This is a genomic window from Phocaeicola faecalis (genome assembly GCF_021730445.1).
GTDB lineage: Bacteria > Bacteroidota > Bacteroidia > Bacteroidales > Bacteroidaceae > Phocaeicola > Phocaeicola faecalis.
The window spans coordinates 1-57,671 of the sequence record NZ_JADNRM010000007.1; the positions used below are offsets into that span (position 1 = coordinate 1).

Annotated in this window: 40 protein-coding genes, 6 tRNA genes, 1 pseudogene and 1 riboswitch (1 of these 48 running past the window's edge); of the genes and pseudogenes, 30 read left to right on the forward strand and 17 right to left on the reverse strand. The window is 44.2% G+C overall.

The window, feature by feature from the left end; translation table 11 throughout:
• Nucleotides 1–521: 521 nt before the first annotated feature.
• The 10 genes from ltrA (at nt 522) to IR173_RS08720 (ending at nt 14,896) form a co-directional block, all read left to right on the forward strand.
• Entirely contained in the window at nt 522–1,928 is a 1,407-nt protein-coding gene (gene ltrA, locus IR173_RS08675) for a group II intron reverse transcriptase/maturase (protein ID WP_237039263.1), read from the forward strand.
• Nucleotides 1,929–2,688: 760 nt separating this feature from the next.
• Entirely contained in the window at nt 2,689–3,279 is a 591-nt protein-coding gene (locus IR173_RS08680) for a hypothetical protein (protein WP_237039264.1), read from the forward strand.
• Nucleotides 3,280–3,288: 9 nt separating this feature from the next.
• Nucleotides 3,289–4,125: a DUF2764 domain-containing protein gene (locus IR173_RS08685; RefSeq protein WP_237039265.1), complete on the forward strand. Its 837-nt coding sequence runs from the start codon at nt 3,289–3,291 to the stop codon at nt 4,123–4,125.
• 18 nt (nt 4,126–4,143) lie between these two features.
• The gene (locus IR173_RS08690) at nt 4,144–5,898 is read left to right on the forward strand and encodes a V-type ATP synthase subunit A (RefSeq protein ID WP_237039266.1); all 1,755 of its coding nucleotides are present in this window, start codon (nt 4,144–4,146) and stop codon (nt 5,896–5,898) included.
• A 36-nt stretch (nt 5,899–5,934) separates the two neighbouring features.
• On the forward strand, nt 5,935–7,254 hold the full coding sequence (locus IR173_RS08695; protein WP_237039267.1) for a V-type ATP synthase subunit B: 1,320 nt from the start codon (nt 5,935–5,937) through the stop codon (nt 7,252–7,254).
• Nucleotides 7,255–7,339: 85 nt separating this feature from the next.
• Nucleotides 7,340–7,945, forward strand: coding sequence for a V-type ATP synthase subunit D (locus IR173_RS08700; protein WP_005939038.1), 606 nt, complete (start codon nt 7,340–7,342; stop codon nt 7,943–7,945).
• Nucleotides 7,942–9,747 (forward strand): V-type ATP synthase subunit I, encoded by a 1,806-nt coding sequence (locus IR173_RS08705; protein WP_237039268.1) that lies wholly within the window; start codon nt 7,942–7,944, stop codon nt 9,745–9,747. The genes IR173_RS08700 and IR173_RS08705 overlap by 4 nt, the downstream gene beginning before the upstream one ends.
• Nucleotides 9,748–9,908: 161 nt before the next feature.
• A complete protein-coding gene (locus IR173_RS08710; RefSeq protein WP_005939034.1) occupies nt 9,909–10,373 on the forward strand; it encodes a V-type ATP synthase subunit K in 465 nt (154 codons plus the stop codon).
• Between the two features lie 256 nt (nt 10,374–10,629).
• On the forward strand, nt 10,630–12,297 hold the full coding sequence (locus IR173_RS08715; protein ID WP_237039269.1) for a glycogen/starch synthase: 1,668 nt from the start codon (nt 10,630–10,632) through the stop codon (nt 12,295–12,297).
• Between the two features lie 34 nt (nt 12,298–12,331).
• A complete protein-coding gene (locus IR173_RS08720) occupies nt 12,332–14,896 on the forward strand; it encodes a glycosyltransferase family 1 protein (protein ID WP_237039270.1) in 2,565 nt (854 codons plus the stop codon).
• A 400-nt stretch (nt 14,897–15,296) separates the two neighbouring features.
• On the opposite strand, the gene IR173_RS08725 is transcribed toward IR173_RS08720, so the two are convergent.
• Nucleotides 15,297–16,391, reverse strand: coding sequence for a TlpA disulfide reductase family protein (locus IR173_RS08725; protein WP_237039271.1), 1,095 nt, complete (start codon nt 16,389–16,391; stop codon nt 15,297–15,299).
• 254 nt (nt 16,392–16,645) lie between these two features.
• Between IR173_RS08725 and IR173_RS08730 the strand changes: the two genes are divergently transcribed.
• From IR173_RS08730 to IR173_RS08750, 5 genes are all read left to right on the forward strand, one after another.
• A complete protein-coding gene (locus tag IR173_RS08730; RefSeq protein WP_237039272.1) occupies nt 16,646–18,607 on the forward strand; it encodes a PAS domain-containing sensor histidine kinase in 1,962 nt (653 codons plus the stop codon).
• A gap of 150 nt (nt 18,608–18,757) precedes the next feature.
• The gene (potA, locus tag IR173_RS08735; RefSeq protein ID WP_237039273.1) at nt 18,758–20,143 is read left to right on the forward strand and encodes a polyamine ABC transporter ATP-binding protein; all 1,386 of its coding nucleotides are present in this window, start codon (nt 18,758–18,760) and stop codon (nt 20,141–20,143) included.
• Nucleotides 20,144–20,158: 15 nt separating this feature from the next.
• Nucleotides 20,159–20,956: an ABC transporter permease gene (locus tag IR173_RS08740; protein WP_237039274.1), complete on the forward strand. Its 798-nt coding sequence runs from the start codon at nt 20,159–20,161 to the stop codon at nt 20,954–20,956.
• Entirely contained in the window at nt 20,950–21,741 is a 792-nt protein-coding gene (locus IR173_RS08745) for an ABC transporter permease (protein ID WP_237039275.1), read from the forward strand. Before IR173_RS08740 ends, IR173_RS08745 begins: the two co-directional genes overlap by 7 nt.
• Nucleotides 21,742–21,745: 4 nt before the next feature.
• On the forward strand, nt 21,746–23,086 hold the full coding sequence (locus IR173_RS08750; protein WP_237039276.1) for an ABC transporter substrate-binding protein: 1,341 nt from the start codon (nt 21,746–21,748) through the stop codon (nt 23,084–23,086).
• Nucleotides 23,087–23,322: 236 nt separating this feature from the next.
• Here IR173_RS08750 and IR173_RS08755 read toward each other — a convergent pair whose 3' ends face one another.
• The 11 genes from IR173_RS08755 to IR173_RS08805 all read right to left on the reverse strand — a co-directional run bounded on the left by IR173_RS08755 (nt 23,323) and on the right by IR173_RS08805 (nt 32,865).
• Complete coding sequence (locus IR173_RS08755; RefSeq protein ID WP_237039277.1) at nt 23,323–24,261, reverse strand: ribose-phosphate pyrophosphokinase; 939 nt, start codon at nt 24,259–24,261, stop codon at nt 23,323–23,325.
• Nucleotides 24,262–24,419: 158 nt separating this feature from the next.
• On the reverse strand, nt 24,420–25,028 hold the full coding sequence (locus IR173_RS08760; protein WP_237039278.1) for a thiamine phosphate synthase: 609 nt from the start codon (nt 25,026–25,028) through the stop codon (nt 24,420–24,422).
• A gap of 206 nt (nt 25,029–25,234) precedes the next feature.
• Nucleotides 25,235–25,933, reverse strand: coding sequence for a HesA/MoeB/ThiF family protein (locus tag IR173_RS08765; RefSeq protein WP_237039279.1), 699 nt, complete (start codon nt 25,931–25,933; stop codon nt 25,235–25,237).
• Nucleotides 25,934–26,085: 152 nt separating this feature from the next.
• Nucleotides 26,086–27,216 (reverse strand): 2-iminoacetate synthase ThiH, encoded by a 1,131-nt coding sequence (thiH, locus tag IR173_RS08770; protein ID WP_237039280.1) that lies wholly within the window; start codon nt 27,214–27,216, stop codon nt 26,086–26,088.
• A 26-nt stretch (nt 27,217–27,242) separates the two neighbouring features.
• Nucleotides 27,243–27,824 carry a transposase gene (locus IR173_RS08775; RefSeq protein WP_237039281.1) on the reverse strand — a complete coding sequence of 194 codons (582 nt, stop codon included), beginning with the start codon at nt 27,822–27,824 and terminating at the stop codon, nt 27,243–27,245.
• The gene (locus tag IR173_RS08780) at nt 27,821–28,342 is read right to left on the reverse strand and encodes a hypothetical protein (protein ID WP_237039282.1); all 522 of its coding nucleotides are present in this window, start codon (nt 28,340–28,342) and stop codon (nt 27,821–27,823) included. Before IR173_RS08780 ends, IR173_RS08775 begins: the two co-directional genes overlap by 4 nt.
• 120 nt (nt 28,343–28,462) lie before the next feature.
• Nucleotides 28,463–30,166 carry a phosphomethylpyrimidine synthase ThiC gene (gene thiC / locus IR173_RS08785; RefSeq protein ID WP_237039395.1) on the reverse strand — a complete coding sequence of 568 codons (1,704 nt, stop codon included), beginning with the start codon at nt 30,164–30,166 and terminating at the stop codon, nt 28,463–28,465.
• A 12-nt stretch (nt 30,167–30,178) separates the two neighbouring features.
• On the reverse strand, nt 30,179–30,952 hold the full coding sequence (locus tag IR173_RS08790) for a thiazole synthase (protein WP_237039283.1): 774 nt from the start codon (nt 30,950–30,952) through the stop codon (nt 30,179–30,181).
• A gap of 12 nt (nt 30,953–30,964) precedes the next feature.
• Nucleotides 30,965–31,594, reverse strand: a complete 630-nt coding sequence (locus IR173_RS08795; protein WP_237039284.1) for a thiamine phosphate synthase — start codon at nt 31,592–31,594, stop codon at nt 30,965–30,967.
• Between the two features lie 5 nt (nt 31,595–31,599).
• Complete coding sequence (gene thiS / locus IR173_RS08800; RefSeq protein ID WP_237039285.1) at nt 31,600–31,800, reverse strand: sulfur carrier protein ThiS; 201 nt, start codon at nt 31,798–31,800, stop codon at nt 31,600–31,602.
• Nucleotides 31,801–31,862: 62 nt separating this feature from the next.
• Nucleotides 31,863–31,967, reverse strand: a riboswitch (TPP riboswitch).
• Nucleotides 31,968–32,247: 280 nt separating this feature from the next.
• A complete protein-coding gene (locus IR173_RS08805; protein ID WP_237039286.1) occupies nt 32,248–32,865 on the reverse strand; it encodes a superoxide dismutase in 618 nt (205 codons plus the stop codon).
• A 108-nt stretch (nt 32,866–32,973) separates the two neighbouring features.
• On the opposite strand from IR173_RS08805, the gene IR173_RS08810 reads away from it, so the two are divergent.
• The 9 genes from IR173_RS08810 (at nt 32,974) to IR173_RS08850 (ending at nt 38,985) form a co-directional block, all read left to right on the forward strand.
• The gene (locus IR173_RS08810; protein WP_237039287.1) at nt 32,974–35,280 is read left to right on the forward strand and encodes an ATP-dependent helicase; all 2,307 of its coding nucleotides are present in this window, start codon (nt 32,974–32,976) and stop codon (nt 35,278–35,280) included.
• 31 nt (nt 35,281–35,311) lie between these two features.
• On the forward strand, nt 35,312–36,475 hold the full coding sequence (gene nspC / locus IR173_RS08815; RefSeq protein ID WP_237039288.1) for a carboxynorspermidine decarboxylase: 1,164 nt from the start codon (nt 35,312–35,314) through the stop codon (nt 36,473–36,475).
• Nucleotides 36,476–36,649: 174 nt separating this feature from the next.
• A tRNA-Gly gene (locus IR173_RS08820) sits at nt 36,650–36,722 on the forward strand.
• 46 nt (nt 36,723–36,768) lie between these two features.
• A tRNA-Leu gene (locus IR173_RS08825) sits at nt 36,769–36,849 on the forward strand.
• A gap of 27 nt (nt 36,850–36,876) precedes the next feature.
• Nucleotides 36,877–36,963: transfer RNA gene (locus tag IR173_RS08830), tRNA-Leu, on the forward strand.
• Between the two features lie 14 nt (nt 36,964–36,977).
• Nucleotides 36,978–37,050: transfer RNA gene (locus IR173_RS08835), tRNA-Gly, on the forward strand.
• Between the two features lie 8 nt (nt 37,051–37,058).
• Nucleotides 37,059–37,142, forward strand: a tRNA-Leu gene (locus IR173_RS08840).
• A 14-nt stretch (nt 37,143–37,156) separates the two neighbouring features.
• A tRNA-Gly gene (locus tag IR173_RS08845) sits at nt 37,157–37,229 on the forward strand.
• A gap of 136 nt (nt 37,230–37,365) precedes the next feature.
• On the forward strand, nt 37,366–38,985 hold the full coding sequence (locus IR173_RS08850) for a bifunctional metallophosphatase/5'-nucleotidase (RefSeq protein ID WP_237039289.1): 1,620 nt from the start codon (nt 37,366–37,368) through the stop codon (nt 38,983–38,985).
• 123 nt (nt 38,986–39,108) lie between these two features.
• Here IR173_RS08850 and IR173_RS08855 read toward each other — a convergent pair whose 3' ends face one another.
• Entirely contained in the window at nt 39,109–40,611 is a 1,503-nt protein-coding gene (locus tag IR173_RS08855; RefSeq protein WP_237039290.1) for a glutamine synthetase family protein, read from the reverse strand.
• Between the two features lie 72 nt (nt 40,612–40,683).
• The gene (locus IR173_RS08860; RefSeq protein ID WP_237039291.1) at nt 40,684–42,753 is read right to left on the reverse strand and encodes an LruC domain-containing protein; all 2,070 of its coding nucleotides are present in this window, start codon (nt 42,751–42,753) and stop codon (nt 40,684–40,686) included.
• Nucleotides 42,754–42,876: 123 nt separating this feature from the next.
• Here IR173_RS08860 and IR173_RS08865 point away from each other — a divergent pair, with 123 nt between their 5' ends.
• From IR173_RS08865 to IR173_RS08875, 3 genes and pseudogenes are all read left to right on the forward strand, one after another.
• Entirely contained in the window at nt 42,877–44,409 is a 1,533-nt protein-coding gene (locus IR173_RS08865) for a carbon-nitrogen hydrolase family protein (protein WP_237039292.1), read from the forward strand.
• 341 nt (nt 44,410–44,750) lie between these two features.
• Nucleotides 44,751–46,418 (forward strand): formate--tetrahydrofolate ligase, encoded by a 1,668-nt coding sequence (locus IR173_RS08870; protein WP_237039293.1) that lies wholly within the window; start codon nt 44,751–44,753, stop codon nt 46,416–46,418.
• Between the two features lie 44 nt (nt 46,419–46,462).
• Nucleotides 46,463–46,861: pseudogene (locus IR173_RS08875) on the forward strand (NifB/NifX family molybdenum-iron cluster-binding protein); the annotation flags it as partial.
• 717 nt (nt 46,862–47,578) lie between these two features.
• Here the strand turns inward: IR173_RS08875 and IR173_RS08880 are convergent.
• Nucleotides 47,579–48,496 (reverse strand): AraC family transcriptional regulator, encoded by a 918-nt coding sequence (locus tag IR173_RS08880; protein ID WP_237039295.1) that lies wholly within the window; start codon nt 48,494–48,496, stop codon nt 47,579–47,581.
• A gap of 217 nt (nt 48,497–48,713) precedes the next feature.
• Here IR173_RS08880 and IR173_RS08885 point away from each other — a divergent pair, with 217 nt between their 5' ends.
• From IR173_RS08885 to IR173_RS08895, 3 genes are read left to right on the forward strand one after another with little or no spacing between them, the layout of a single operon-like run.
• Nucleotides 48,714–49,817 (forward strand): efflux RND transporter periplasmic adaptor subunit, encoded by a 1,104-nt coding sequence (locus tag IR173_RS08885; RefSeq protein ID WP_237039296.1) that lies wholly within the window; start codon nt 48,714–48,716, stop codon nt 49,815–49,817.
• A gap of 17 nt (nt 49,818–49,834) precedes the next feature.
• Nucleotides 49,835–53,032: an efflux RND transporter permease subunit gene (locus IR173_RS08890; RefSeq protein WP_237039297.1), complete on the forward strand. Its 3,198-nt coding sequence runs from the start codon at nt 49,835–49,837 to the stop codon at nt 53,030–53,032.
• Nucleotides 53,033–53,044: 12 nt separating this feature from the next.
• On the forward strand, nt 53,045–54,406 hold the full coding sequence (locus tag IR173_RS08895; protein WP_237039298.1) for an efflux transporter outer membrane subunit: 1,362 nt from the start codon (nt 53,045–53,047) through the stop codon (nt 54,404–54,406).
• Nucleotides 54,407–54,614: 208 nt separating this feature from the next.
• Here the strand turns inward: IR173_RS08895 and gcvP are convergent, their stop codons facing one another.
• Together gcvP and IR173_RS08905 are read right to left on the reverse strand one after the other, a co-directional pair.
• Nucleotides 54,615–57,464, reverse strand: a complete 2,850-nt coding sequence (gene gcvP / locus IR173_RS08900; RefSeq protein ID WP_237039299.1) for an aminomethyl-transferring glycine dehydrogenase — start codon at nt 57,462–57,464, stop codon at nt 54,615–54,617.
• A gap of 109 nt (nt 57,465–57,573) precedes the next feature.
• Nucleotides 57,574–57,671, reverse strand: the 3' end of a protein-coding gene (locus IR173_RS08905) for an MBL fold metallo-hydrolase (RefSeq protein WP_237039300.1). It continues 541 nt past the right edge of the window; only the last 98 of its 639 coding nucleotides appear in the window; the start codon falls outside the window, past its right edge; the stop codon is at nt 57,574–57,576.

The window sequence follows — 57,671 nt, forward strand, 5'->3', positions numbered from 1 at the left end:
GATGGTACTGCGTAACAGTGGGAGAGTAGGTAGCTGCCGTTTTAATGAAAGCCTCCGAGTCAGTCAAATGATTCGGAGGCTTTTTTTTGGTTCGCCCGACATGGGCATAGTCTAAGGGGTGCAAGTCCCTAACGCAGCCTAATAGCGGCAAGCGTACAGCCGAAGGCAAGGGTGTCCGTAGCGATGCGGAATCTGAAGGAAGCCGTAGGCAAATCACTGACTTGACGAACAGAAACTTGATATTAAGGCACATGCTCGTGGGTAAGGTCGCCAAACGGACTAAAGCCCTATAGCTATTCGGAGCGAGTGGTGTAAATCAGGCAAGTATAAGTGGGAAAGATTATGTTCTTAATCGGGGAGGTCTCACGGACACAGCAAATAGTTTTTTTTTTTTACGAAAGTTGTGGAGTAAAGCTTGCCGTGAGAAGTCAGCAGACGCCATAGTAGTGGGAAAAAAAAGTCAATACACCCCACGAAGGGCAGAACCTAATAATCAAGCGAAAGTAATTGAAACGTACTGTATGAAAGTAAGAATGCAGAAAACATCAGCCCAAGCTAATGACTACCCTCAAAGAGATAGGTCGGCAACCGAAAGGTATGAGGGAGTGCAGACTTTCATGTGGATATGTGAAGACAACTTCGCGGAAGTACCATTTGACAAGGCACATTTATTGGAACTCATTCTCAGTCCCGACAATCTAAACCGTGCGTACAAGGCCGTGGTAGGCAATAAGGGCAGTGGGGGTATTGACAGGATGTCGTGTGAGCAGTTGCTACCGTGGCTCTTTTCCAACAAGAACGAGTTGATAAGTTCCTTGCAACACGGGACATACCGTCCCAATCCCGTCCGCAGGGTAGAGATACCCAAAGACAACGGCAAGACGCGGCTGTTGGGAATACCCACCGTGGTAGACCGGTTAGTCCAGCAAGCCATCCACCAGGCACTGACCCCAATCTATGAGCGGGAGTTCTCTCGGACGAGCTACGGCTTCCGTCCCCATCGGAGCTGCCATAGTGCGCTACGAAAGGCGCAAGAGATAGTTGAGAGCGGCTACCGATATGTGGTTGACCTCGACCTTGAACGCTTCTTCGATACCGTCAATCACAGCAAGCTCATAGAAATCCTCAGCCGCACGATAACTGACGGGAGGGTAGTCAGTCTGATACACAAATATCTTAGCAGCGGAGTAATCACCCGGGGACTTTTTGACGCGAGTGCAGCGGGCACACCGCAAGGTGGCCCTCTAAGTCCGCTGTTGAGTAACATCATGCTCAACGAATTGGATAAGGAACTCGAACGCAGAGGGCATCCCTTTGTCCGATATGCCGATGATGCCATGATATTCTGTAAATCCAAACGAGCCGCACAGCGTGTAAAGTCGAGTATCACACGGTTTATCGAGGAGACACTCTTTCTGAAAGTAAATCGGGAGAAAACCGTAGTGTCCTATGTACGGGGAGTTAAATTCCTCGGCTACTCCTTTTATGTAGACAAAGGCAAATGTCTGCTTACTGTACACCCCACAACCAAAGCCAGGATGAAAGCCAGGCTCAAAGAGCTGACTAGTCGCAGTAACGGTTGGGGTTATGAACGCAGGAAACAGAAGCTGAAAGAGTACATACGGGGTTGGATAGGGTACTATCGTCTTGCTCGGATAAAACGTCTCTGCCTTGCAACCGATGAATGGTTAAGGCGACGGATACGAATGTGTATATGGAAAGCATGGAAGAAACCCAAGACGAGGATAACCAACCTCAAACGATGTGGCATATCCGCTTGGCAAGCCTATCAATGGGGTAACATTCGTCTTGGTTATTGGCGAATCGCCGCCAGTCCGGTCTTGACACGAGCCATATCAAATGAGAATTTGAAAAAGGCGGGGTATATCACTCTGACGGATAGTTATCACGAATGGTATCCAAAATAGGAACCGCCGTATGCCGAACGGCACGTACGGTGGTGTGAGAGGTCGGAAAACGAAAGTAGGAAGAAAACTTTCGTTTTCCTCCTACTCGATTATTTATAGTGTTATAATCTCTAAAATTGAAATACTATGTTGGCATACACCTATAGGCACGGATTTTACAGAAATAATAAAAAAACGGTGGAACTCGTGTTTAAAAGATTCGTGTTAGATTATGATTATAGATCAAGTCAAAAAGTGTGTGGCATCATATTTTGAGGAAATTCCAATATTACAATGTAAGAATGCAGATTCTTTTAAGGCATTATAAATTAAGTATATCAGAGGATCAAGTACATCAGACGAACACCTGATTGGACGTCAGCATTGTAACTCAGAGGTCATGCTTATCACCCACAGGGCTTTCGGATTGATCCATGATTATGATTATCCATAGTTGAACGTGGCTTCATTCTTTCTTGAGAGGAGCAAGCGAGAGGCAGCAGCATTCGCGAATATATTTAGTCTATGATTTTCATACACCCTTTTCTTTATCAAAGGGAATGAAAAATATCCTTTTCTCTAATAATTTACTAATCTACTTAGCAGAGAGATTATGTTATGTAACATGAATGTGGTATATTTTTCTCTTTTTGCAGTACTTTTAGTGTAAATTCTATCATTAAATTCTTTTTCTATCATTGAATTTTGTACTTTTGGGCTATTCTTTTTGAAATTATTGAAGAAAGAAAGTGTTAAACTCAAAAAAATATCTTCTAAGAATATGGAAAATAAAATTCAGGAGCTTACCGATAAGATTTATCGCGAAGGTGTGGAAAAAGGAAACGAAGAAGCACAGCGACTTGTCAGTAACGCTCGCGAAGAAGCAGCGAAGATTGTAGAGGATGCTCGTAAAGAAGCTGAATCTATTGTTGCAGCCGCTCGTAAATCGGCAACAGAAACAGCCGAAAATACGCGATCAGAAATTAAATTGTTTGCCGGACAAGCAGTGAATGCATTGAAAATCGAAATTACTACTTTACTGACAAATGAGGTAGTAAGTAAAGCTGTAAAAGATTTTGTGGCCGACAAGGAATATCTGAATAAATTTATCGTTTCCTTAGCTACTCAATGGTCTGCCAACGAGCCTATCGTTATCTCTACTGCAGACGCTGAAGGACTTAAAAAATATTTTGCTGCAAATGCCAAAGCTTTGTTGGACAAAGGAGTTAAAATAGATCAAGTGAACGGTACTAAAGCTCTTTTCACGATTTCACCGGCTGATGGTTCTTACAAAGTAAACTTCGGTGAAGAGGAATTTGAAAACTACTTCAAAGACTTCCTCCGTCCTCAATTAGTAGAAATGTTGTTTTAAAACGTGACTATGACAAATTATTATTGCCTGGTAGCCGGTTTACCGGATCTTTCATTGGAAGATGGTAAGCTGAACTATACGGTCGCCAATTTTAAATCGGAATTATACCCGGAATTATCGGAAAAGGATAGAAAACTAATTGACTTGTTTTATCTAAAATTCGATAATGCTAATTTGCTGAAACTGCTGAAAGATAAAGAAGCAGTGACCGATGCCGATGGAAATTACTCCGCGGATGAGTTGCTGGCACTTATTAGCTCGGTACGTGAAGGCGATGCTCCGGATAAGAAATATCCATCTTACCTTTATGAATTTATTACTGCTTATCTGACTCTTCCTGCCGAAGAACTCTATCGTGCGGAGGATATGCTATCTGCATATTATTATGCTTACGCCATGAACTGCGGTAATCAATTCGTTTCTTCCTGGTTTGAATTTAATCTGAATGTCAATAATATACTGGCTGCACTGGCTGCACGTAAATACAAGATGGACGTGTCACAGGTGGTAGTGGGCAAGACTGATGTGAGCGAAATGGTCCGCACCTCGAATGCCCGCGATTTCGGCTTGACCGAGATGCTGGAGTATTTTGAGCCGGTGCTACGCATCAGCGAGATTGATGAACTGGTGGAAAGGGAAAAGAAGATAGATTTGTTGAAATGGAACTGGATGGAAGACGCTGTCTTCTTCAACTATTTTACGGTAGAACGGATTTTCGTGTTCTTATTGAAACTGGAAATGATTGGCCGTTGGATTTCTATGGATAAGGAAAAGGGAAGCGAATTGTTCCGTCAGATTATTGACAAACTGAAGGATGAGGTACAGATTCCCGAAGAATTCAGATAATAAACAGATTAAAGATATATGGCAACAAAAGGAACTGTTAGTGGCGTAATTGCTAACATGGTTACTCTCACCGTTGACGGGCCGGTAGCTCAGAATGAAATTTGCTACATTCTGACAGGTGGCGACCGGTTGATGGCGGAGGTTATTAAGGTGGTAGGCAGCAATGTGTATGTGCAGGTGTTTGAAAGTACACGTGGACTGAAAGTGGGTGCCGAAGCCGAATTTACAGGACACATGCTTGAAGTGACTTTGGGCCCGGGTATGTTGTCTAAAAACTACGATGGTCTGCAAAACGATCTTGACAAAATGGATGGTGTCTTCCTGAAACGCGGACAATATACTTATCCGTTGGACAAGGAAAAGAAATGGCATTTCATTCCGTTGGTAAAAGTGGGCGATGAAGTAGGACCTTCGGCTTGGTTAGGTCAGGTAGACGAAAACTTCCAACCGTTGAAGATTATGGTTCCATTTCAGTTGGATGGTACTTATAAGGTAAAATCTATTGTAAAGGAAGGCGAATATAGTATTGAAGATACAGTAGTTGTCCTGACAGATAAAGACGGAAAAGATATTCCTGTGAACATGATTCAGAAGTGGCCGGTGAAGAAGGCTATGACTAATTATAAAGAAAAACCGCGTCCTTATAAACTGCTGGAAACCGGTGTGCGCGTGATTGATACCGTAAACCCGATTGTAGAAGGTGGTACGGGATTTATCCCCGGTCCGTTCGGTACCGGTAAGACTGTGCTTCAGCATGCTATCTCTAAACAGGCAGAAGCAGATATTGTAATAATCGCTGCCTGTGGCGAACGTGCAAATGAGGTTGTGGAAATTTTTACAGAATTCCCCGAATTGGTAGACCCGCATACGGGACGTAAATTGATGGAACGTACCATTATCATCGCGAATACTTCAAACATGCCGGTTGCTGCCCGCGAAGCATCTGTGTATACTGCCATGACGATTGCAGAATACTATCGTGCCATGGGACTGAAGGTATTGCTGATGGCAGACTCCACCTCCCGTTGGGCGCAGGCATTGCGTGAAATGTCCAACCGTATGGAAGAATTGCCTGGCCCGGACGCTTTCCCGATGGATATTTCAGCTATTATTTCCAACTTCTACGGACGTGCAGGCTATGTGCATCTGAATAATAATGAGAGCGGTTCTATCACCTTTATCGGTACCGTATCTCCGGCAGGTGGTAACTTGAAAGAGCCTGTAACCGAAAATACCAAGAAGGTGGCCCGTTGTTTCTATGCTTTGGAGCAGGAACGTGCTGATAGAAAACGTTATCCGGCTGTGAATCCGATTGACTCTTATTCCAAGTATTTGGAATATCCTGAGTTTGAGGATTATATCGCAAAACGTATTAACGGTGAATGGATTGGTAAGGTAAACGAAATCAAGACCCGGTTGCTGCGCGGTAAGGAAATTGCCGAACAGATTAATATCTTGGGTGATGACGGTGTACCTGTGGAATATCATGTCATCTTCTGGAAATCGGAATTGATTGACTTTGTGATTCTGCAACAGGATGCCTTCGATGAAATTGACTCTGTAACCCCGATGGAACGTCAGGAAGATATCCTGAACATGGTCATCGACATCTGTCATACGGAATTTAAGTTTGACACCTTCCTTGAAGTAATGGATTACTTTAAGAAGATGATTAATATCTGCAAACAGATGAACTATTCGAAATATAAATCTGAGAAATACGAAGATTTCAAGAAGCAGTTGCAAGAGTTGGTTGCCGAGAGAAGCGTCTGATTTTAATATTTAATCTTTAATTTATAATTAGTAGAGATGGCAACAAAAGCATTTCAAAAGATATATACTAAGATTAGCCAGATTACCAAAGCTACTTGTTCGCTGAAAGCGTCAGGAGTAGGCTATGATGAATTGGCTATGGTAAACGGTAAGTTGGCCCAGGTGGTAAAAATCATGGGCGATGAAGTGACCTTGCAGGTATTCGAGGGTACGGAAGGTATCCCCACCAATGCCGAGGTTGTATTTTTGGGTAAATCGCCTACGCTGAAAGTAAGCGAGCAGTTGGCCGGACGTTTCTTCAATGCTTTCGGTGACCCGATTGACGGGGGACCGGAAATAGAAGGACAGGAAGTACCTATCGGTGGTCCGTCAGTGAATCCGGTTCGTCGTAAACAACCGTCGGAACTGATTGCAACCGGTATTGCCGGCATCGACCTAAACAATACATTGGTGTCAGGACAGAAGATTCCCTTCTTTGCCGATCCCGACCAACCGTTCAATCAAGTAATGGCAAACGTAGCATTGCGTGCTGAAACGGACAAGATTATTCTGGGCGGTATGGGTATGACAAACGATGACTACCTGTACTTTAAAAATGTATTCTCTAACGCTGGTGCGCTTGATCGTATCATCAGCTTTGTAAATACCACGGAAAATCCGCCGGTAGAACGTCTGCTGATTCCGGATATGGCGTTGACGGCTGCCGAATATTTTGCAGTAGAACATAACCAGAAAGTATTGGTGTTGCTGACCGATATGACCAGCTACGCCGATGCATTGGCTATCGTGTCCAACCGTATGGACCAAATCCCGTCCAAAGACTCTATGCCGGGTTCTCTTTATTCGGATTTGGCGAAGATTTACGAGAAGGCGGTTCAATTCCCCGCAGGCGGTTCAATCACTATCATTGCGGTAACTACCCTGAGTGGCGGTGATATTACACATGCCGTTCCTGATAATACAGGTTATATTACCGAAGGTCAGTTGTTTCTGCGTCGTGATAGTGATATCGGTAAGGTTATTGTTGACCCATTCCGTTCGTTGTCCCGTTTGAAACAGTTGGTGAGTGGTAAGAAGACTCGTAAAGACCATCCACAAGTAATGAATGCTGCGGTGCGTCTATATGCCGATGCTGCCAATGCCAAGACTAAGATGGAAAACGGTTTTGACCTGACTAACTATGACGAACGTACTTTGGCATTCGCCAAAGATTACGCAAACCAATTGCTGGCTATTGATGTGAATCTGGATACTACTGAAATGCTGGATGTTACATGGGGATTGTTCAGCAAGTACTTTAAGCCGGAAGAGGTGAACATCAAGAAAGAACTGGTAGAAGAACACTGGAAGAAATAGAACTCATTTATCAAAAGAAAGGTAATAGCAGTATCGTTTCGGAGAACAAAAGCCCTTCGGATGATAAATAAAAAGTTAGAACGAAATGGCAATAAAGTTTCAATATAACAAGACCTCGCTACAGCAGCTTGAGAAGCAACTCAAGGTTCGCGTGCGCACGCTTCCTATCATTAAGAATAAGGAAAGCGCCTTGCGTATGGAAGTAAAGAGATGCAAGACCGAAGCTGCCGAGCTGGAGGAAAGGCTTGAAAAACAAATTCAGGCATACGAGGCCATGTTCGCACTTTGGAATGAGTTTGATGCTTCATTAATAAAAGTGAGTGACGTTCATTTGGGTATAAAGAAGATTGCCGGTGTACGGGTTCCGTTGTTGGAAAACGTAGACTTTGACATTCGTCCCTATAGCCTGTTCAATAGTCCGAAATGGTATTCCGACGGGATACATTTGTTGAAAGGGCTGGCGCAGACCGCTATTGAAAGGGAATTTATGCTTGCCAAACTGAACCTACTGGAACATGCGCGTAAAAAGACCACTCAGAAAGTGAACCTTTTTGAGAAGGTACAGATACCAGGATATCAGGATGCTCTGCGAAAAATTAAACGATTTATGGAGGACGAGGAGAACCTCTCCAAGTCATCGCAGAAGATTTTGAAATCCATTCAAGAGAAAAGAAAGGAGGCAGAGGCATGATTACAAAAATGAAGAAGTTGACTTTCCTTATCTATCATAAGGAATATGAACAATTCCTGCAAAGCATCCGTGACTTGGGCGTAATCCACGTGGCAGAAAAAGCACAGGGAACACCGGAGAACACCGAACTTCAGGAAAGCATCCGCCTGTCCAACCGCTACACTTCTACAGTAAAGTTTCTGCAAGCACTCAATGCTGAACTGAAAGAGCAGAAAGGCGATATAGCTCGCGGAGAAAAAGCACTGGAAGAAGTGGAAGCCCTTCAACTGGAAAAGACGCAGTTACAACACCAGTTGCAGGCTTGTGACAAGGAACGTGCCGCATTGGAAGTATGGGGAGACTTTGACCCTGCATCAGTTACGAGATTACAAGATGCTGGATATCAGGTGAATTTCTATATCTGCTCAGAGAAGAACTTTAATGAGGAATGGCTGGAAGCGTACCATGCTACGGAGATTAACCGTATCGGTTCACGCATCTATTTTATCACTATAACTAAGAAAGGTTCATTGCCCGAATTGGAAGTGGAGACAGCCAAACTGCCCGTAATGTCACTGAGCCGGCTCACTGCCAAGTGCGAAGGCATGGAGCAAAAGATAAAGGAAGTGGACGAGAAGCTGACTGCCATAGCAGGGGAGAAGTTACTTTCCTTGCAAGCTGCACAGGCTAATGTTCATTCGCAGATAGAATTTTCTAAAGTTGTGCTGAATACGGAACAGGCTGCGGACAACAAATTGATGTTGCTGCAAGGCTGGGCGCCGGCTTCACGGATTCCGGAAATCACAAAGTTCCTGAACCAGCAGGAGGTGTACTTTGAAGTTGCTGATCCAACTCCTGAAGACAATGTACCCATTCAGCTCAATAACAAAGGATTTTTCCGTCTATTCGAACCGATTATGAAGTTGTATATGCTTCCTAAATATAATGAACTGGATTTGACTCCATTCTTTGCCCCTTTCTTTATGCTCTTCTTCGGGCTGTGTCTGGGCGATTCGGGTTACGGTCTGTTCATGGTATTGGGAGTGACTGTTTATCGCATGGTAGCGAAGAACATCAGTGCATCCATGAAGCCTGTTTTGACTTTGGTGCAGTTATTGGGAGCCGCTACCTTCTTCTGCGGTATGCTGACAGGTACATTCTTCGGATTCAATCTGTATGGTAACGATATTCCGTTCTTTAACAGGATGCGCGATTTGTTCTTCCTTGACAATCAGTGGATGTTCAACCTTTCATTGATTTTGGGAGCGGTACAGATTATCTTTGGTATGATACTGAAAGCTGCTAATCAGACAATCCAGTTCGGATTTAAGTATGCACTTTCCACAGTCGGATGGATTATAGTACTGGTAAGTACGGCATTGGCATTCCTTTTGGGTGATGTGATGCCGATGGGTGGAACAGCCCATTTGGTAATACTGGGTATAGCCGCAGTGCTTATTTTCCTGTTCAACAGTCCCGGAAAGAATATTTTCCTCAACATCGGCCTGGGTTTGTGGGATTCCTACAATATGGCGACCGGCTTGCTGGGTGATATCCTTTCGTATGTGCGTTTGTTTGCATTAGGACTTTCGGGCGGTATTCTTGCCAGTGTGTTTAACAGCCTGGCTGCGGGTATGAGTCCCGACAATGCTATTGCCGGTCCGATAGTGATGGTACTAATTTTCCTGATTGGTCACTCTATCAATATGTTTATGAATATTCTGGGTGCAATGGTTCACCCGATGCGTCTTACTTTTGTAGAGTTCTTCAAGAATTCGGGTTACGAAGGTGGAGGCAAGGAATATAAGCCATTTAAAAATTAGAGCTGTTTAAAATTTATTCAGCTTGTTGTTCTGAATGAGATGAAAAATTTGCAAACTTGCTTGCAGATTCTTTGTAAAGTTCAGGATGACATAAAAAGGAATTTTCCTTTTAGGAAGAGTTTGATAAATAAAGAATTTAAAAATTAAAAAATAGAAGAATTATGGAAATGAATTTATTGATTGCCTATGTAGGCATCGCAATTATGGTTGGTTTATCAGGTATAGGTAGTGCATACGGTGTAACTATAGCAGGTAACGCATCTATCGGCGCATTAAAGAAGAACGACAGCGCTTTCGGTAACTTCTTGGTATTGACCGCACTTCCCGGTACACAAGGTTTGTATGGTTTCGCCGGTTACTTCATGTTTCAAAGTATTTTCGGTGTTTTGACTCCGGCTATTACAGGTATTCAGGCTGCTGCCGTGCTTGGTTCGGGAATCGCCTTGGGCCTTGTAGCACTCTTCTCTGCTATTCGTCAGGGACAAGTTTGCGCCAATGGTATCGCTGCCATCGGTCAGGGACACAATGTATTCGGTAATACATTGATTTTAGCTGTATTCCCCGAATTGTATGCCATTGTTGCTTTGGCTGCAACCTTCTTGATGGGTTCTGCATTGGTTGCATAATCAGATTAGTTCTTTAATAAAAGGGGCTGTTTTCGTATATTTACGGAAATAGCCCTTTTTCTTGTCCTAAAGGAGAATAAATTGATTAAAATACTTACTATTGTTACTTATATCAGCTTTCTTTGTGATAAATGTTAAATATGAAATGGTAAAAGTTAATAAGTGAGTCTGAAATTTCTAACAAAGTTCTGGAAAAACTTTATTATCTCATTGAAATTGTGTACCTTTGCACTCGAAAATAAGATTAGGTATATAGATGGCAAAAGAACTATTAACCCCCAGTTATATCTTCGAAGCGAGTTGGGAAGTGTGTAATAAGGTAGGGGGCATTTATACAGTGTTGTCAACAAGAGCAAAAACACTGCAAGATATTTACAAGGATAAAGTGTTTTTTATAGGTCCGGATGTGTGGGCAGGAAAAGAGAACCCCTTGTTTATCGAGAATGAGAATTTGTGTGCGGCATGGCGTGGACATGCTTTGAAAAACGATGGTTTGAAAGTCCGTATCGGACGTTGGAATATCCCTGGAGAACCCATAGTTATATTAGTGGATTTTTATCCGTTCTTTTCAAAGAAGAATGAGATATACGGACAAATGTGGAAAGATTTCCAAGTGGATTCGCTTCATGCATACGGAGATTATGACGAAGCATCCATGTTCTCTTATGCAGCAGGAAAAACTGTTGAAAGTTTCTACCGATTCAATCTGACGGAAAATGATAAGGTCATTTATCAGGCTCACGAATGGATGACAGGTATGGGAGCACTCTATCTACAGAAGGCAGCTCCCGAAATAGCAACAATATTTACTACTCATGCTACTTCTATCGGCCGCTCGATTGCCGGTAACAATAAACCTCTTTACGATTATTTATTTGCTTACAATGGTGATCAGATGGCACGTGAACTTAATATGGAGGCCAAGCACTCTATAGAAAAGCAAACGGCACATCATGTGGATTGCTTTACCACTGTCAGTGAAATCACTAATAATGAATGTAAGGAACTGTTGGAGAAACCGGCAGATGTGATTTTAATGAATGGTTTTGAGGATGATTTTGTTCCACAGGGACGTACCTTTACCGCTAAACGTAAAAAAGCACGCGCCACTCTGTTGAATCTCGCTAATAAGTTATTGGGAGTAAATTTGAGTGATGATACTTTGATATTAGGCACCAGTGGACGTTACGAATTTAAGAATAAAGGCATCAATGTGTATTTGGAAGCTTTGAATCGATTGACTCGTGACAAGAATCTGAAGAAGGAGGTATTGGCATTTATCAATGTTCCGGGATGGGTGGGAGACCCTCGTGAAGATTTGATGGAACGTTTGAAGAGCAATAAAAACTATACTACTCCGTTGGAATGCCCGTTTATTACTCATTGGTTGCATAACATGAGTCACGACCAGGTGCTCGACATGATGAAGTATTTGGGGATGGCAAATTCTGCCAACGATAAAGTGAAGGTTATCTTTGTTCCCTGCTATTTGGATGGAAAAGACGGCATTATTAATATGGAGTACTATGATTTGGTATTGGGACATGATTTGAGCGTTTATCCTTCATATTATGAACCATGGGGATATACTCCGCTTGAAAGTGTTGCTTTCCATGTGCCGACAATCACTACTGACTTGGCAGGTTTCGGACTTTGGGTGAATTCACTGAAGGGTTCGTATAGTGAGCTGAAAGATGGTGTGAAAGTGATTCACCGTTCGGACTACAACTATTCTGAAGTGGCAGACGTTATAAAAGATAATATTTCGGTATTTTCCGGCATGACTGAGGCTGAAATCAAGATGATACGTAAACGTGCTGCCGACATTGCGGAAAAAGCTTTGTGGAAGCACTTTATTAAATATTATTATGAGGCTTATGACGTGGCATTACGCAATGCACAGAAAAGGCTTTTATTAGGTTGAAAATTGAATATAATATTAATATAATTAGAGAGACATGAAAATCAAGATTAGTAATGCAAATACTCCTACTTGGAAAGACGTAACTGTAAAATCACGCATTCCTGAGGAATTGAAAAAGTTAGAAGAATTAGCACGCAACATCTGGTGGGCATGGAACTACGAGGCAACTGAGTTGTTTAGAGATTTAGACCCTGTTTTGTGGAAGGAAGCTGGACAAAATCCTGTAGTTCTTCTAGAACGATTGAGCTATGAAACACTGGAAAAACTGGCAAAGGATAAAAATATCCTGAAACGCATGAACGATGTATATGCAAAGTTCAGAGCTTATATGGATGTGCAGCCCGACGCCAAGCGCCCTTCTGTAGCTTATTTTTGTATGGAGTATGGTTTGACACACGTTCTGAAAATCTATTCGGGCGGTTTGGGTATCTTGGCAGGTGACTACCTGAAAGAAGCATCAGACAGCAACGTAGATATGTGTGGTGTCGGATTCTTGTATCGCTATGGATATTTTACTCAAAGCCTTTCGATGGACGGACAGCAGGTAGCAGGATACGAAGCTCAGAATTTCGGTAGTTTGCCTATCGAACGTGTATTGGATGACAACGGACAACCGATGGTTATCGATGTTCCCTATCTGAACTATTTCGTTCATGCTTATGTGTGGAAAGTCAATGTAGGTCGTGTTCCTTTGTATCTGTTGGATACAGATAATGAAATGAACAGCGAGTTTGACCGTCCTATCACTTATCAGCTTTATGGTGGTGACTGGGAAAACCGTTTGAAGCAAGAAATACTGTTAGGTATCGGTGGTGTGTTGATGCTGAAGAAATTAGGTATCAAGAAAGATATTTATCACTGTAATGAAGGACATGCTGCATTATGCAACGTTCAGCGTCTGTGTGACTATGTAGAAGGTGGTTTGACGTTCGACCAATCTTTGGAGGTCGTTCGTTCTTCTTCTCTTTATACGGTTCATACTCCGGTGCCTGCCGGTCATGACTACTTCGATGAAGGTTTGTTCGGCAAGTACATGGGCGGTTATCCGCAACGTATGGGTATCAGCTGGCAAGATTTGATGGATATGGGACGTATCAATCCGGGAGATGCCGGCGAGCGTTTCTGTATGTCTACTTTTGCTTGCAACACTTGTCAGGAAGTAAACGGTGTGAGTTGGTTGCACGGAAAAGTATCTCAGGAAATGTTTTCAGGTATTTGGAAGGGCTATTTCCCCGAAGAAAGCCATGTAGGTTATGTAACCAATGGTGTTCATTTCCCTACTTGGAGTGCGACAGAATGGAAAAAGCTCTATGCGAAGCATTTTGCTCCCAACTTTATGGAAGACCAATCTAACGAAAAGATTTGGGAAGCTATATATAATGTGGCTGACGAAGAAATCTGGGCAACTCGTCAGGCTTTGAAGAATAAATTGGTAGACCACATCCGCAAGCAGTTCAGTGAAAGCTGGTTGAAGAATCAGGGTGATCCTTCACGCATCGTTTCTTTGATGGAAAAGATCAATCCGAATGCTTTGATGATTGGTTTCGCTCGTCGTTTTGCCACTTACAAACGTGCACATCTGTTGTTTACTGATATTGAACGTTTGGCTAAGATTGTGAACAACCCTGACTATCCGGTACAGTTCTTGTTTGCAGGTAAAGCTCACCCGCACGATGGTGCAGGTCAGGGATTGATTAAGAAGATTGTAGAAATCTCTCGTCGTCCTGAGTTCTTGGGCAAAATTATTTTCTTGGAAAACTACGATATGCAGTTGGCTCGTCGTTTGGTTTCTGGCGTTGATATTTGGATGAATACTCCGACTCGTCCTTTGGAAGCATCAGGTACATCAGGTGAGAAAGCTTTGATGAACGGTGTAGTAAACTTCTCTGTACTCGACGGATGGTGGTTGGAAGGCTACCGCGAAGGTGCAGGATGGGCGTTGACAGAAAAACGTACTTATCAGAATCAGGATCATCAAGACCAGTTGGATGCTGCTACTATCTACAGTATTCTGGAAAATGAAATCCTGCCATTGTATTATGCACGTAACCGCAAGGGTTATTCTGAAGGTTGGGTGAAGACTATCAAGAACTCTATTGCTCAGGTAGCTCCTCATTACACTATGAAGCGTCAGTTGGATGACTACTATTCTAAGTTCTATACCAAAGAAGCTAAACGTTTCAAAGAATTGGTAGCTAACGACTATGCTAAAGCAAAAGAAATTGCCGCATGGAAGGAAAAGGTTGCAGAATTATGGGATTCTATTGAAATCGTTTCCAGCGAAAAGAATGAAGAATTGGCTAGCGGTAATATCGAGACCGGAAAAGAATATACTATAACTTATGTAGTGGACGAAAAGGGACTGGATGATGCTGTAGGTATCGAACTGGTTACTACTTACACCAATGCAGAAGGTAAAGAGCATATCTATTCTGTAGAGCCGATGGAAGTAATCAAGAAAGAAGGTAATCTGTACACATTCCAGGTTAAACATAGTCTTTCTAACTCCGGCAGCTTTAAGGTATCATACCGTATGTTCCCGAAGAATGTAGATTTGCCTCACCGTCAGGACTTCTGCTATGTTCGTTGGTTCGTATAATTCATTGAAGTAAGTGTATCTCTCTGTTTTTCAGAGTGATTTCATGATAATATAATAAGAGAGCCGTTTCCTGTTGGGGGGACGGCTCTCTTTTATATTTAGTACAGTGAAAGACTGTGTGTGTTCCAAAAGGGAGAGTAATCTCCTTTCACACAAAACGGATATTGAAACGTCCTATTCATGGGGATTCTGTGTGAAAGCTGTTTCTCTTATAATAGAAAGGGGTTGCGTCAAAACGTGGATAATGCTGTCGTTTCGTTCGTAGGGGCGAGGTTCGCTCACCCGAAAACAGTTTACTTTGTGTCTTCGGGCAGGCAAACCCTGCCCCTACAGCTGACGATTGGATAGGCTGGTTTAGTTTTGACACACTCCATTTCCGTTTATAGATATTGCTCTTCTCTTATTTTAAAAGCTCGCTTAATTTGGCTTTAATATCTTCGCCGCGCAGGTTGCGTGCAACGATAGTTCCTTCTTGGTCAACTAAAACAGTGGCAGGAATAGAATTTACGCCATACAGTTTTGCGCCTGCATTGTTCCAGCCTTGCAAATCAGACATCTGCGGCCATGTGATATCAAGAGTGGTGATAGCTTCTTTCCATTTATCCAGATTGTTGTCCAGAGAAACGCCTACGATACCGAAACCTTTGTTCTTGAATTCCTTGTAAGCGGCAACTACATTCGGCATTTCCTTGCGGCAAGGTCCACACCAGCTGGCCCAGAAGTCAATCAATGTGTATTTGTTCTTGCTTATGAAATCAGACAACTTCACTGTTTGACCTTCAGGAGTATCCATAGAGAAATCAATGTATTTCTGACCAACAGCAGTTTTTTCTACAGTTTCAATATGTTTCTTCAGTTTTGCGATACGGTCATTGTTGGCAAACTGAGCGGGAACTTTTTCAACTAAAGATTTCTGTTTTTCCAAATCGAATGCAGCAGCATAAGAAGGAAGCAACTGTATACCTACCGCATTCGTAATGTTAGCTTCGATAGTATTAAAGACCATATCCATGGCGATACTGTCCTTCTTTTCTATTTCTTTCATTACATTTTCGCGCTGTTCGTCAGTCAGTGTAGAATCAGCCATTGCGCTACGATACATATCGTTCATTTCTTTGCTCATAGCGATGAAGTTGTCTTTAAACTGCTGGTAAACATCATTGTTTGCAGTACCGCCGATTTTGTTTTCTTCGCCCAATGCTACAGTGATATTTCCGTTTTCGAGGAAGAAGTCGGCACGGTTACGTTTTCCGTCTTTTGCATAAATGATAAAGCAGTTTGTTGCTGTATCCTGTCTTCCGGTGAATGTGAAAGCACCTCCTGCTACAGTGGTAGAATCCAGTTTCACCCAGTCGCCATTCTTGTATTCCTGCAAATAAATAGTGTCGCCGTCGGCAAGACCTTCTACTGTTCCCGATACTTTGTAAGCGGGTGAATTGTTACATGCAGTGAAAGCCAAGCTTCCTACTGCCAATAAATAAACTAATTTTTTCATTGTGATGATATTATAATTTGGACGCAAAGATAGTTACTTAATTAATACAGAAGAGAAAAAAAAGTTTTTATTTTCATCTGTCCATTAAGAATATATAGAATATTATGTGTTTTTTTGCAAGATAATGTGAGTGCATTTGTTTCAAATGGTTATCTTTGTGCCTAAATACCATTTATGAAATGTTAATATTCAGTCTTGCACTAATTACTATCCTATTTCTTTTGTTAGTATGGACCACTATCAGGGAAAGAGCTATGGCGAAAGAAATAAAGTTAGCCCAACAATTCTACGCTGCTATTTGGAATAATGCCCATGAATTTATTTTCTTGATAGACAAAACTTCCCATGTCGTTAAAACCAATTATTATACGGTTTGTAATATGCCTTGCCGGGAAGATTGGAAGTGTTTTGGAGAAATCTTGCAATGTCGGTATGCTCGTGAAACAGCTACGTGCAATAAGCATGAGAAGTGTCGCAACTGTTTGATAAGAAGTAAGATAAGAGAAGTGCTTAAGAATCACGGCAGTTTTAGTAATTTCGAGACTACGATGGATATTCAGATATCTTCCCTTCCTGCCACTCTATACAGCATGATGGTTTCGGGACGGTATCTGTCGCTTAACGGTCATGATTATGTGATATTGACCGTACATGATATCAGTGAGGAGCGAGCGTTGGAATCTTCATTGAAGCACAGCAATGAGAAATTTCTTTGTTTCTTCGATAACGTGACTGTAGGTTGTGCCATTTGCGATAAAGAAGGAACACTGATAGAGGTGAATGACGCTTATGTAGACTATATGGGGTTGGAGTCTAAGGGGGACGCAGTCAATCAGCTCAATATTTATACCAATCCCTGCATCAATCCTGAGTTTAAGGAGATGATGAAGTCCGGCATTCCGGTATCGGGCGAAGTGAAATACGATTATGAGTTGATTAATCAGGTTTATGTAAAGAGTCGTCATAAAGATGTACACTATTTTCGTTTTATTGTCAACTATTTGAGAGACGCGGCCGGTAATGTGGAGAATATCCTGATTATTTGGGTAGAGAATACCTTAATTCACAAAACCTTGCAGCAAAACAAGAGTTTCCGCGAGATGATTAGTGCAGCTTCATCTGCCTCCAACATCGGTTTCTCTTCTATAAATTTGCTGAAGAATGAGCAGTTGGTGACACCGGAATATCTCAAGAACCTGGGAGTCTCTTCTGAAATAGATTTGAATACCATCTTTTCCCACATGAAATATGTAGATACGGATACATCCCGGCAACAGGAGTTTATGGAGTATGTGGAGAAGGCCAGACATGAAAAGGTGAAGCCTTTGGAAAGGAATATTCATCTGATAGTGAACGGTGAGCCCAGATGGATTAAGCAGTTTCTTATTCAGCAGACATTCGATCCTGATAATGGAAACATCGTTTTGTTGGGAGTAAATGTCGATATCAATGAGCAGAAGAAAACGGAAGAAGCGTTGCGCGAGGCAAAAGAAAAAGCCGAAAGTTCAGATAAGCTGAAGTCTGCTTTTGTGGCAAATATGAGTCATGAGATTCGTACTCCTTTGAATGCAATTGTAGGTTTTGCCAATCTGTTGGTCACTTCGGAAGACAGAGAAGATTTTGATAGCTTCAAGCAAATTATTGAGCAGAACAGCAACCAACTTTTGCAATTGATAGGTGACATTTTGGATCTCTCGAAGATTGAGTCGGATACATTGGATTTTGTGTGGAGCAATGTAAATGTCAATGCCATGATGTATGAATTGGAAAAGATATTCCAAATGCGAAATGCCGCCAATCCTGATGTTGTGATAAAATGTGTGGCAAGTGTGGGCGACTGCATGATACGCACAGACCGCCAACGGTTGATTCAGGTGGTATCCAATTTGATGACCAATGCCATTAAGTTCACCACGCAGGGCAGCATTATTATGGGATATGAAAAGCGGAAGGAAGAAATATATTTCTATGTGACAGATACCGGCTGCGGTATTCCGGAAGAAAATCAAAGTCAGGTGTTTGAGCGTTTTGTCCAATTGGACAGCTTTAAACAGGGCACCGGTTTGGGGCTTCCGATATGCAGCAGCATTATCAGAGCAATGGGAGGCAAGATAGGGGTGAAATCTAAGCCGGGAGGAGGATCGACATTTTGGTTCATATTGCCCGAATGTCCGCCTGTGAAGAATGAACCGGAATCAGGAAAACAGTACTTTTAGTTGTGTCATTGTTTCCGGATAGTCTGATTGGGAAGCGTATATTTGCATTTCTGTCAGATTCCCATGTCAAATAGCCGATAATTATGATTATTTCTCTATCTTTGCGCGCGAAAATGTAGAGGCGTTCGTCGTCCAGTTACAAAAAGTAGTATGCAACAGTCTAATTATATAATTGAGGTTAAGGATGTTTCCAAGTTTTTTGGCGATAAAATAGCATTGGATAACATCAACTTGTATGTGAAAAAAGGAGAATTCGTAACGATTCTGGGTCCTTCGGGATGTGGAAAGACTACGCTTTTGCGCCTTATTGCCGGTTTTCAGACCGCTTCGGAAGGAGAAATCCGAATAGCAGGGCAGGAGATTACACAAACTCCGCCACATAAAAGGCCGGTAAATACCGTATTTCAGAAGTATGCCTTGTTTCCACATCTGAATGTATATGACAATATAGCGTTCGGGTTGAAACTCAAGAAACTTCCCAAACAGACCATTGAAAAGAAAGTAAAGGCAGCCCTCCGGATGGTGGGGATGACCGATTATGAATATCGTGATGTCAACTCGCTTTCAGGCGGTCAGCAGCAACGTGTGGCCATAGCCCGTGCCATTGTGAATGAACCGGAAGTATTGCTCCTCGACGAACCGTTGGCAGCTCTTGACCTGAAGATGCGTAAAGATATGCAGATGGAACTGAAGGAGATGCATAAAACATTGGGAATCACCTTTGTGTATGTGACACACGATCAGGAAGAAGCTCTCACACTGAGTGATACGATTGTGGTGATGAGTGAGGGGCGCATTCAGCAGATAGGTACTCCTGTAGACATCTACAATGAACCCATCAACTCATTTGTCGCCGATTTTATCGGAGAGAGCAATATCCTGAACGGCGTAATGATAAAAGACAAGTCAGTGCGTTTTGCCGGTGTAGAGTTTGAGTGCGTGGACGAAGGTTTTGGCGAGAATATGCCTGTAGATGTGGTGGTTCGGCCTGAGGACTGGTACATTTTCCCCCTTTCGGATGCCGCACAGATTACGGGTACGGTTACTTCTTCCATCTTCAAGGGAGTACATTATGAGATGGTTGTTGTGGCAAACGGTTATGAGTTTATTGTGCAGGACTACCATCACTTTGACGTGGGACAGGAAGTAGGTCTGCTGGTTAAACCGTTTGACATCCATATCATGAAGAAAGAGCGTGTATGCAATACTTTCGAGGGAGAGATGGTAGACGAAAATCATGTTGATTTCTTGGGCTGTCATTTCGAATGCCTGCCTGTGAAGGACATCGAACCGGGCGAGAAAGTAAAAGTAGTGGTGGCATTTAAGGATATTATCCTGCAAGACAACGAAGAAGACGGAACATTAACCGGCGATGTGCGTTTTATCCTTTACAAAGGCGACCATTACCACCTCACCGTTGCATCGGACTGGGGCGAAGATATTTATGTAGACACCAACGATGTATGGGACAATGGTGACCATGTGGGTATCAGTATTCTGCCTGAAAAGATTAAAGTAATAAAGATTGTAGATTAATAAAAAAGAAAAGAGGTGCTCAGAACAATACGATTCTTCCTGTCCTCGCGTAAGAGTTGGACTATCCCTTACGTGATATTTTCGGCGATATTTGTTATTCTTCCGCTGCTTCTGATAGTGGTTTATGCATTTATGGACGATGCCGGTCATTTTACTTTCGGTAATTTTGCTAAATTCTTTGCCCATCCGGAGGCCATCAATACGTTTGTCTATTCCATTGGCGTTGCCATTATTACGACGGTGGTGTGCATTCTGTTGGGGTATCCTGCCGCTTACATTCTGACGCAGACCCGAATGAAGTATGCGCAAACCATTGTGGTGCTCTTCATCCTTCCCATGTGGGTCAATATCCTGATTCGTACGTTGGCGACAGTGGCGCTTTTCGACTTTATGGATGTGCCGTTGGGCGAAGGGGCGTTGATATTCGGCATGGTGTATAACTTCCTGCCTTTTATGATTTATCCTATTTATAACACATTGCAGAAGTTGGATAAAAGTTATGTGGAGGCAGCGCAAGACTTGGGCGCCAATCCGGTACAGGTGTTCTTTAAGGCAGTGTTGCCATTGTCTATGCCCGGCATTGTGAGTGGTATTCTCATGGTATTCATGCCCACTATCTCGACATTTGCCATTGCCGAATTGCTGACAATGAACAATATAAAACTGTTTGGTACTACCATTCAGGAAAATATCAATAACAGTATGTGGAACTATGGGGCAGCGCTTTCACTTATCATGCTGTTCTTGATTGGTGCTACCACTTTGTTTGCCTCAGATGATAAGGGCAATGATGAAGGAGGTGGCTTATGGTAAAGAAAATATTATGCCAGGGATACCTGTGGCTCCTGTTATTATTGCTCTATGCCCCTATCTTTATCATTATGATTTATTCTTTTACAGAGGCAAAGGTGTTGGGCAATTGGACAGGATTCTCAACGAAACTTTATTCGTCGCTGTTCACCACAGGCACTCATCACTCGTTGACCAATGCCCTGATTAATACACTGACCATCGCGCTGATAGCTGCAACGGTTTCCACGTTATTGGGAAGTATCACTGCCATCGGCATATTCAATCTGCGTGCCCGTTCGCGCAAGGCAATCAGCTTTGTCAATAATATCCCTATTCTGAACGGCGATATCATCATCGGTATCTCGCTGTTTCTGCTGTTTGTTTCACTGGGTATTCCTCAGGGATACACTACTGTGGTGTTGGCCCACATTACATTTTGCACGCCATACGTGATTCTGAGTGTATTGCCGCGCCTCAAACAGATGAACCCGAATATTTATGAAGCGGCACTTGACTTGGGGGCAACTCCCATGCAGGCGCTTCGCAAAGTGATTATTCCCGAAATACTTCCGGGGATGATTTCAGGTTTCATGCTGGCAGTCACACTGTCTATCGACGATTTTGCCGTTACCGTGTTCACTATCGGCAATGAAGGACTGGAGACTCTGTCTACCTATATTTATGCCGATGCGCGGAAAGGCGGACTTACTCCCGAACTTCGTCCCCTTTCAACCATTATATTTGTATTGGTGCTGGTGTTGCTTATCATAATCAACCGCCGTTCGAGCAAGAAAAAAGAGGCATAAGAAGATGAAGATAAAGATGAATAAATGGATAGTGGCATGCGCCTGCGGGTTACTTTCACTCACGGGATGCTACAACACGGGCGAACCTCGTGAAAATGTGCTGAAGATATACAATTGGGCAGACTATATCGATGAAGATGTGCTTGCCGAATTTCCCGAATGGTATAAAGAGCAAACGGGTGAGGACATCCGTATCGTTTATCAGACCTTCGATATCAATGAAATCATGCTGACCAAAATTGAACGCGGTCATGAGGACTTTGATGTGGTATGTCCTTCAGAGTATATCATCGAGCGAATGTTGAAGAAGAACCTGTTGCTGCCTATTGATACAGCTTTTGGTAAGACTCCTAATTATTTGCATAACGAGTCTCCCTATATCCGCGAGCAGTTGGATAAGTTGAGTCAGCCGGGGCGCCGTGCTTCCGATTATGCCATCGGATATATGTGGGGAACGGCCGGACTTCTGTATAATACAGACCATGTTCCTGCGGAAGATGCCAAGACATGGGCGAGCCTGTGGAATCTCAAGTACAAGAATAAAATCTTGATGAAAGAGAGCTACCGTGATGCCTACGGAACAGCCCTTATCTATGCCAACAGCGAAAACCTGAAAGAGGGGAAGGTGACGGTGGAAGAGTTGATGAACAACTATTCACAGGCATCTATCGATACGGTAGAGAAGTACTTGAAGGCCATGAAGCCTCTGATAGCCGGTTGGGAAGCTGATTTTGGAAAGGAGATGATGACTAAAAACAAGGCATGGCTCAACATGACTTGGAGTGGAGATGCAGTATGGGCAATCGAAGAAGCCGATGCTGTGGGAGTAAACTTGGATTATGAAGTGCCTGAGGAGGGGAGTAATGTGTGGTATGACGGTTGGGTGATTCCCAAGTATGCCCGCAATGTGAAGGCTGCCAGTTATTTTATCAATTACCTGTGCCGTCCTGAAGTTGCTTTGCGCAATATGGACGCCTGCGGTTATGTGAGTTCTGTTGCCACTCCCGAAATATTGGAAGAGAAGATAGATACGGCTCTGAACTATTATTCCGATTTGAGCTATTTCTTTGGTCCGGAAGCAGATAGTGTCCGGATTGACAAGGTGCAGTATCCTGATCGTCGTGTGGTGGAACGTTGTGCCATGATTCGTGATTCGGGTGACCGTACGGAGGCGGTGTTGGAAATGTGGTCGCGTGTGAAAGGGGATAATCTTGGATTGGGAATTGTGGTCGTGATATTTGTATCGGTCGGAGTGATGCTGGTGTATACGGTTTACAGACGGATACAGCGCTATCAATATGAGAAATCACAACGTCGCCGCAGGAGACACCGCAAAAGGAGATAATTCTTCTTGTTGCCGGTGAAATGCCGGGCTCACGGATTTTATAAAAAACAACAGAGGGTGTGTCAAAACTAAATCGGTCTATCCCATCGTCAGCTGTAGGGGCAGGGTTTGCCTGCCCGAAGACACAAAGCAAACTGTTTTCGGGCGAGCGAACCTCGCCCCTACGAACTAAACGACAGTATTATCCACGTTTTAACACAACCCTCTGTTTCTCTCTATCTTCTTATCTACTGAAATTAGATAATATATTGGTCTGAAATAGACTCGTTATTCATCACGCGGCGAATTGTTTCAGCAAACATATCAGCGATAGTCAGCTGTTTCACCTTGGCACAACGGTTAGAATAAGGAATACTGTCTGTAAACAGCATTTCTTCCAAACCGGAATTTTGAACGCGTTCGGAAGCAGGACCGGACATCACACAGTGGGAAGCAATGGCGCGGACAGAAATGGCTCCGGCTTCCTTCATGATATCGGCAGCTTTGGTAATTGTACCGGCTGTATCCACCATGTCGTCAATCAAGATGACATTTTTGTCTTTCACGTCACCGATAATCTGCATAGTAGCCACTACGTTTGCTCTTTCGCGAGTCTTGTTGCACAATACCAAAGGTACATCAAGGTATTTGGCGTATGTGCTGGCACGCTTGGAACCTCCCACGTCGGGAGTGGCGATTACAAGGTTTTCAAGGTTCAGCGACTGAATGTAGGGCAAGAAGATGCCTGATGCATACAGGTGGTCTACCGGAATGTTGAAGAAACCCTGAATCTGGTCGGCGTGCAAGTCCATGGTAATCAAACGGTCGATACCTGCTACACTCAGCAAGTCAGCCACCAGTTTGGCACCGATAGAAACACGCGGTTTGTCTTTTCTGTCTTGGCGAGCCCATCCGAAGTAAGGGATAACGGCTACGATGCTTTTGGCAGAAGCTCTTTTTGCTGCGTCAATCATCAGCAGCAGTTCCATCAGGTTGTCAGAATTAGGAAAGGTAGATTGCACTAAGAATACATGGGCACCTCTAATTGACTCTTCGAAGGAAACAGCAAATTCACCATCTGCAAAGTGTGTAATGTTCATGTTTCCCAGTTCGCAGCCGAGGCTGTTGCAAATTTTTTCTGCAAGGTATTTCGAGTTTGTTCCCGAGAATACTTTAAAAGGAGATGTTTTACTCATTTTGTAATAGATATTACCTATTTGTTAATTTGCGTGCAAAGGTACATATTATAATTAGAATTTAAAAATCGAACATTAAAAATTAATTCGTATTCTTTTAAACGCCTTTTTTCGGGCAAGAATATGCATTTCTTTTCTCTGTTTCTCTTTGCTTTTAGTTAATCCGCCAACTTTTTCAGTTTGCGAAAGTGTTCTATCAACAATCGGTAGTCGCGGTCGCAGCGTGTATCGAACTTATTCCACAACGCGCCCAAGATGGCTGCTCCGCCAAAGCCGAAGTCTTTTACCTCTAAGATATTGTCCACATCAATGCCACCCAGTGCAATCACTTTCTTGTCGATAATGCCGGCTTTGTCGGCGGCACGAAGTTCTTCGGCCGTATAAGCGGAGTTGTAGTTCATCTTGGAGATGCTGTTGAATACAGGACTCAGAAAAACATAGTCACACGCTTGCTTGCGTTCCTTTGCTTCGTCTAAAGAGTGGCATGAGCAACTGATATGCCCTTTATAGTTTTCGGGTGGATTGGGGTTGCGGCCGTTCAGGTGAATGCCTTTCAACTTATATTCATCCTTCAGATAGAAATGTCCGTGCACCACGATGCGTTTATGGTACTGTTCGGGAATCAAGGTGAGCAGCCGTTCGGCGAACATGGGCGCTGTGTCGGGCTTGCGCAGATGGAGTGTGTCCAGTCCTTCCTCAAACAGGGCCGTGATTATCTTGTCTTCCTCCACAAAATATGTGGGGGTTGTGATTAGAATTAACTTCATACTTTTCAATTAATTGCTAAGCAAAGATAGTAATCAATATGTAATATTCCTAGTAGTTTGCTGTATTTATTTAACGGTTGTGGGGAGAAGCTATAAATAAAAAAATCTTCGTCGACCTTCACAGGCAAACGAAGATTAAGGGTTTATTATGGTTACAAAGGTAATATAAAAAATGGATAAAGCAATACTTTGCACCATAAAAGATTTTATTTTTCTAAGAAGAGGATGTGCGTCTCCATCGTCATGAGGTCGATAACCCATAATTTGCCGCTTAGCACTTCACCATATCCGCCTATTACTTTCAGTACTTCGGTTGCCTCAGCGCATCCCACCATGCCGGGAGTCACTCCAAGTACGCCTTTGGGCGGGTGGGGCATGGAGAGCATTTCGTCTTCCTCCGGAAAAAAGTGGCGATAGTTCGGGCCGCCTTGGTAATTGAATACAGACACTTGCCCGTCGAAAGCGCGGATGGCACCATATACATAGACCTTGCCCAACTGTACGCAAGTGTCATTGATGAGGTAGCGGGTGGCGAAGTTGTCGCATCCGTCGACCACGATGTCGTATTGGCTGATAATTTCGACGGCATTCTCTATGGTGAGCCGATGAGGGTAGGCATTGATTCGTATGGAGCTGTTCAGGGCTTCGAGACGTTTCTTGGCTTGGATAGCCTTGTGCATACCTACTTCGGTTTCGCTATAGAGCACCTGGCGTTGTAAGTTGCTGACGCTTACCACGTCATCGTCCATTAGTCCGATGGTGCCCACTCCGGCTCCTGTCAGGTATAAGGCGATGGGGGAGCCCAGTCCGCCTACACCGACTATAAGGACTTTGGCGCGTTGGAGGCGCTGTTGTCCTCCTTCTCCCAGTTCGGGGAGAAGGATTTGACGGTTGTATCTTTCCATATCTTATGCTCGCGTTTATCGTTTCATTCGAGTGATTATATTTCCTCACCAGAGTGATATAATTGAATCTGCTGGGTGATGTAGTTTCATCACTAAGGTGATACGATTATATCGAAAGGCTGTGTGAGGAGGTTTGATACTGTCTGTATTGCTTATCGCGTTAACGTGAATTGGTCAAAGGAAGCGTCCCAGTCTTTCCATACCGGTTCTCGTCCTAATGATTTCAGTGCGCGTTCCACTTCTACGGCCGTACGCTCGTCGCTTACATGGAATTGTTCCAAGGCTTGCGGATACGTATAGTAGCCTCCCGGTTCGGTTTTGCTTTCGGCGCTCATGGTGGTGACGCCCAGTCCTGCCATGTTGTCGCGGATGTGTGCCGGTTCGCGGGTGGAATAGGAGATGTCTACATCATGGTCGAAGATGCGCATGGCGAAAGTGAGTTGCGCCAGTTCGCGGTCGTTCATGATGACATTCGGCTGGAAGCCGCCGTTCTCTGCCGGACGCATACGGGGGAAGTTGACACTGTATTTTGTTTTCCAGTACTTTTTCTGTAGATAGCGCAGGTGGTAGGCCATCATGGTCACGTCGGTGCGCCACTCTTCCAGTCCGATGAGGACACCCATACCGATGGAGTGAACGCCTGCCTGCCCCATACGGTCGAAGCCGTCGACACGCCATTCGAACTTGGATTTCATTCCGCGCGGATGATATACGTTGTAACGGGCTTTGTTGTAAGTCTCCTGAAAGCAGATGACACCATTCAGTCCGTGTTCCTTCAGTTCGGCATATTCTTCGGCTTTGAGGGGCATTACTTCTATTTTCAGATTGCTGAAGTATTTTTTGGCAATGTCCAGTGCTTTGGCAAGATAAGGGACTCCGGCTTTGGCAGGATTCTCGCCGGTTACCAACAGCAGGTTTTCAAACGGACCGAGTTTCTTGATTGCTTTGTATTCATCTTCCATCTGCTCGGGGGTGAGGATGGTGCGTGCCATCGGATTGCTGATATGGAAACCGCAATACACACAGGAGTTAGTGCAGGAGTTTGTTATATATAGAGGTATAAACATGGAGATGGTCTTGCCGAAACGTTCTTCAGTGTATTTCTTGCTTAGTTGTGCCATCGGCTCCAGGTATTTTGCTGCTGCGGGAGAGATGAGTGCCATAAAGTCGTCTACGTCGCAATGCTCTTTGCTGAGGGCGCGAAGCACGTCACTCTCTGTCTTGGAGTAGATGGCTTTGGTGGTTTCCTCCCAATCTATTTTTTCAAGTTCTTCTGAAAACATGATAGTTATTATTTTTTATTGTTCTGTTATTGTTCAATGAATAATTGGTCTTTCTCCCATCGTAATGGGTTGGTGATGATATAATCCGATATTTCTTCGTATGAATGCTGGTTGCGGATGATGTGTTCGTAATAGTTGCGTTGCCACAAACGTTTGTTAAATGGAATCCATTGATTATTATTGATATTCCGTATATATTCGTTGGTTGTCATTGTTTTGAACCATTGAATCACACGGTGTAGGGGCGAACCCATGTGTTCGCCCAATATTCCGCATGGGGTGTTATTATTGGATGCATTCGGGCAGACACATGGGTCTGCCCCTACGTTGTGCCAAATGCAATGGAAATGGTTGGGCATGATAATATATTCCATGCATTCTATATCTGGGAATTTCGCGGATGTTTTTAGATACCATTTCTGAATCATCCTTCCTGCTTCATTCAAATACATATCTCCATTTATAATCTTTCCAAACATACACTTCTTGTCCTGTGCACAAACCGTGATGAAATACAAACCTTCTGATGAATAATCGTATTCTTTCAGGCGTATACTGTGACGGTGATGGATTTCAGGATTATACATCTTGATTTTCTGATTATTCATTTCCTTATTTTCTTTAGGATGTTGTTGCGTGCGCATTGCACGGCTGCTGTATAGTATTCCGGTTCCATGTTCTGCAAGTATGCTTCCAGTTCTCCCATCAGTTCCGGTTCTTTCAGGCAGATGGTGTATGCCAGTTTCATACATACGGCTTGTCCGGCTACACTTTCGGCAGGCGATAACATTCCGTTCAGACAGAAGTCGAAGAAAGCTACATTAATGGGCTCGGAGACAGGAAGATGAAGAAGCGTGTTCAATAGCAACCGCCGTATGCCGTCATGAGGGCATTGTATGGCTCGCTGCATCAACTCTTCCCTTTTGTTTATCAACAGGGAAGGGGCGAGGATGCTCAGTTTTTCGCAAGCCCATGTAGCACGCCAGGCTATCTTTTTGTCTTCGTGCCGGGTGAGGGCATAGAGGTGGTCAAAGCGGGCAGGTGAATCCATCACCTGTTCCACTATGCTGTCTATGTATTTTCTTCCTAAAGCGCCTTCCAGTGCTTTCTTGAAATCTTCTTCCATTTGTTTTTTCTGTGACGATTAATTATCCGAATGCATCCCGAATGTCCGCCCGAATGGTGCATTTGTGGATGCATTCGGGCAGACACATGGGTCTGCCCCTACGATGGACGAGAACACGATTTATCCCTTGCCTTCTACATTCTTCAGGTCGCGGCTCAGTTTCATGGCGCAGAAGTTCGGTCCGCACATGGTGCAATATTCACCGTCCGTGTGGCGTCCTTCATTGAAGTATTCCAACGCGCGGTCCGGGTCGAGGCTCAAATGGAACTGGTCGCGCCAACGGAATTCATATCGTGCCTTGCTCAATGCATTGTCACGGATTTGTGCACCCGGATGGCCTTTTGCCAAATCTGCGGCATGAGCGGCTATCTTGTAAGTAATTACGCCCACGCGAACATCCTCTTTGTTGGGCAGTCCGAGGTGTTCTTTCGGAGTGACATAACACAACATGGCAGTGCCCAGCCAACCGATTTGTGCTGCGCCGATAGCCGAAGTGATGTGGTCATAGCCCGGAGCGATATCCGTAACCAATGGGCCGAGGGTGTAGAACGGTGCGTTATGGCAATGTGAAATCTGACGTTCCATGTTTTCCTTAATCTTATGCAGAGGCACATGTCCCGGGCCTTCGATGAATGCCTGTACGTTCTTGTCCCATGCGCGAAGCACAAGCTCGCCCATCGTATCCAGTTCGGCAAACTGAGCTTCATCGTTGGCATCCTGGATACAGCCGGGGCGGAGTCCGTCACCTAAGGATATGGCTACATCATATTGTGCCAGAATATCACAGATGTCGTCGAAATGTTCGTACAAGAAACTTTCCTTGTCGTGCATCAGGCACCACTTGCTCATAATGCTTCCCCCACGGCTCACGATGCCGCAAAGCCGCTTGTCTGCCAAGTGTACGTTCTGTCGGCGGATTCCGGCATGAATCGTAAAGTAGTCCACTCCCTGTTCGCATTGCTCTATCAATGTATCTTTATAAATCTCCCAACTGAGGTCTTCTACTTTTCCGTTTACTTTTTCCAATGCCTGATAGATGGGTACAGTACCCACGGGTACGGGACAGTTGCGGACAATCCATTCACGTGTCTCGTGAATATTATCTCCTGTCGAGAGGTCCATCAGTGTGTCGCCTCCCCATTTGCAGCTCCATACTGCTTTTTCTACTTCTTCGTCTATAGAAGAGGTGGTGGCCGAATTTCCGAGGTTCGTGTTAATCTTGACAAGGAAGTTGCGGCCGATAATCATCGGTTCGCTTTCGGGATGGTTGATGTTGGCAGGAAGTACGGCGCGTCCGGCAGCTATTTCGTCGCGGACGAATTCGGGAGTGATGTATGTCTCAATTCCCAGTTCCTTACAATTCATGTTCTCGCGGATAGCTACATATTCCATTTCCGGTGTAACGATACCTGCTTTGGCGTATGCCATTTGAGTGATGGCTTTTCCTGCTTTGGCGCGATAGGGCAAAGCGATATGCTCAAAGCGTAGATGGTCCAGGCTTTTATCGTCGCGGCGCATTTTTCCGTATTCGCTTGTAATGGAAGGAAGTTGTTCCACATCGCCGCGTCCGGTAATCCAGCTTTCACGCATACGGGGGAGCCCTTTTTTCAAATCTATCTCAATATCAGGGTCACTGAAGGGACCGCTGGTGTCATAGATGTAGACAGGATTGTTGGGTGTTGTCATTTTCTCACCATTCACAATGTTGACGGTGGGAGTGAGGTTTACCTTTTGCATACCTACTTTGATGTAGGGAAACAGGGTTCCTTGCATGTATGCTTTCTCGGCATGAGCGTATGCCTTTTTATCTTGTTCTTTGTCCATCATATTCTTATTTTAATCTAAAAATGAAGTTAAAGGTGATGAAGCGGAGGCAACCAAGTTTTGCCCGACAATACCCAATCCGGCTTCGTATGCACGGCGGCCGGCGATGACAGCTTCTTTAAATGCGGTTGCCATTTCCACCGGATTTCCGGCAACGGCAATGGCTGTATTGACCAGACAGGCGTCTGCCCCCATCTCCATCGCTTCGGCAGCATGGCTTGGAGCACCGATTCCGGCATCCACTACCACAGGGACAGAGGATTGCTCGATGATGATGCGCAGGAAATCACGTGTCTGTAAGCCTTTATTGGTGCCGATGGGAGCTGCAAGAGGCATGACGGTTGCGGCACCGGCTTCTTCCAGACGTTTGCACAGAGTGGGGTCTGCCTGACAGTAAGGTAATACGACAAAACCCAGTTTCACCAGTTCTTCGGTAGCTTTCAGTGTTTCTGTGGAATCCGGCAGCAAGTAACGCGGGTCGGGGTGGATTTCAAGTTTCAGCCAGTTGGTTCCGAATGCTTCACGTGCCATTTGTGCGGCAAAAACGGCTTCTTCGGCGGTGCGTACCCCCGAAGTGTTGGGTAATAACTGGATATGCGGATGAATGATATGTTTCAGCATATCGTCTTCTTTATTATCGAGTTCGATACGTTTCATGGCTACTGTCACCATTTCGCATCCTGATGCCAGGATAGATTCTTCCATGATGGTGTTTGAATAGAATTTGCCGGTTCCCAAAAATAAGCGGGAGTCAAATTCTTTTCCGGCAATGATGAGTTTCTTCATTGTAGTTATAGTTTATTTGTTGTTTATCTTTTCGATATTTATGATTCGTCTTGTCTCTTCTATGGGGTTGTCTGCACGCAGAATCGTTCCGCTAAGGGCGACTCCTGTGACACCGGTTGCCATGATAGAGGGAATATCCTCGAAAGTTATGCCTCCGATGGCAACAATGGGCAGATGAATACCGGCCTCTCTCATTTGTGTCACAATGGAGCGATAACCTTCCAGACCCAACACCGGCGAAAGATTCTTTTTGGTTGTGGTGAAACGGAACGGGCCGCAGCCGATGTAATCAGCCCCGGCTGCATAGTGCATCTTTACATCGTCGAATGTATTGGCGGTGCCTCCTATGATAAATTCTTTTCCCAATATATTCCGGGCCTCGGCTATGGGCATGTCTTTTTTCCCCAGATGTACGCCATCGGCATGGATTTTCTTGACTAACTCCACGTGGTCGTCTATGATAAAGGTGGCACCGTAGTCCTTGCATAAAGGTTGCAGACGCAGCGCTTCGCGTTCCACCTCGCTGACAGGAGTATCTTTCATGCGTAGCTGAATCCAGCGGCAACCGCCTTCGAGAGCCATGCGTGCCGAATCATAATAGGAATAAGTATCGGTGAAATGTGTAATGAATTGAAGTTCCATCGGCCTTATCCTCCACAGGCAGCTTTAATCACTACCAAACTGTCATTGGGTTGCAATATGCGTTCGTTCCACTCTGTGCGGGGAGTCATCTTGTTGTTTACGGCGATGGCTATGCCTTTCTCGGGCAATGCCAACTGTGAGGCAAGTTCGGCAACGGTGCATCCGTCCTTCACTTCTGTTTCTTTGCTGTTTACTTTCAGTTTCATAAGTTAGGAGTTTATGAATTTGTATGTAAATACAAAGAGTTGCTTTTAAGCCGGAGGATGTATAGGCAAGAAGTAACAATCCCTTCGTCGGTACTAACCGCATCAGGTTCACAGGGTATAATCTCAGCCCGTTCATCGTTATCCGTGGGGCACCCCTTTGTTTTTACGGTCACAAAGATATAGGAAAAGAAATGAATAATGCTATAAATCAGTGGATTTTTTTTCCCTGTGTTACTATAAAAGGGAATAGCAAAGAAAGATGAGGGTGCATCGAAACGTGGATAATGCTGTCGTTAAGTTCGTAGGGACAAGGTTCGCTCGCCCGAAAACAGTTTACTTTGTGTCTTCGGGCAGGCAAACCCTGCCCCTGCAGCTGACGATTGGATAGGCCGGTTTAGTTTTAACGCACTCCTATTTTTATAATTAATGTGTAACTAGTGTGGCCTTTTACATACGTTTTTCCACTGCATCCCAATCAATGATTTCCCACAACTTATTCACGTGGTCGGCACGGCGGTTCTGGTAATCCAGATAATAGGCATGTTCCCAAACGTCGAAGCCCAGTAGTGGTTTCAATCCGTGGCGCAGCGGGTTGCTGCCGTTCGCTTCTTTAGTGATATGCAGCTTACCGTCTTTGTCGACCGAAAGCCATGCCCATCCCGAACCGAACAGGGTAGTGGAAGCGTTGTTCATTTCTTTCTTGAAGTTGTCAAAGCTTCCGAAGTCGCGTTTGATAGCCTCAGCCAGTTTGCCTGACGGCTCGTGCTTGTTGGGCTGCGGAGCAAATTGAAGGAAATATAATGTATGATTCAATACTTGTCCGGCGTTGTTGAAGATACCTCCGTCGGGAGCAGTGGCTACAATTTCTTCCACACTCTTGCCTTCGAATTCAGTACCCGGTACAAGTGCGTTGAGGTTGTTTACATAAGTTTGCAGGTGCTTACCATAATGGTAATCTATAGTGGCCTGGCTGACTACAGGTTCGAGCCCGTTGTTTGCATACGGGAGTTTTGGCATTTCGTAAGTCATAACTAGAGAAATTAAAGTTGTTAATATAATATTCATTTCAAGTCGAGTTTTGAATTAAACTTCTGTTATAACAACATTATTGCTGCACGAAATGTTCAGATAAACTTAAACTTTCTCTATCTTTGCGGGCGAAAGATGAAACGTATGACAAATTATTTAGAAGAACTTAATGAAAGCCAGCGCAATGCGGTGCTTTACAATGACGGCCCCTCTTTGGTTATTGCCGGAGCAGGGTCGGGAAAGACTCGTGTGCTGACTTATAAAATAGCTTATTTGTTAGAGCAAGGATATCAGCCGTGGTCTATTCTGGCATTGACATTTACCAACAAGGCTGCCCGTGAAATGAAGGAACGCATCGCCCGCCGGGTGGGTGAAGAGGCCCGCTACTTATGGATGGGGACTTTTCATTCCATCTTTTCGCGCATTCTGCGGTCGGAGGCACACGTCATCGGCTTTACCTCCAATTTCACTATTTATGATTCTTCGGATTCAAAGAGCCTGATAAAGTCTATAGTAAAAGAGATGCATTTGGATGATAAGACATACAAGCCGGGAATGATTCAGTCACGCATCAGTAATGCAAAGAATCATTTGGTATTACCGGATGCGTATGCATCGAATGCGGATTTTTATCAGAATGATGTGAATGCCAAAGTGCCGGCTACACGCGATATCTATCATCGCTATTGGGAGCGTTGCCGGCAGAGTGATGCGATGGACTTTGACGATTTGTTGGTCTACACTTATCTATTGTTCCGCGACCATCCTGAGATTCGTCAGAAATATGCCGGACAATTCCGTTATGTATTGGTAGACGAGTATCAGGATACCAATTTTGCGCAGCACAGTATCGTTCTCCAGCTTACAAAAGAGCATCAGCATGTCTGCGTGGTGGGCGATGATGCACAAAGCATTTACTCTTTCCGAGGTGCAAATATTGATAATATCCTGAAGTTCACACAACTCTATAAAGGTGCCAAACTCTTTAAACTTGAGCAGAACTACCGTTCTACTCAAACCATTGTTTGCGCTGCCAACAGTCTGATAGAGAAGAATAGTGAACAAATTCGCAAAGAAGTGTTTTCCGAAAAGGCGAAAGGGGAACCTATCGGAGTGTTTAATGCATATAGTGATGTAGAAGAGGGTGAGATTGTTGCCAACCAAATACTGAGGCTTCGCTCACGCGAACATTATTCATACAATGATTTTGCCATTCTGTATCGTACCAATGCTCAAAGCCGTATTTTTGAAGAGGCCTTGCGTAAGCGTAGCTTGCCTTATAAAATCTATGGAGGGCTATCGTTCTATCAACGTAAGGAAATAAAGGATATTATTTCTTATTTTCGTCTGGCTGTCAATCCGAATGATGAAGAGGCTTTCAAGCGAGTGGTAAATTATCCGGCACGAGGAATAGGGGACACTACGTTGAACAAGATTATAGATGCCGCTACGCAGAATCATGTCAGCCTCTGGAAAGTATTGGAGGAGCCTTTGACTTATGGAGTGTCTGTTAATAAAGGTACACATGCCAAGTTGCAGGGCTTTCGTGAAGTGATAGAGAATTTTATAAGAGAGGCGGCGGAAAAGAACGCGTATGAGGCCGGTACGCTGATTGTGCGTCAATCGGGCATTATGAATGAAATTTACCAGAGTAATGACCCTGAGAATTTGAGCCGGCAGGAGAATATAGAGGAGCTGATAAATGGTATGCATGATTTTTGTGCTACACGCGAGGAGGAGGGTAATGAAAATGTCCGCTTGACGGATTTCTTGTCGGAAGTATCTCTGCTGACAGATCAGGACAGCGATAAGGAAGGGGATGCTGAGAAAGTAACGTTGATGACCATCCATTCTGCCAAAGGATTGGAGTTTAAAAATGTGTTTGTGGTGGGGTTGGAAGAAAACTTGTTTCCCAGTGCATTGTCGCTTAATTCATATAAGGAACTGGAAGAAGAACGCCGCTTGTTCTATGTCGCGATAACCCGTGCCGAAGAGCATTGTTATCTTTCTTTTGCCAAAAGCCGTTTTAAATACGGAAAGATGGAATTCAGCAGTCCGAGCCGTTTTTTGAAAGACATTGATGTGCATTTCCTGCAGTTGCCTCAAGAAGAGCAAATGGCAAGAAGAATAGACGAAGGGGCCGGGCGTTTCCGCCGTGAGCAGAATGAACGCTTGCAGTTGGGGGGGAAGCCGAAAGTGGAAATGATTCGCCCTACGGTGCCGCGCAACTTGACGAAGGTAGGAGCAGCGACGAGTGTGAAGTCGCCAACATCAGCCTCATTGCCTGTCAATGTGCAGGCCGGTCAGGTGATAGAGCATGAACGTTTCGGTATCGGTGATGTGATAAAAATAGAAGGAACCGGAGAAAACAGTAAAGCGACCGTACGTTTCCGTAATGCGGGAGAAAAACAATTGTTATTGAAGTTTGCACGGTTTAAGGTGGTAGGATAGTAGTTTTAATATAGTAAAGACATTAATAAATATGATAGATATAGATAAAATACCGTCTCCATGCTATGTGATGGATGAAAGTTTGCTCAGAAAGAATCTGAGTTTGATAAAAAACGTTGCTGACAAGGCCGGAGTAGAGGTTATTCTAGCTTTTAAATCCTTTGCCATGTGGAAGTCGTTCCCCATTTTCAGGGAATATATCCGTTATACTACTGCCAGTTCGGTGTATGAAGCGCGTTTGGCCTATGAAGAATTTGGGAGCAAGGCACATACTTATTCTCCTGCGTATACAGAAACGGACTTTCCTGCCATCATGCAGTTCAGCAGTCATATTACATTCAATTCTTTCAATCAGTTCCGTCGTTTTTATCCGATGGTTGAGGCGAATGGGGATAAGATTTCCTGTGGCATTCGCATCAATCCCGAATATTCGGAAGTGGAAGTGGAACTTTACAACCCATGCGCTCCCGGCACCCGTTTCGGAGTGACAGCCGATTTGTTGCCTGAAACATTGCCGGCCGGCATTGAGGGTTTTCATTGCCACTGCCATTGCGAATCCGGTTCTTATGAGCTGGAGCATACGCTGGAACATATCGAGGCTAAGTTTTCCCGCTGGTTTCCCCAAATAAAATGGTTGAATCTGGGTGGGGGACACTTGATGACACGTAAGGATTATGATACAGACCATCTTGTGGCTCTCCTCAAAGGCCTGAAAGTACGCTATCCTCATTTGGACATTATTTTGGAACCGGGCTCCGCTTTCACTTGGCAAACCGGCCCCCTTGTGGCTTCGGTGGTTGATATTGTTGAGAGTCGTGGAATTAAGACAGCCATTCTTGATGTCAGTTTTACCTGTCACATGCCCGATTGTCTTGAAATGCCTTATCAGCCGACCGTACGCGGAGCAGAAACATTGCCGGCGGAAGCGGTTAAAACAGCCAAGCCGGAAGAGTATATTTACCGTTTGGGCGGGAACAGTTGTTTGAGCGGCGACTATATGGGCAGTTGGCGTTTTGACCATCCTTTACAGATAGGAGAACGAATCGTGCTGGAAGATATGATTCATTATACCATGGTAAAGACAAATATGTTCAATGGAATTCATCATCCTTCCATTGCCATTTGGCATACAAATGATACCTTGGAGGTATATAAGCATTTCGGATATGAAGATTATAGGGACCGTATGTCGTGATATATAAGAAAAAATTAATTCCAATTTGTATTGATAATGAGGAATTTGGTGAAATAATGTAATGAGTGTACTATAAAAAGTACGGAAAAGTTTTGGAAGTTTAGAAAAAAGCACTACCTTTGCAACCGCAATCGGGAAACAGCTGCTGGTCAGTCAAAACCGAAAGCGGAAATTGCGGAAATAGCTCAGTTGGTAGAGCATAACCTTGCCAAGGTTAGGGTCGCGAGTTCGAGTCTCGTTTTCCGCTCACGAAAGAAATCTTGTGCGTAGTGACAAGCGAGTTACACAGAAAAGCCCAGGTGGCGGAATGGTAGACGCGCACGTTTCAGGTGCGTGTGTCGAGAGGCATGCAGGTTCGAGTCCTGTTCTGGGCACTGTTACACAAGAATTTCTTAGTTGATGGAGGAATGGCGGAATTGGTAGACGCGCCACTTTGAGGGGGTGGTGACAGTTATGTCGTGTGAGTTCGAGTCTCATTTCCTTCACCAGAAAATAGATATTTGCGGAAATAGCTCAGTTGGTAGAGCATAACCTTGCCAAGGTTAGGGTCGCGAGTTCGAGTCTCGTTTTCCGCTCACGAAAAGCCCAGGTGGCGGAATGGTAGACGCGCACGTTTCAGGTGCGTGTGTCGAGAGGCATGCAGGTTCGAGTCCTGTTCTGGGCACCATTAGATGAATAATTGCGGAAATAGCTCAGTTGGTAGAGCATAACCTTGCCAAGGTTAGGGTCGCGAGTTCGAGTCTCGTTTTCCGCTCTAAGAGAGAAGGTCAATGTAGAAATACGTTGGCCTTTTTTAGGCAGCATACCGAATTTGTCGATGAAATATTGGTGTTGGCGAAACAATTCCTATCTTTGTTCCTCTGAAAAGGAAATCCATTAATATATTTATTATGAACAGAACATTTTTGAGAAAGGTTGCTTTATGTTGTGGCCTGTTAATTAGTTTGCCATTCGTCGTATTCGGGCAAGTTCATGAGGGAGAACATCATTCTGATTTGACTGTTGCTGATACTGTTTCTTTTTTGTCATTCAATGATTTTCATGGTGCATTTGTGAAAGACCGCAATGTTCCCGGAGCTGCTGAATTGGTCCAGGCGGTTTTGGAAGAGAAAACCAAGAATAAAAATACTGTTGTTGTATCTGTGGGGGATAACTTCAGTGGAAGTTATTTCTCTAGAATCACTCGTGGAAAGCCACTGCCGGAGATGTTTAAAGAGATGGATGTCAAAATGTCGGCAATAGGAAATCATGAATTCGACTGGGGGTTACCTTTCTTGGTGGATACGGTAGCAGTATGTATGGATTATATCGCAGCTAATATTGTAGCAAAAGAAGGGCATGCTCCGCTGGAGTGGTTGGCACCTTGCAAGGTGGTGGTGCAGCCACTTAAGAATGGCGGCAATATCAGAATCGCTTTTGTTGGTTTGACAACTACAGATACGGCAGTCAAGACAAGTCCTGAAAATATTAAGGGGCTTGATTTTATAAATCCCGTGGAGGCGGCACGTGTTCAGGTTGCAACCGGTCTTAAAAAGGATGGAAAAGTGGATATGGTGGTGTTGCTGATGCATATTGGCACGGACATGTCCAATCCCGATGTGATTGAAGAAGAAAATGCAAAGCGGCTTCCATGGGTAGAAGGTGTGGATGCCATTATTTCCGGTCACTCGCACAAAGTGGTGCTGGCTGAGGTAAATCATCTTCCCATTGTCCAAGCGGGCGTGAATGGCACTCATCTGGGAAAATTGAATTTTGAAGTGAAACAAGATGCAGGCAAGTATGTCATTCAGTATATTGGTGGAGGCACGATTCGGGTAGCAGGAGAGGGGAATCCGGCTATTGACTCGCTGGTAAATAAGGAGATGGACAAGTATGGCTTTGAGGAGGTGCTTACTGCGGCTGAAAATGATTTAATCCATGACCGTAATATTAATAAAAGAGATTATACTTCTGTAGGTGCTTATGTGACTGCGGCCTATGCGGATGCTTTCCGTAAGCATTCTCAGGCATCGAAGAAATATAGTAAGCTGTCGGTTGTCGGGGTAAACCATTACGGTGGTTTACGTGCAAGTATATTGAAAGGGGAGGTGACGAAGTTGCGTGCAGGAAATGTGTTACCCTTCCAAGGACATTTGCTTGCGTTCCATTTCTCTGGTAAAGAGTTGAAGAAATTGTTGACTGATGGGCGTGTTAATAAGAATGGCTTCTTGCAGACATCTCATTTGGCACTTGATTTGGCATCGGATGGAGTGACCGTTACTTCTGTTACTGATTTGATTACAGGAAAAAAGATAAAGGATACAGGGAAATGTATTGTTGTGCTGGATTCTTTTATTACTGACGGTGGAGATGGTTATGATGCAGGACTCTTTCAGAAACCGGTCAAGGAATTTAATGATTTGAATCTTGAACCGACAGTTGTCTTTATTGATTACTTGCGGAACTTGGGAGGGACTGTTTCTGTGGAAAAAGCTCCGTTGCCTGAGGTTGTCACTAAAAAGGCACGATAACCGAATCTGATCGTATTCAGATTGTATAAAATAAAACTTGCTCAAGCAGAAGACTGTTTATCGTCATCGTTTGAGCAAGTTCTCTTTTCTGAGTATTATTTATAAAAGTTTGTTAGGCAAATTTTATCCGCAATGGAAATATCTGTTTACTAAAGCCAACATCGCTTCAGGGTTGTCTTTCAGTTCGCTACGCAGGGTTCTATCGTTGTAACTTTGCAGTTTGCTGATAATTCCGTCAATCATGGCCGGGCTGAATACATTGTATTTTTCAAATATCTCACGCTGCTGTTGCAGGCACTCGGCAGAAGCGGTACAACTGTCGGGAAGCTGTGCCAGTGCTTTTAGTTTGTCTGCATTTTCCTTTTGGTGAATATTTACGTTTACATAAGTCTTTTCTGCTATGTCCAATGCATTCTCCAACTCGAAACCATGTCGGCAAGCCACGGCTAGTCCGGCTATTAATTGATAGAGATCGGCCGAGCCGTCCGGTGAACGCATTTCCACTGTTTGCTTTTGGGTGGTATCATAATTGCTTTGGCTTTCCAAAGGATTTGCAGTCATGCACATATCTGTTTTTGCTGCCCATCCCAAAGGTACCCGGACTAGAACCGAACGGTTACGGTCACCCCAGCAAATATTTGTAGGAGCTTCCTGATGCGGAACCAATCTGAAATAAGAAGTCGGGTTCGTATTGCCAAAAGCTGTAATCGAGGGGGCGGCAACCATCATTCCGGCAATGGCCTTGCGAGCTATATCCGATAATACACCATTGTGTAGCATCTGATTTTGTCCGTCTTTCATAATACGCATATGGATATGCAGTCCCGAACCGGCTTTGCCGGTAGTGATTTTCGGTGCAAAAGTAATATCATAACCATTCTTATAAGCCAGATTACGGATAATCCATTTGGCAATCATCAGTTGGTCGGCGGCATCCTCAGCCCGTACAGGCAGAAATTCAATTTCATTTTGTTCGTATATCATGCCGTTCAGGGTGAAATTACCAACTTCGGAATGACCGTATTTGATTTGTCCGCCGGCTTGTGCAATATAAGCCATGCATTGTGTGCGGAAATCATTGAATTTGGCATAGGGAGCTGATTCATGGTATCCTTTTTGGTCGGTTGCCGGAAACATTCCACTATCGGGGGCAATTACATAATATTCCAGTTCCCCCATTGCTTGAAATTCCATACCGGTGACATCGGTAAAAGCTTTGCATGCCTTCTGCAATGTATGTTCAGGAGAACTTTCCAATGGTTCGCCATCCTTATTAAAGAAAGAGCAAAGCATGGACAGAGTTGGTATTTCGGCAAATGGATCAAGGAAAGCTGTACGGAAACGTGGAATTACATAGAGGTCACTGCTTCCGGCTTCGATAAAAGGGAACAGGCTGGAACCGTCTACTCGTTCGCCACATGTGAGAATGGCGTCCAGATATCCAAGATTGTTGATTACAAAATTAAGTGTTTTCAGGCGTCCGTCTCCTGCAGGATACATAAAGTTAACCATACGGATACCGTTTTCTTGGATATAGCGTATAATATCAGCCTTAGTGAATTCAGCACAAGGCTTACCGATAAAAGCTACCAATTGGTTGGGATTCATTTCTAGTTCTTTATTCATAGCATGTTGTTTGTTTTTTTGTTTGTTATAGGGTTAACGCTCCAAAGGTAATGAAAAGTTTTTAAATCCCTATCAATATATGTAGGCTGAGTTCTGTTTGTCGAGCCAATTTATATGATGACCGGAGGTTGAAGTCCAATTCAGATAGTCGGGATATGCCTCACTTACTCCTTTCCCTTCTATCGGATATCGCCATAAATTAGTAAGGCTGTTGTTGGAAGAAGGGATGTCAAGTGCCCATGGGTAATCATTATCCATGCGGTAGTAATATCCTTTTTCGGGTATCGAGCGGTCATCGTTTTCCTCTCTTCCGAATAAAGACATATCCATTTTGCTCGTTGGAGCTTTGTCGGTCAAGTGTATTTCGTGATTCCTGTTGCCAACATATATGAAGGGATTGAAATCTTTAAAAGAATTGAGCCCTATATTGCTTTTCAAAGTAATATAGATATTCTGTTCCGTTCCTGCTATTTCTTCATTTCCCTTTTGTGTATTGATAAAACCACCGTGTCCTCCGAATGCATCTCTTCGGGTATTTTCATAAATGATAATTGTTGCTTTCGTTTCGTCTTCTTCCATGCTGCCTCCCGTAATGCTTTCTATATTATTGGTTTCGATAGGCAATTGAATGCCAAAACCGCTATTATATGATGCTCCTAAAGCTCTTGGCATAAATGTCAGGCGAATGGCTTTTACATCTTTATCATTGTTTCCTTTGATTAAGTAATAAGAATAGCCGGTAACAAAATCATTGAAGTCATAGTCTCCCTTTTGCGGCCAATTGTCTTCAAATGCTAATGTGCCGCTAATAGAAGACATATATTCTTCAGGGGCAACCGGTATTTCGTCTTTTGGTTTCACGATAGGATCGGAGGTTACTTTGAACAAAATGTCATTGTAGTCTTTATCATTATTTTCATTTTTATCATTATGCTGGCGATTCTCCATTCCTACAATGTTCATTTGTGCTTCTTCACACCAGCGGGTAATGCCATTTGTGTAGTTCCCGGGAAAGTTGCCAATTTTACTATTGAGGATAGAGGTGGAAAAACGATAATTTCCTATCATTTTATAGTTACTGTAATTCCCGATAATTCCATTGCTAATCATGACCCAGCCTATTTTCACTCCTTCGGGGAAGGTGTCGACATATTGATTGTTCTTTTCATCCCAATATAATAACTGAATTCTTGAACCGATAGTTGCCGATGCAGAGTTTGTTAGTCTTTTTATATTAGTATTCGGATAGAGGATCGTTTTATGTATTGTTTGGGCATCATCGGCCGTCAGAGTGCCTGTATATGTGTAGTAGCACAGAGCGTTCGCCACATTATTATTGTTTATACTGAATCCTCCGTCACCGATTAGTGTCACCCATACGTGTGCACCCTGAAAAGTACCTTCTGCATTGGCCGGAGGAATTATCTCTATATCCGTACAATAATTCTCTCCAAAATATTTTTCATCTTCTACCGTAACCCTTTCCGGAAAATAATTGGACGCCAGCATTATTTCTTTTGAAGTTAAAGTGTTTCCGGCTTCGATTACTTCCTTATCGTTTGATTTGCCATCATTGATAATACCTCCACTGGCTCCATTGGTGAGTTGAAAGTTATAAAAAGAATATAGATTGGTAGATGCCTCTACCACTTTAGCGTTTCTTCTTCCGGTAAAAACGACTTCTCCTCCTGCTCTTGCCTTGGCGGATTTGGCATTGATGCCGGTAGTAGTGAAGGTGATATTCATATTATTCTGAATCTCACAGGTCTGAAGCATTTCAAAACTTGAGATGGGAGTATAAACATAAAGAGTGGTTGCTGTATTGGGTACAGAGAGCGTTGCTTTTATAGTACCGCTTTCTGTTGTTCTGCCCGAATAAAGAGGAAAGATATCTGTCCGGCGGTCTCCTTCTTCTGTATAAGGATTTTCTAAATAGACATAGAATGGAACGTCAGATATTGCCGAACCATTATTGGAACGAGTTGTTATTTCCAATTTCTTTTCAGATGTCATTCCGAAATCAAATGATAAATCTAATTCTTCTTCTTTTTCTCCGTCTGGAGGATTTAAATTGTTCTTGTCTAAACAAGAAGACAATGATATGCATGTGCACACCATACAAAAGATGACCCTGTTCTTCATATATTTATTATTATAGATGTTGGCAAATTTAAGTAAAAATCTAAATAAAAGCTATTTCTCATCTGTTTTTTGTCTTTTTGTTTATAACTTTGCTTCCAATTTTAAGGTATAAAAAGAAATGTTATGGAACCGATGCACAAAATCAACAAAGTAGAGGTCCGAAATTTACAAATCGAAGATTATGCCCAGTTATCACAGTCATTCACACGAGTTTATGCGGATAAAGATGTTTTCTGGACACATGAGCAAATTAAAACGCTAATCGGGATTTTTCCCGAAGGGCAAGTAGTAACAGTAGTAGACGATAAAATAGTGGGTTGTGCCCTCTCCATCATTGTCGATTATGATATGGTGAAAGGCGATCACACTTATGCTAAAGTCACGGGGAATGAAACATTCTGCACCCATAAGCCCGATGGCAATATCCTCTATGGCATAGAAGTGTTTATCCATCCGGAGTATCGGGGGCTGCGTTTGGCGCGACGTATGTATGAATACCGTAAGGAGTTGTGCGAGAAGCTGAATCTTAAAGCAATTATGTTTGGAGGGCGTATCCCTAATTATTATAAGTATGCCGACGATATGCGTCCAAAAGAATATATTGAAAAGGTGCGTTCTCGGGAAATTTATGATCCGGTACTTACTTTCCAGTTATCCAATGATTTCCATGTTCGGCGTGTGATGAAGAATTATCTTCCCAATGATGAGGAATCAAAGCATTGCGCCACCCTGCTGCAATGGGATAACATTTATTATCAAGAACCTACAGAGGATTATGTAGACAGGAAAACTACCGTCAGGGTAGGTTTGGTGCAATGGCAGATGCGACCTTACAAGACGTTGGATGATGTCTTTGAACAGGTAGAGTTTTTTGTCGATGCGGTATCTGATTACAAGAGTGATTTCGTCCTCTTTCCCGAATATTTCAATGCACCGTTGATGGCAAAATTCAACCATCTGGGCGAGGCGCAGAGTATCCGCGGACTGGCGCAATATACGGAAGAAGTTCGCGACCGCTTCATTAATCTGGCTATCAGTTATAATATTAATATCATCACGGGCAGTATGCCTTATGTCAAGGAGGACGGAGGACTGTATAATGTTGGTTTCCTTGTGAGGCGTGACGGAACCTATGAAATGTATGAGAAGGTGCATGTCACTCCAGATGAGATAAAAAGCTGGGGATTGACAGGAGGCAAGATGGTTAAGACATTTGATACGGACTGTGCCAAAATTGGTATTTTGATTTGTTATGACGTAGAGTTCCCCGAACTGTCACGTATTATGGCAGATCAGGGTATGCAGATTCTATTTGTGCCTTTCCTTACGGATACACAAAATGGTTACTCACGCGTTCGTGTCTGTGCGCAGGCGCGTGCCATTGAGAATGAGTGCTTTGTCGCTATTGCAGGTAGCGTGGGCAATTTGCCGCGTGTGCATAATATGGACATTCAGTATGCACAATCGGGGGTATTTACTCCGTGTGATTTTGCTTTTCCGACGGATGGTAAACGGGCGGAAGCTACTCCGAACACAGAAATGATTCTTGTATCGGATGTAGATTTAGACTTGCTGAACGAATTGCATACTTATGGCAGTGTGCGCAATTTGCGTGATCGTCGTCATGACCTATATGAGTTAAAAGTGAAGAAATGAAATAGATACATCTTCTCTGATTAAGGTCAAAAGTATCAAAGTGGAAGAATTGGATACTTTTGACCTTTTTTCTTTCGGGCGGTTATCGGCAGGCAAGTTCGAATCTCTCCCTGCTGTATTCCTTAGTGAGTTTCATATAGTGGCCCACTAATTCTGCTTTATATCTTGATAAAGTATAGGCAAAGGTCAGAGAATAAATCCGTATATCCTCGGAAGCAAACATAAAGATAAAACAAAAAGGCATGATTATCTGTTTAATAGTATTCCGCTCTTTGATTTAATCGAAAATAGAGTTGAAAAGTAACCAATTTATATTACCTTTGCCGCCTAAAATAAAAAAAATGAAATCGGATATTGAAATAGCACGCAGCATTGAGCTGACAAAAATCAAACAGATAGCCCGCGAAACCGGAATTCCTGTTGAACACATTAGTAATTATGGCCGATATATAGCCAAAGTAGACGAAAACCAGATTGATGAAGAAAAGGTACAAAAGAATAACCTGATTCTAGTTACTGCCATCACTCCGACCAAAGCCGGTATCGGAAAAACAACCGTCTCCATCGGGTTGGCGTTGGGGTTGAACAAGATTGGCAAGAAGGCCATCGTTGCTTTGCGCGAACCTTCATTGGGGCCTTGTTTCGGTATGAAAGGCGGAGCAGCCGGAGGAGGATATGCCCAAGTCTTGCCTATGGATAAAATCAATCTTCATTTTACGGGAGACTTTCATGCAATAACCTCTGCTCACAATATGATTTCTGCCTTGCTTGATAATTATCTTTATCAGAATCGCGACAATGGTTTCGGCTTGAAGGAAGTGTTGTGGAAGAGAGTACTGGACGTCAACGACCGCTCTTTGCGTTATATCGTTACCGGTTTGGGGCCGAAAACGAACGGCATCACTCAGGAGTCGGGTTTTGATATTACTCCGGCATCAGAGATAATGGCGATTCTCTGTCTTGCCAATGATGAAGATGATCTTCGCCGCCGTATTGAAAATATCCTGCTTGGCTTTACATACGATAACAAGCCTTTCACAGTGAAAGACTTAGGGGTGGCGGGAGCAATCACGGTGCTTTTGAAAGATGCTCTTTCACCTAATTTGGTGCAGACCACCGAGCATACGGCTGCTTTTGTACACGGAGGCCCGTTTGCCAATATTGCCCACGGATGCAATTCTATCCTTGCAACTAAGATGGCGATGACCTTTGGTGATTATACTATTACGGAAGCCGGCTTTGGTGCCGACCTCGGTGCAGAGAAGTTCTATGACATTAAATGCCGCAAAGCCGGAATTGCTCCGAAACTGACGGTGCTTGTCGTTACAGCACGTGCCTTGAAGATGCATGGCGGTGTAGCCCAAGACAAAATCAAGGAACCCAATTTGGAAGCTTTGCAACAGGGCATTGCCAATATGGACAAACATTTGCGTAATTTGCGGTCCTTCGGACAGACAGTGATTGTTGCCTTCAACCGTTACGGTGATGATACTCAGGAGGAAATAGATTTTCTACGTACCCATTGTGCGAAAGAAGGTGTCGGTTTTGCTGTCAACAATGCTTTCACTCAAGGTGGAGAGGGGGCCGTGGAGCTGGCGGAACTTGTTGTACGGACTATTGATGAACAGCCTTCGGAGCCGTTGCATTTTGCTTATGATAATGAAGACAGTGTAGAAACAAAGATTTCAAAAGTGGCATCTCATCTTTATGGTGCGGATATTATCACTTACAGTGCTGCTGCCCGCAAGAAGTTGAAACATATCGGAGAACTGGGATATGCTCATTTCCCCATTTGCATTGCGAAAACACAGTATTCATTTTCTACCGACCCTAAACTTTATGGTGCAGTGGAGGGCTTTGAGTTCCATGTGCAGGATATTGTGATGAATGCCGGAGCTGAGATGCTGGTTGTCATTGCCGGAGAAATCATGCGTATGCCGGGCCTGCCGAAAGAGCCGCAAGCACTGCATATTGATATTGTAAACGGAGAAATAGAGGGGTTGTCATAATCCCTTTCTCTGTGTCTTTTAATTCTTATTTTGATTCTTAAAGTAATAAAAATATGGTTATGACTAAAATTGCAATTCCTACCAGAGATAATGTCGTAGACAACCATTTCGGTCATTGTGAGTTTTATACCATTCTGACGATTGGACAAAATCATGAGATACTGAGCAGCGAAACGTTGCCTTCTCCCGAAGGATGCGGATGTAAATCGAATATAGCCGGTCAACTGGAGGAGATAGGAGTGAGCGTGATGCTAGCAGGAAATATGGGGCAAGGAGCCTTGAATGTACTAACCAATCATCATATAAAGGTGATAAGAGGTTGCTCGGGAGCTGTTCTTGATGTGGCAAATGCTTATCTGAAAGGCGAGATAAAAGACTCGGGTGAAGGTTGTCATCACCATGATGCCGAAGGAGAGCACGAATGTGCCCATCATCATGGATAACCAAACGCCGGTTTATCTTCTTTTAGTACAGATTGCACGGATTGATGCGGAATACGATACCTTTATTGTTCCGTGCAATCCGTCATCAATTCGTGCAATGCTTTTTCAATGCCGATAGCACTTAAAATGGGTCAGCTGCAAAAGTCCGTGTTTTGTCTCTTCTCCGCATCTATCCGAATATCAAACGACATAAAATTTTGAGTCACTTACTCCTCTAAGCTCAGAACGAAATCCTTTCATCTCCATATCTCTTTATTATGGGAATATCAAGTGTTGAACTCCCTAAGCCGTTTCATTAGCCGGCCTAAGCGTTTTCGTCCTTTCGATTATGCCTGTCCATTAGTCGGATTACTACAGTCTCCGGCAGCGGACTGTATAGTCCGTTGCAGTGGACCGTACAGTCCATTGCAGTAGACTGTACAGTCCATTGCCGCAGACTGTAATAATCTTCCGTTTAAAAGACCTTGGCTGACCCTAAGAAAAGGCTTACTCTTCCCTTCGTTTGTGATATGATATTTAAATCACCAAGAATAATGACTGTCCCCGAATGTGTATGCGTAAAAGAGAATTAGAAAATGTTAATCCCCAAGATTTCAAACTGAGCCGTTTTATCTTCTTTTAATACAGATTGCACGGATTGATGCGGAATATAATACCTTTATTGTTTTGTGCAATTCGTCATCAATTCGTGCAATGCTTTTTTAATGCCGATAGTACTTAACATGTCTTTTTTCCCTTCTCACCCCGGTACTGCTGCGGCGATACTCCTAAATGCGCCTTCACATACTTGCCGAAGAAAGACTGATTAGAGAAATTGAACTCTTCGGCTATTTCCTTGATAGACTTATCCGAATTCCTCAATTGATATTTAATGTGTTCCATGGCATGTTCATTAATCAAGTCCAACGGATTCCTGCCGCAAGTATCCTTAATGACCTTTGAAAGATACTTGGGACTATAGAAAAGAGCGTCGGCATAATAACTCACCGAACGATGCATTCCATTATCTGCCGCCAGTTTCTCGATAAAACGACGAAATATATACTCGTTCTGCTTGAGCCCGTTCTTCGGTTTATTTTCTATTTCCTCTTGTGGTATTTCTTTTGTAATAATGGCAATGATGTCGCATAAGATGGACGAAAACAGATACTTCATAGACTCTCTGTGATAAGGATGGGGCTTGCTGTTTATCTTGGTCATTATCAAATCCTTGTAATATTGGAAGATAATGTATTTGTTTTCCCCCACGTGCTTGATGGGATTGTTATGAAGATAAGTGGCAGTATTCCATGCATTCTTTCCCATCTTGAAAATGTGTTGCAGAAGATGAGTGGAGAATCCCAATACGCTTATTTTGTGTTTCGGACTCAGCATTGTGTGGCTGATGATGACGGAAGGCATTCCGAAAATAAGGTCATTCTTTTGCAATTGATAAGTCTTGTTATTCATATCCAGTTGGATGCAACCCTCTATGCAGAAAATCAGCAGAAAACAATTCAGTCTGACAGCGTCATTACTATAAGGGATATTCTCTAAACTGTTTGCCACCAGAAAGTCGTCGTCCACATAGTCTACAAAGTTTTCGTTTGCTTTAAAGTCCTCTATACCGACATTCTTTATTATGCCTTTTTCCATAAGATTCATTTTTTAGTCACTGCAAAGTTGGCGAATAATGGGATAACCGATGTGTTCCATAATGCGCAATTACTGTTCGATATTTCCCTATCATACAGCGGCTTATTATTAAAAAAGATAAATGGCGAAAATAGAACATTATCGGAGGAATATAGGTCACTCGGTCTTTCAGGCTTTGGTCTACTTTTGCCGTCAGTTTTTAATAAAGACAATCAATATGATAACAGTAAACAAAAAATGGATGCGACTGATGGGAGTAATCGGTTGTACATTGTGGATGACCTCCTGCAAGCAGGCACCGGAGGCGCAAACGAGTGCTAACTATGCAATAATGAAAGTAACTACTGCCGACAAGGAATTGTCTACTTCCTATTCGGCAACGATTCGCGGACGACAGGATATCGACATTTATCCGCAAGTGTCGGGCACTATCGAACGGCTCTGCGTTTCCGAGGGTGAGAAGGTGCGCAAAGGGCAGTTGCTTTTCATCATCGACCAAGTGCCTTACAAAGCGGCACTGACAACAGCCCTCGCCAATGTGGAAGCTGCCAAGGCAGGACTTGCCACGGCTGAATTGACCTATACCAGCACAAAAGAACTGTATGCCCAAAAGGTGGTTTCACAATATAATCTGAGAACTGCCGAAAACAATTATCTCACTGCCAAGGCGCAACTCTCGCAGGCACAGGCACAAGAAGTGAGTGCCCGCAACAACTTATCATACACAGAGGTGAAGAGTCCGAGCAACGGAGTGGTGGGTGCATTGCCTTTCCGTGCCGGCGCATTGGTAGGCCCTAGCATACAGCAACCGTTGACAACGGTTTCCGACAATTCGGATATGTATGTTTATTTCTCGATGACCGAGAACCAGCTTCTTTCGCTGACCCGCCAGTATGGTAGTATGGACGAGGCACTGAAGAATATGCCCGAAGTGGAACTCCGCCTCAATGATAATTCGGTGTATGACAAGCGTGGGATTATCGAATCCATCAGCGGAGTGATTGACCGCCAGACAGGTACGGTGGTGGCGCGTGCCGTTTTCCCCAATGAGTCAAGATTGCTGCACAGTGGTGCATCGGGCAATGTGGTAATCCCCAGTGTCTATAAAGATTGTATCGTCATCCCACAGGGTGCAACGGTGCGGATGCAGGACAAAACGATTGCCTACAAAGTGGTGGATGGCAAGGCTGTCTCTACATTGATTTCCGTGGCCGGCATCAATGACGGACGCGAATATGTCGTGCTCGACGGATTGAAAGCGGGCGATGAGATTATTTCCGAAGGTGCGGGATTGGTACGCGAAGGAACTGTGGTTAAATAAGAAGGAGAACAATTGTCATGAAAGGAAATATATTTATAAAAAGGCCGGTAATGGCTATCTCCATCTCCATTCTGATATTGGTGATTGGATTGATTTCTCTTTTCTCATTGCCGGTGGAGCAATATCCCGATATCGCTCCTCCTACTGTGCAGGTATCCGCCACTTATACAGGAGCCGATGCCGATGCTGTGATGAATAGTGTTATCATGCCGTTGGAAGAAAGTATCAACGGTGTGGAGGATATGATGTATATCACTTCTACTGCTACGAACGCGGGTACGGCTACCATCGAGGTGTATTTCAAACAGGGAACGGACCCCGATATGGCGGCTGTCAATGTGCAGAACCGAGTGTCCAAAGCTCAGGGTTTGCTGCCTGCCGAAGTGACGAAAATCGGTGTCACAACCCAGAAACGACAGACCAGCTTCTTGCAAATCAATGCGTTGGCAAGTACCGACGGACGTTATGACAAGATATTCCTGGGAAACTACATGGACATTAATATCATTCCTCAAATCAAGCGTGTAGAAGGAGTGGGCGATGTGATGATGTTGGGAGACACGTATAGTATGCGTATTTGGCTGCATCCGGAACGCATGGCGCAATACGGCCTTGTGCCTTCGGATGTCACGGCGGTGCTCGGCGAGCAAAATATCGAAGCGCCTACCGGCTCGTTGGGTGAGAATTCAAAGAATGTCTTTCAGTTCACCATGAAGTATCGCGGGCGATTGAAAAGCGTGGATGAATTCCGAAATACCGTAGTCCGTGCACAAGCCGACGGCTCTGTGCTCCGCCTGAAAGATGTAGCGGATGTGGAGCTGGGTACGCAGACCTATAGCTTCAGCAGTGAGATGGACGGCAAGCCCGCTGTCATGTTCATCGTGTTCCAGACGGCCGGCTCAAATGCTACCGCCGTGAACGAATCGATTTCAAAGCAGATGAAGGAAATGGAAAAGGATTTGCCTCAGGGCACCGAGTTTGTCAACATGATGAGCTCCAACGACTTCCTTTTCGCTTCTATACACAATGTGGTGGAAACGCTGGTAATCGCCATTATCCTGGTAGTTTTGGTAGTGTATTTCTTTCTCCAGGATTTTAAGAGTACACTCATCCCGTCCATCTCCATCATTGTATCGCTGATTGGAACCTTTGCCTGCCTGATGGCTGCGGGATTCAGTATCAATATCCTGACGCTTTTTGCATTGGTGCTTGCCATCGGTACGGTGGTGGACGATGCCATTGTAGTGGTGGAAGCTGTTCAGGCCAAGTTCGATGCCGGATATAAGTCGTCTTACTTGGCAACGAAAGATGCCATGGGCGATGTGACGATGGCTATCATTTCATGTACATGTGTCTTTATGGCAGTATTTATTCCTGTTACATTTACAGGAGGAACTTCCGGAATCTTCTATACCCAGTTTGGTATCACGATGGCAACGTCCGTAGGTATCTCCATGATTTCGGCTCTGACTTTGTGTCCGGCACTTTGTGCCATCATGATGCGTCCGTCAGATGGAACCAAGAGTGCGAAGAGCATCAACGGACGGGTGCGTGCGGCCTACAATGCTTCGTTTAATGCCGTATTGGGAAAATATAAGAAAGGAGTGTTGTTCTTTATCCGCCGCCGGTGGATGGTATGGGCTTCGCTGGCAGCCACGATTGTACTGTTGGTTTACTTCATGAGTACTACCAAGACAGGTTTGGTTCCTCAGGAAGACCAGGGCGTTATCATGGTAAACATTGCTACCTCGCCGGGCAGTACCCTCGAAGAGACCAATAAGGTAATGGACAAACTGGAGGATATCCTGAAGAAGACGCCCGAAATAGAGCATTACTCACGTGTGGCAGGATACGGATTTCTTTCCGGTCAGGGAACTTCCTATGGTTTGATTGTGATTCGTCTGAAAGACTGGGGCGAACGAAAGGGTGACGAACATACATCGGATGCGGTGGTAGCGCGGCTCAATGCGCAGTTCTATCAGATTAAGGATGCACAGATATTCAGCTTCCAGCCCGGTATGATTCCCGGATACGGTATGGGTAACTCCATCGAACTGAACCTTCAAGACCGAACAGGCGGTGACATGACTACCTTCTACAACTCGGTGATGCAGTTCCTCGGTGCACTCAATCAGCATCCCGAAGTGGCAATGGCTTATACATCATACGCCATGAATTTCCCGCAAATATCGGTGGATGTGGATGCAGCCAAATGCAAGCGTGCCGGTGTTTCTCCCGCGACGGTGCTCGATGCATTGGGCAGTTATTGCGGTGGTGCATATATCTCCAACTATAATCAGTTTGGAAAGGTATATCGTGTCATGATGCAGGCGTCGCCCGAATACCGTCTGGATGAGCATGCCTTAAACAATATGTTTGTACGCAACGGTTCGGAGATGGCTCCTGTCAGCCAATTTGTTACCCTGAAGAAAGTGTTAGGTCCTGAGGTAGCCAATCGCTTTAACCTCTACAGTTCTATCACTGCCAATGTGAACCCGGCCGAAGGTTATTCTTCCGGTGAAGTGCAGAAAGTGATTGAAGAAGTGGCGGCGCAGACTTTACCGACAGGTTATGGTTATGAATATGGCGGTATGGCACGTGAGGAATCAAATAGCGGCGGCGGAAAGACCCTGTTCATTTATGCAGTGTGCGTATTGCTTATTTATCTGATTCTTTCTTGCCTCTATGAAAGCTTCTTCATTCCGTTTGCCGTCATCCTGTCCGTGCCTTTCGGACTGATGGGAAGTTTCCTGTTTGCGAAACTCTTTGGGCTGGAGAATAACATCTATTTGCAGACGGGGGTGATTATGCTGATCGGATTATTGGCGAAGACTGCCATCCTGATTACCGAATACGCCATCGAACGTCGCCGTAAGGGTATGGGTATTGTAGAGTCCGCCTATTCTGCCGCACAGGTTCGTTTGCGCCCTATCCTGATGACGGTGTTGACCATGATCTTCGGTATGCTTCCGTTAATGTTCTCCACCGGTGCGGGTGCAAACGGAAACAGTTCTCTGGGTACAGGCGTCGTGGGCGGTATGGCTGTCGGGACACTGGCATTACTCTTTGTCGTTCCTGTTTTCTATATCATCTTCGAGTTCCTGCAAGAGAAGATTCGCAAGCCGATGGAAGAGGAACCCGATGCGCAAGTGTTGTTAGAAAAGGAGAAAAGCTATGCGGAAAAGAGTGCTTTTGGCAATGAAGAAAAGAAATAATGTAAAAAGATTATGAAGAAAATATTACTACTGACTACCGTTACTGCCCTGTTGAGCAGTTGCGGTATATATACCAAATATCAGCCTGAAACGACTGCACCCGATAACCTTTACGGTGAGGAGACGGCAGCAGTCGATACCACGAATCTGGGCAATGTGGATTGGCGTGAATTATTCACCGACCCGCAGTTGCAGGCGCTTATTGAGCAGGGGTTGGAAAGCAACACCGATTACCTGTCTGCACAGCTCCGTGTAGAAGAGGCGAAAGCCACACTGCTCTCTGCTAAGTTAGCTTTCCTTCCCTCGTTTTCCCTTGCTCCGCAAGGTACAGTGAGCAGTTTTGACAAGCAAAAGGCGGCACAGACTTATTCTTTGCCCGTCACTGCCAGTTGGGAGCTGGATATCTTCGGTCGGATGCGTAACGCCAAGCGTCAGGCGAAGGCTTTGTATGCTCAGAGCCGGGACTATCAACAGGCGGTCCGTACTCAGTTGATAGCAGGGATAGCCAATACTTATTATACCTTGCTGATGCTCGATGAACAACTGTCCCTGACTCAACAAACCGAACAGGCTTGGAAAGAAACCGTGACCTCCGCCCGTGCCTTGATGGAAGCGGGGCAATACAATGAAGCGGGAGTTTCACAGATGGAAGCAACCTATTATAGTGTCCAGACTTCCGTCCTCGATCTGAAAGAGCAAATTAATCAGGTAGAAAACAGCCTTGCGTTGCTCCTTGCCGAAACGCCTCGTCATTATGAGCGCGGAACATTATCTGCACAGCGTTTTTCGCAAGACCTTTCGGTAGGCATTCCCGTGCAGATGCTTGCCAACCGTCCCGATGTCCGTTCGGCAGAACGTTCGCTGGAAGCAGCATTCTATGGAACAAATCAGGCACGTTCTGCGTTTTATCCTTCCATTGTGTTGAGCGGGAGTGCCGGATGGACCAACGCTGCGGGAAGCATGATTGTCAATCCCGGTAAGTTCCTGGCTTCGGCTGTTGGCTCACTTACTCAACCGCTGTTTAACAGGGGCCAGGTCATCGCTCAATACCGCATATCGAAGGCACAGCAGGAAGAGGCTCGCCTTTCTTTCGAACAGGCTCTCTTGAATGCCGGCAGTGAGGTAAATGATGCATTGACCGCTTGCCAGACAAGCCGGGAGAAGACGGTGTTGTTTGATAAGCAGATAGTATCCTTGCAAAAAGCATTGAAAAGTACCTCCTTACTGATGGAACATGGAACTACAAACTATCTCGAAGTGCTGACCGCCCGGCAGACTTTGCTGAGTGCACAACTTTCGCAAACGGCCAACCGCTTCACCGAGATACAAAGTGTGATTAGTCTTTATCAGGCATTGGGAGGAGGAAGAGAATAAGAAAGATATACTGTTATCTTCATAGCGATGAAGGCTAAAAGGGCTGCTCGGAAAGTGATTTTAGAGCAGCCCGCTTTCATCTTAATATATCTTCTTATGGAATATCAAGTTTTCAGACATGAGTCCTGAGTACTCAAAAACAAATCCCGAATATTCACATTTTAACAATGAATATTCGGGATTATATTATTATGATGCTGTTACGGACTTATTCAAACTTTCCGTAGCGTGTCGGCAACAGTTTGCGGTCGCCCAATGTATTATCTACTCTCGCTACATTAATCCAGAACTTGTTTTCACGTACTGTTTCGATAGGATAAGCAGCTTTTTCGCGACTGTAGCTGTGGTTCCATTCATTGGCAACTACTTCGTATTCGGGATGGGGAGCATTGAGCAATACATTATCTTCCTTGTCCGCTTTGCCCTCTTTCACTTCCTGAATTTCCTGCCAGATGGTCTGCATCACATTTACAAAGTTATCCAATTCCCAAAGACTTTCACTCTCGGTAGGTTCAATCATTAACGTACCGTGTACGGGGAAAGACAGGGTAGGTGCATGATAACCGTAATCCATCAGACGTTTGGCAATATCATTTTCGCTGATACCTGCTTCTTCATGCAGATAACGGCAGTCCAGAATCATTTCGTGTCCTACAAACCCTGTAGCACCTGTGTAGACAATGCCATAAGTATCTTTGAAACATGCAGCCAGATAGTTAGCACTCAGAATAGCGGTTTTGGTAGCACGTGTCAATCCTTCGGCGCCCATCATACAGATATACCCATATGTGATTGGCAGGATACCTGCGCTGCCATAAGGAGCAGAGGAAACTTCATTGGAACTGTTTCCGAAAATGGAATGTCCCGGAAGGAACGGAACCAGATGTTCGGCTACACAAACAGGACCTACACCGGGGCCGCCGCCACCATGAGGACTGGCGAAGGTCTTATGCAAGTTAAGATGGCAGACGTCTGCACCGATAGTGCCCGGATTAGTTAAACCAACCTGTGCATTCATATTGGCCCCATCCATATATACTTGTGCACCGCACTTATGGATAATTTTACAAATCTCGGCTATCTCAGGTTCAAATATTCCGTGAGTGGACGGATAAGTAATCATCAATGCTGCCAGCTCGTCTTTGTGCTCTTCAGCCTTGGCACGCAAATCTTCTACATCTACATTACCTTTCTCATCGCAAGCACAAGTGACGGTAGTGTAACCGCATTGTACAGCCGATGCCGGGTTTGTTCCGTGGGCAGAAGCAGGAATCAATATCTTGTTACGGTGGCCTTGGCCAATGCTGTCCAGATAAGCGCGGATGACACGCAGACCGGTATATTCGCCTGCAGCACCCGAGTTAGGTTGGAGAGTGACTCCCGCAAATCCGGTAATCACTTTTAATTGCTCGCTTAAGTTATTGATTAGTGTCTGATATCCTTTTGCTTGGTCTTCAGGTACTAATGGGTGAATAGCCATCCATCCCAAGTTACTCAGTGGAAGCATTTCTGAAGCGGCATTTAGTTTCATGGTACATGAGCCGAGTGAAATCATGGAATGTGCCAAAGAGATATCTTTGCGTTCCAGACGTTTGATGTAACGCATCATTTCTGTTTCGGTGTGGTACTTGTTGAATACTTCATGTGTCAGGAATGAAGTGCGGCGGCGTAAGTCGCGGTTCAGTGAGGATGCTTCGGGGATGTCGGTTACTTCCTGCATGGTTTCTTCGGCGGCAATAGAGAAGATGGAGAGTAGAAGATTGACATCTTTCAAATCTGTTGTTTCATCGATGCTGAAGCCTACATCACCATTGTCGTAGTAACACAAGTTCACTTCTTTGCTCAATGCAATCGTGCGGAGCTTTTGTGCCGATACATGGTCGGGCAGGCTGAAACGCAAGGTGTCGAAAAATATTTCATTGTGCTGTATGTAGCCTAGACGTGCCAGGGCTTTGTTCAGCCAGGTAGTGATACTGTGGATGCGCTTGGCAATGTTCTTGATGCCTTCTTGTCCGTGATATACCGCATAGAAACCTGCCATTGTAGCAAGCAAAGCCTGTGCTGTACAGATGTTGGAAGTTGCTTTTTCACGTTTGATGTGTTGTTCACGGGTCTGTAAAGCCATACGATAACAAACTTTGCCGTATTTATCTTTAGACAGACCGATGATGCGTCCCGGCATATTGCGTTTATATTCGTCACGTGTGGCAAAATATGCTGCTGACGGGCCACCATAGAATAAAGGAATACCTAATCGCTGGGTGCTTCCGAACACAATGTCTGCTCCCCATTCGCCTGGAGGCAGGAGTAGGGCAAGGCTTAGGATATCTGCATCTACCGCTACTTTACAATTGGCAGCGTGAGCTTTTTCTACAAACTCACGATAATCTTCTACGCTGCCGCTGGCATTCGGATATTGAAGGATGCAGGCAAATATTTCAGGAGTAAACTCCAGTTCTTTGTAACTGCCTACTTTGATTTCCATCCCTTGCGGAATAACGCGCGTTTGGATAACCGCCAAGTTCTGTGGGAAAATACTCTCGTCTACGAACAATACATTAGCACCTTTCTTTTGTTGGTCGCGGCTGCGAAGTCCGTACATCATGGTTGCGGCTTCTGCCGCTGCGGTGGCTTCATCCAACAAAGAGCAGTTGGCAAGAGGCATCGCCGTGAGGTCGGAAATTACGGTCTGGAAGTTGAGTAATGCTTCTAGACGTCCTTGCGAGACTTCTGTTTGATAAGGAGTGTAAGAGGTGTACCATGCCGGATTTTCAAACACATTACGTTGAATAACGGCGGGAGTGATGGTATCATACCAGCCCATACCGATGTAAGAGGTGTAAATCTTGTTTAGAGAGGCCAGTCCTGCAATATGTTCGGCAAATTCGCGTTCGGTCATCGGAGCTTCCAATGCCAATGGCTCTTTCAAACGAATCTTGGACGGAATGGTCTTGTTAATCAGTTCATCAAGGCTTTTTACGCCTATTTTTTCCAACATAGCGGGAAGGTCAGCTTCCTGAATGCCGATATGTCGGTCGGCTAATAAATCTGTTTTCATGGTTTAATAATAGGTTTATATTTTTAATATCGTATCTGCTGCTTACAGATGATTCCGGGCTTGTTGTCGGGATTCATAATAAATTGAAACAGCAGGGTTTATGTTTATTTTATCTGAAAAAAGGATTGTTTCTCTTTTCGGCACCGATAGTGGTCGGGTCTCCATGTCCGGGATAAACTATTGTGTCACCGGGCAGAACAAATAAAC

What these genes read in the sequence shown, in the direction of transcription:
- ltrA (WP_237039263.1), top strand. Translation starts at nt 522, where the DNA reads ATGAAAGTAAGAATGCAGAAAACATCAGCCCAAGCTAATGACTACCCT.
- IR173_RS08680 (WP_237039264.1), top strand. Translation starts at nt 2,689, where the DNA reads ATGGAAAATAAAATTCAGGAGCTTACCGATAAGATTTATCGCGAAGGT.
- IR173_RS08685 (WP_237039265.1), top strand. Translation starts at nt 3,289, where the DNA reads ATGACAAATTATTATTGCCTGGTAGCCGGTTTACCGGATCTTTCATTG.
- IR173_RS08690 (WP_237039266.1), top strand. Translation starts at nt 4,144, where the DNA reads ATGGCAACAAAAGGAACTGTTAGTGGCGTAATTGCTAACATGGTTACT.
- IR173_RS08695 (WP_237039267.1), top strand. Translation starts at nt 5,935, where the DNA reads ATGGCAACAAAAGCATTTCAAAAGATATATACTAAGATTAGCCAGATT.
- IR173_RS08700 (WP_005939038.1), top strand. Translation starts at nt 7,340, where the DNA reads ATGGCAATAAAGTTTCAATATAACAAGACCTCGCTACAGCAGCTTGAG.
- IR173_RS08705 (WP_237039268.1), top strand. Translation starts at nt 7,942, where the DNA reads ATGATTACAAAAATGAAGAAGTTGACTTTCCTTATCTATCATAAGGAA.
- IR173_RS08710 (WP_005939034.1), top strand. Translation starts at nt 9,909, where the DNA reads ATGGAAATGAATTTATTGATTGCCTATGTAGGCATCGCAATTATGGTT.
- IR173_RS08715 (WP_237039269.1), top strand. Translation starts at nt 10,630, where the DNA reads ATGGCAAAAGAACTATTAACCCCCAGTTATATCTTCGAAGCGAGTTGG.
- IR173_RS08720 (WP_237039270.1), top strand. Translation starts at nt 12,332, where the DNA reads ATGAAAATCAAGATTAGTAATGCAAATACTCCTACTTGGAAAGACGTA.
- IR173_RS08725 (WP_237039271.1), bottom strand. Translation starts at nt 16,391, where the DNA reads ATGAAAAAATTAGTTTATTTATTGGCAGTAGGAAGCTTGGCTTTCACT.
- IR173_RS08730 (WP_237039272.1), top strand. Translation starts at nt 16,646, where the DNA reads ATGGCGAAAGAAATAAAGTTAGCCCAACAATTCTACGCTGCTATTTGG.
- potA (WP_237039273.1), top strand. Translation starts at nt 18,758, where the DNA reads ATGCAACAGTCTAATTATATAATTGAGGTTAAGGATGTTTCCAAGTTT.
- IR173_RS08745 (WP_237039275.1), top strand. Translation starts at nt 20,950, where the DNA reads ATGGTAAAGAAAATATTATGCCAGGGATACCTGTGGCTCCTGTTATTA.
- IR173_RS08750 (WP_237039276.1), top strand. Translation starts at nt 21,746, where the DNA reads ATGAAGATAAAGATGAATAAATGGATAGTGGCATGCGCCTGCGGGTTA.
- IR173_RS08755 (WP_237039277.1), bottom strand. Translation starts at nt 24,261, where the DNA reads ATGAGTAAAACATCTCCTTTTAAAGTATTCTCGGGAACAAACTCGAAA.
- IR173_RS08760 (WP_237039278.1), bottom strand. Translation starts at nt 25,028, where the DNA reads ATGAAGTTAATTCTAATCACAACCCCCACATATTTTGTGGAGGAAGAC.
- IR173_RS08765 (WP_237039279.1), bottom strand. Translation starts at nt 25,933, where the DNA reads ATGGAAAGATACAACCGTCAAATCCTTCTCCCCGAACTGGGAGAAGGA.
- thiH (WP_237039280.1), bottom strand. Translation starts at nt 27,216, where the DNA reads ATGTTTTCAGAAGAACTTGAAAAAATAGATTGGGAGGAAACCACCAAA.
- IR173_RS08775 (WP_237039281.1), bottom strand. Translation starts at nt 27,824, where the DNA reads ATGAATAATCAGAAAATCAAGATGTATAATCCTGAAATCCATCACCGT.
- IR173_RS08780 (WP_237039282.1), bottom strand. Translation starts at nt 28,342, where the DNA reads ATGGAAGAAGATTTCAAGAAAGCACTGGAAGGCGCTTTAGGAAGAAAA.
- thiC (WP_237039395.1), bottom strand. Translation starts at nt 30,166, where the DNA reads ATGGACAAAGAACAAGATAAAAAGGCATACGCTCATGCCGAGAAAGCA.
- IR173_RS08790 (WP_237039283.1), bottom strand. Translation starts at nt 30,952, where the DNA reads ATGAAGAAACTCATCATTGCCGGAAAAGAATTTGACTCCCGCTTATTT.
- IR173_RS08795 (WP_237039284.1), bottom strand. Translation starts at nt 31,594, where the DNA reads ATGGAACTTCAATTCATTACACATTTCACCGATACTTATTCCTATTAT.
- thiS (WP_237039285.1), bottom strand. Translation starts at nt 31,800, where the DNA reads ATGAAACTGAAAGTAAACAGCAAAGAAACAGAAGTGAAGGACGGATGC.
- IR173_RS08805 (WP_237039286.1), bottom strand. Translation starts at nt 32,865, where the DNA reads ATGAATATTATATTAACAACTTTAATTTCTCTAGTTATGACTTACGAA.
- IR173_RS08810 (WP_237039287.1), top strand. Translation starts at nt 32,974, where the DNA reads ATGACAAATTATTTAGAAGAACTTAATGAAAGCCAGCGCAATGCGGTG.
- nspC (WP_237039288.1), top strand. Translation starts at nt 35,312, where the DNA reads ATGATAGATATAGATAAAATACCGTCTCCATGCTATGTGATGGATGAA.
- IR173_RS08850 (WP_237039289.1), top strand. Translation starts at nt 37,366, where the DNA reads ATGAACAGAACATTTTTGAGAAAGGTTGCTTTATGTTGTGGCCTGTTA.
- IR173_RS08855 (WP_237039290.1), bottom strand. Translation starts at nt 40,611, where the DNA reads ATGAATAAAGAACTAGAAATGAATCCCAACCAATTGGTAGCTTTTATC.
- IR173_RS08860 (WP_237039291.1), bottom strand. Translation starts at nt 42,753, where the DNA reads ATGAAGAACAGGGTCATCTTTTGTATGGTGTGCACATGCATATCATTG.
- IR173_RS08865 (WP_237039292.1), top strand. Translation starts at nt 42,877, where the DNA reads ATGGAACCGATGCACAAAATCAACAAAGTAGAGGTCCGAAATTTACAA.
- IR173_RS08870 (WP_237039293.1), top strand. Translation starts at nt 44,751, where the DNA reads ATGAAATCGGATATTGAAATAGCACGCAGCATTGAGCTGACAAAAATC.
- IR173_RS08880 (WP_237039295.1), bottom strand. Translation starts at nt 48,496, where the DNA reads ATGGAAAAAGGCATAATAAAGAATGTCGGTATAGAGGACTTTAAAGCA.
- IR173_RS08885 (WP_237039296.1), top strand. Translation starts at nt 48,714, where the DNA reads ATGATAACAGTAAACAAAAAATGGATGCGACTGATGGGAGTAATCGGT.
- IR173_RS08890 (WP_237039297.1), top strand. Translation starts at nt 49,835, where the DNA reads ATGAAAGGAAATATATTTATAAAAAGGCCGGTAATGGCTATCTCCATC.
- IR173_RS08895 (WP_237039298.1), top strand. Translation starts at nt 53,045, where the DNA reads ATGAAGAAAATATTACTACTGACTACCGTTACTGCCCTGTTGAGCAGT.
- gcvP (WP_237039299.1), bottom strand. Translation starts at nt 57,464, where the DNA reads ATGAAAACAGATTTATTAGCCGACCGACATATCGGCATTCAGGAAGCT.